Origin of the sequence: Legionella sp. (assembly GCF_047605385.1) — a bacterium.
Taxonomy (GTDB): Bacteria; Pseudomonadota; Gammaproteobacteria; order Legionellales; family Legionellaceae; genus Legionella.
On sequence record NZ_JASGFU010000004.1, the window covers coordinates 1 to 57,671 of the forward strand.

Genomic DNA, 57,671 nt, shown 5'->3' on the forward strand with positions numbered 1-57,671 from the left:
CGGAAACTCTCACTTTTTCAAGTAGTTGTGTCAGAGCAAGTCAAAACTAATTCATATAAGCAACTGATTCGATCTTCAATTTTAGGGACGTTTGTTATACTTGCACTTCTTTTTATCCCCGCAGGTACCTTAAGTTACTGGCAAGGTTGGGCTTATATGGTAGTGTTTATTATCTCATCTGCCGCATACAGCGTCTATTTAGCAAAACATGATCCGGCTCTTCTTAAGCGTCGTACCGAAGCAGGCATATCATATGAGAAGGAGCCAGCTCAGAAAATCATTATCTTTTTTCTCTATGCTGCGTGCGCTGTACTTATTGTTTTGCCTCCGTTCGATGTACGTTTCGGCTGGTCATCAATGTCGTGGTATGTCTCGATCATAGGTAAGGTCACAACCAGGCTTATACCTTTCATTTGGTAACTTAATGGGAGTGACCTTGTAGATTAGACATGGATTGTACTCATTAAATTTGCTAGAATTCACTTTTTCTTCATTCAATTACTTATGGATTCTTTGTTTCAATTTAATAAGTTACGTACATTTATTATTCTATTGGTGTTTGTACCACTCAGTTCATGTGTTACACCACCACCATCAGATTTAAATAATGTATGTCGTATTTTCAGAGAATATCCTAAATGGTATGCTCATGCTAAGGATGTAGAGCGGCGATGGTTAGTTCCGGTTCCTGTGCAAATGGCAATTATTCATCAAGAATCAAAATTTCAATCTCATGCAAAACCTCCACGCACCAGATTTTTAGGTTTTATTCCTTGGAGTAGGCCTAGCTCAGCTACAGGTTATGCTCAAGCTTTGCATGGTACTTGGAAAGAATACAAACAAAACAATGGCGGTTTGTTTTCTTCACGTCATAGTTTCGCTGATGGTGTGGATTTTATTGGTTGGTACGCCAATACAGCGCATCGACGTGCGGGTATTAATCGTGCAGATGCATATTCTCTCTATTTAGCATATCACGAGGGTGTGGGGGGGTATATGCGTAAAACTTATTTAAGAAAATCATGGCTAATGCTTATTGCTCGTAAAGTAAAGGCGCGCTCACAATCATATGCAATGCAGCTTAACTCATGTAGAGCTTCATTAAGGCGGCATTCTTGGCTTTAAGAATTAATTTATAAAGTTTAAAAGTAATGTATACTCAGAAAATTGAACTGAAGCAGTGACTAAGGAGTTTTTAATGCGATTAATGCTTTTGGGTGGGCCAGGTGCTGGAAAAGGAACCCAAGCTTTGCGGCTTATTGAACGTTATAAAATACCGCAAATCTCAACAGGTGATATGTTGCGTGCTGCAATTGCGCAAGGCACCTCACTAGGTCTAAGTGCGCAAAAAATTATGGAAGCAGGTGGTCTTGTTTCTGATGACATCATTATTGGTTTAGTTAAAGAGCGTTTAAAACACAGTGATTGCAAAAATGGTTTTTTGTTTGATGGTTTTCCAAGAACCATCGTGCAAGCTGATGCATTAAAACACGCTGGTATTCATTTAGATCACGTCATTGAAATTGCAGTGAATGATGATGAAATTATCAAACGCATTAGTGGGCGGCGTATTCATCAGTCTTCTGGTCGTGTTTATCATATTGTGAATCAGCCACCAAAACACGAAGGTTTGGATGATATTACCGGCGAGCCTTTAATTCAACGTGAAGATGATAAAGAGGAAACAGTAAAAAAACGTTTAGAAGTGTATAAAAAACAAACGGCGCCATTGATTAACTATTATAAGTCCTGGGCAGAAAATGGTGATCCAGAGGCTCCAGCGTTTCATAGTATTGCTGGTACTGGTGATGTGGATGATGTATTTCATAAAATTGTAACTGCACTCGAAGTTAAGGAAGAATCATGCCAAGTCAAAACATAACAAGTGGTGAGTTTGAGTCTTTAATTAATGATAATAAAATTGTATTTGTCGATTTTTGGGCAGATTGGTGTGCACCATGTAAACAATTTTCAGTAATTTATGAACAAGTTTCAGAAAAATTTCCCAACATAAAATTTGCCAAGGTGAATATTGAGGCAGAGCAAGAAATGGCGGATTTTTTTGAAATTCGCTCAATTCCTCATCTAATGGTATTTAAAGACAGTATTATTATTTATTCTAATGCCGGAAGCATGCCGGCATCAACCTTAAATGAGTTAGTTGAGCAGGCAGTAGTTGCAGATGTTAGTGCAATAAAGGCTCAGTTTGAGCACGATGATAAGAAGTAATATTGTCGAGATAATGTCCCAGTTCTTTTTTACTGGCTTCATCCATGCTTAAATCCAATTTGGTGCGACGTTTGAGAATATCATCACAGCTTCGTGCCCATTCTTCTACAATCAGGTAGTCAATTTCTGCTTGATATAAGTCAGCTCCATAGCACTTTCCTAATGCCTTTTCATCAGGGCATAACCTCATAATTTTTTCCATATAAGTACCGTAAGTATATAAATAGCGATTTAATAGCTGCGTGTCCATCCATTGATATTTATCTCTGGCATAACGCACATATTCGTCAAAATTCATGCATTCAAAAGTTGCACCTGGTAATGGTGTGGTTGCTGTAGAAGAAGGCTTTAGCTCAGGAAAAATCGCTTTAAGACAGTTTATTGTTTCTTCTGCAAGTTGCCGATAAGTGGTAATTTTTCCACCATAAATAGTGACCACTGGAGCTGGTTTTAGATAAAGCTTATAGTCATAATCACGACTTAATGTTTGAGCTTTTTTAGTATCATTAGCTAATAAAGCTCTAATACCGCTCCAAGTATAAATAATATCATTTTCAGATATTCTTGTTTTAAAATATTGATTGACTAAGTCCAGCAGATAGTTAATTTCTTCATTACTGATGCTCACTGTTTCTGGCTTTTCTTGTAAAGACACATCAGTTGTACCAATCATGCTAAAGCCATGATAGGGAATGACAAAGATCATTCGTTTGTCTTGGTGTTGTAAGAAATAGGCATGCTCTCCTTCATACATTTGTGGAACCACAATATGGCTGCCTTTGATCAAGCTAATTTTTTGATGTTTGGGTGTATGGGTTAATTGCTCCACATTGGTTACCCATGGGCCAGCAGCATTAATGAGTGTTTTAGCATAAAGTGTGTAATTCGCGCCTTGCTGGGGTTGTACTGTGAGTTTCCAGATGTTATTGACCGTATCTGCTTTAGTTACTGTGGAATGAGTTCTAATACTTGCACCATGATTTTTAGCTTGTATTGCATTAACTAGTGTGAGTCGTGAATCATCGGCAGTTCCGTCATAAAATAAAAGCCCCTGATCTAATTTATTTTTTAATGGAGAAAATAAAGAGGGAGTTTTTCTTCTATTAATGCGTTTACTTCTTGGCAAGCGATTTTTGAAACTTAAATGATCATAGATGAATAATCCTAAGCGTAAAAACCAGGCGGGGCGCATATGTTGTTCATAAGGCAGAACCAATGCTTGTGGATAAACTAAATGAGGTGCTAAATCTAAAAGCCTTTGTCGTTCAACCAGGGCTTTCTTGACTAGATTAAATTCATAATGCTCAAGATATCTTAAGCCGCCATGAATCAATTTGGTGCTACTGGAGGAGGTTTTTGAAGCCAAATCATCTTGTTCAAGCAATACAACAGATAAGCCTCTTAAGGCAGCATCTGCTGCGCAACCACATCCATTGATGCCGCCACCAATAATTGCAACATCAAATATTTGATTCATGTTTGAGTCTCCATAAAAGGTTTACACTTAATAATATACAATGTATTTTCTTTTGCTGTCATCTTTAAAAATAAGATCTTATCTTTATGATTTTAGACAAAATCTAACGTGTAAAATAAAAATAAGGATCACTGACATAATGAATTATTTACTTGCCATCGATCAAGGAACAAGCAGTACGCGAGCAATGATTTATACTCCTCAAGGTGAGGTTGTTGTTTGTAGCCAATATGCATTAACTCAATATTATCCTGAAACAGGTTGGGTTGAGCATGATCCAGAAGAAATCTGGCATAAAACACTGATGGCAATGCGTGATGTAGTAGCACAAATACCTAAAGAACGCTTAATCGCTTGTGGTTTAACAAATCAACGAGAAACAACAGTCATTTGGAATAAAAAAACCGGAGCTTGTCTAGCTCCCGCCATTGTTTGGCAAGATAGAAGAACAACAGATTACTGTCAGGCTTTTAAGGCTCAGGCACAGATAATTCAGGAAAAAACAGGTTTACTGCCGGATCCTTATTTTTCTGCCAGTAAACTAAATTGGCTGTTAGAGCATCATATAGAAGCCAAAGAGCTTGCTAACAAAGGGGATTTGGCATTTGGCACCATCGATAGTTTTTTGATTTGGCGTTTAACTCAAGGTCATTTGCATTTAACGGATGTTACAAACGCCTCGCGAACCATGCTATTTAATATTAAAACCGAACAGTGGGATAAAGAACTTTTAGAGCTTTTTGCAATACCAGCGTCAGTTTTGCCAGAAGTTCGAGCTTGTGACAGTTATTTTGGCGTGATTGAGAAACAATGGTTAGGGATAGAAATTCCCATTACTGGAGTTGCAGGTGACCAGCAGGCAGCTTTAATCGGCCAAGGATGTTTTGAGTCAGGCATGGTGAAGGCTACTTATGGAACAGGTGGTTTTTTAGTGTTAAATACAGGGCATAAACCTGTAGTTTCACGACATAAATTACTGACTACTATTGCTTATAAAATTCATGGTGAGACTGTTTATGGTTTAGAAGGCAGCATTTATCATGCAGGAACTACTGTTAAATGGTTACGAGATGAAATGCAATTAATTCATAATTCTGCTGAAACGGAAATGCTGGCTCGTAGTTTAGAGAGTAATAATGGAGTGTATTTAGTATCTGCCTTTACTGGATTAGGGGCCCCCCACTGGTTATCTACACCAGGGGCAGCAATTGTTGGTTTATCACTTTCCACCCAAAGAGCTCATTTTGCCAGGGCTGCATTAGAAGGTGTTTGCTATCAAACACGAGAAGTGTTTACCTGCATGCGAGAGGATAGTCTTTTAGCTCTTTCTTTATTACGTGTTGATGGTGGAATGGCCGCGAATCAATGGTTTTTGCAGTTTTTAGCGGATCAATGTCAGATACAGGTACAAAAGCCTAAGGATATTGAAACTACTGCGAAAGGTGCAGCCATTTTAGCCGCTTTAGGTAGTGGAATATTTAGTTCTGTTGACGAATTACATGCAACTTGGGATATTGAGCAACGATTTTTACCTGAGCGCGCTAAAGATACTGTTGAGACAGATTACCGCGGTTGGCAGCACGCTTTGAAGAACGTCAGTTCTTGTTCAGATCTAACACTAAGAATAGAAGCCATTAATAATTGATAAAATCATCGTTCAATAGTACAGTAAAATCTGCTGGAGTTTTCACTTGAGTCTGCATGTTTTTTCATTGTGCGCTCAATGAATATAAAAGAGATCTCCCTTTCAATTACTTTTTAGGCAAAACTCACATGACGAGGAAATTATATGGATTTAAATCTTACTATATATTGTGAAGGCGAATTAATTAAAATAAGAGCAGAAATAATTTATCAAGAATCTCTCAAATGAACCCCTACAACATTTGAGGTAGAACCCATAACATCTCTTGTAGAAGTATCCGATTTGCTTTATTCAGAAGAGTTCTCTAGCAAACTTCCCGATTTTTCTTCTCTTGACAAAATACTATGCACTACGATTCCAGATTCTATCCACTTTTCGGGGAAAGAGCGTGATGATGATGAAACTGTAGCCCAGTTTAAGATGGATATTTTTATTTGGGAGTTACCGACAAATCCACTGCTGGCAATTAATTTTATTATGTTACTTCAACAGTCAATTTATGGAGCTTCTCCATTTCACTACAATCGTTCTTTTGAAAGTTGTTTAGTTGATAATCAAATAAATTATGAAGTAGAAGGCAAGCAATTTAAGAGTATAGAGTTCTTTTTTTGTCAGCCATTCTGCGTTATATCTACAGATCATGAAACGTATTTCAAACGGAGTAATCCTCTTATTACCAATTTGTTGGCGCTAAAAAATACTCCAGTTCATTACAGTGATTTTTTTCACCATTTAAATACGCTTTATGAGCTTTCATTAAATGATTATAGAGAGCAAAGAAACGAAGAAGCCTTGCTAAACCGTTAATAAGATACTTTCTCACTCCCTATCAGAGCAGTTAGATGCTGCTAACGAATCAAAACAAACCATAAAATGTCAATTTTTTGCCTCTTCAAAAGAAAAAACTGAGCATTTAAAAGAAAACCCTCATTCTTCGAGAAATGTATTCTCTTATAACATAAGTGAGTAAAACGATTCGTGTGTAGCCGGTTTAGTTAGCTCTATCTGGTTACATTGAAATGTTTTACACTCAGCAACGTATCCTCTCAACTTTAGGATTTCCAATCCCTAATGATTTTGACATGATTGTGGATTTTTTGCCGTTCTTACTGCTTTGTGGGCGTTTGTATGAAAAAAAGGATATTACCGTAATTATCCTGCAATGGATTGATCAACACTATCAAGAAAAATTATTTCAAATGGCCATAAAATTTAGAATGAAACTGTTTGGATTGTCGCAGAGCATGCGGCAACCATATTCTAAAGTACTTCAAAAAATTATTTATGATCATTTTATCAACAGAATAAAGAATTCATTGCAAGGGATTGAAAATTCAGCTGGCATTATTAAACCAATAGAAAATAATTCATTATCCATGGAAATTTCAAAAGAAATTGCCAATAAAGCTCTAAGAATAGACGATAGTATCATTTCATCTATTCTTAATGAGCAAACATTATTCATTATGAATAATAACGGTTATTTTGTGCACACCATCGAGGTAAATCGGGCATTAAGTCCTGTTTATTTTTAAAAATGCCTCTCAGGGTGAAATAGAAAGTTATCCTTTTAAAATAAAAACCCTCACGGATTTTTTTAAAACAGCAAGAGAAAGAATTAATCCCCGAAATTTATCATCCTAATCCCCATTAGGAATAAGGTATGGTACAATATTATCGCTAAACATTAGTGTAATCGTTAAGTTGACATTATTGTCTGAACAGTTATAAGTTCATATTTTCTTAAAATTCAATTTGTTCTTATTTTTAAAAAAATTGCGTGAATGTTAAATGCATAATGGTGGGCAGTTGTTGTTTAAAATCCTTGATTGATAAATGTATTTAATGCGTCAGTTATATTAAATGAATATTTAATTTAAATAGGTTTGAAATCAGATGGTTATTCAAAACCAAAATAGAGTTAGACAAAGGATACCTTATGATCTGGAATTTTTTCCAGAGGATAACTATTTTTATAGTACTATGAAACATTGGAAGCAAGCTAATAATATAAAAAACAAATTTAATAAAAAAGCAAAAAAATTTGGCTTGGGCAAGATTTTCTATTCACATGGGTATCAGATTTATGTATCCAACCGGGATTATTCAAAGTGGAAATTAGCAATTACTAATGCAAGGTTTCAAGAGTTACTCAAGAAATATGCTCCTGGCCTTCTGAATCAAACTACACAAAATGATCTTATAAATGCTAATAAAGAAGCAGATGTACTATCAGCAAGAATAGATTGTAACTCTGTCCAAACAAACTTAATAAATACAGAAGTACAAAATAGCTCCTCAGAGGCAGATACTAATTTATCAGATTTTACTGAATTGCTAGATGCATGGTTATCTAGAGTAGATGAAAAAAGTAATGATGATAATTATTGGGTTTACTCCAACTACGAGGTGCAATGCGATGAGTTGCAGCAGGCAAAAAAAGCTGGGTATGATATTTCGCACGTAAGTCTTTCTGGCAATTCAGCATCATTTTGGAATGTATGCAATCAAAATTTATTACAGGAAGAAATGATTTTGTCGCAAGACGATATTCCAATCAAAGAATCAGAATTCTATAGCATTCGAGCTAGATAACGTACTGTCCTGTTGTAAAGGCGCAATTTTATCAGCATTAGAAGAGTTCTTTGAGAAAATATCCAATAGAAGTAATAAGATGGATTCTCTAGTCTATGCCAAAGAATCCAATAACATATGGTTAATTAAGGAACATCTCTGTTTTTTTCACCAGTATAGAGCTGACGTGGTCTACCGATTCTTGATTTGCTGGAAACCATTTCCATCCAGTGACTCATCCAACCTACAGTACGTGCTAAAGCAAAAATCACTGTAAACATATTAGTTGGAATACCAATAGCGCTTAAAGTCAGACCAGAATAAAAGTCAACATTTGGATACAATTTCTTCTCAATGAAGTAATCGTCTTCCAGAGCAATACGTTCTAATTCCATCGCTAACTTAAATAAAGGAGCATCTTTAGCGCCTACAGCTTCTAAAACATCATAGCATGTTTGACGCATTACTTTTGCTCTAGGATCATAGCTCTTATAAACACGATGGCCAAAGCCCATGAGACGGAATGGGTCGTCTTTATCTTTAGCACGTTGTATGTAATGATTAATATGGCTTACATCACCAATTTCTTTTAACATGTTCAAGCATGCTTCGTTTGCACCGCCATGAGCGGGGCCCCATAATGCACCGATACCAGCAGAAATACATGCAAATGGGTTAGCACCAGTTGAGCCAGCAAGACGTACAGTAGATGTAGAAGCATTTTGCTCGTGGTCAGCATGCAGAATAAAAATAGTATCCATTGCTTTAACTAAAACAGGGTCTGGAGTGATGTCTTCAGATGGAACACCAAACATCATGTGCAGAAAGTTCTCTGAATAAGACATCTTATTCTGTGGATACATATAAGGTAGACCAATTGAGTATTTATAACTCATTGCTGCTAAAGTAGGCATTTTTGCAACTAAACGAATTGCTGAAATAAAGCGATCTTGTGCATTATTTAAATCCATCGTGTCATGATAGAATGCGGATAATGCACCAACAATTCCCACCATAATTGCCATTGGGTGCGCATCACGACGAAAACCATTCAAAAATTGATACATTTGCTGATGTACCATTGTATGGTTATTAATTAAGTTTACAAATTCTTTCTTCTCATTGTTATTAGGTAACTCACCATTAAGTAATAGGTAACATACATCAAGAAAATCTTTCTTTTCAGCCAATTGCTCAATAGGATAACCTCTGTACAATAAAACACCTTTATCACCATCAATATAAGTGATTTTGGATTCGCAAGATGCTGTTGAAACGAAGCCTTGATCAAAAGTAAATACACCAGCAGAGCCAAGTTGAGAAATGTCGATTACATCATTACCTAATGTAGGTGAGTATATTGGTAATTCCAATGATTCATGGCCTTCAATGCTGAGTTTAGCTGTTTTTTTTGTCATCGCCTCTCCAAATATTCTATATATGCGCTGCACTATATACAAAATGAGCATATGCAGTCAATTTAAACCTAACTAAAGAAATATTATGGTTGAGAATTAAAAAGAATGACAGTAAAAAAAATAATTTTTTGTGCGATGCAAAAAATAATAGAAATTTTATTAAGATAGAGGCCAATAATACAATGCCTTAGTCTATTTTTTAAGCACAATTTTCTTGTGCACTCGATTCATTTAAAGTCTACTGTATGATATCCTTTACCACAAAATTTCTCATAAGGATACGTCCAAATTATGGTTTATCTAGCTAAAGAAGTCTTGCCAGTTAATATTGAAGACGAATTAAAGCAATCCTATCTGGATTATGCGATGAGTGTTATTGTGGGCCGAGCATTGCCTGATGTACGCGATGGGCTCAAACCTGTGCATCGACGTGTGCTTTATGCGATGAATGAGTTGGGTAACGATTGGAATAAACCCTATAAAAAATCCGCTCGTGTGGTTGGGGATGTGATTGGTAAATACCACCCGCATGGTGATACGGCTGTTTACGATACTATTGTACGTATGGCGCAACCTTTCTCAATGCGCTATATGTTGGTTGACGGTCAAGGAAATTTTGGTTCTGTTGACGGTGATGCTCCTGCAGCAATGCGTTATACTGAAGTACGTATGTCACGCGTGGCGCATGCTTTATTGGTGGATTTAGAAAAAGAAACTGTAGATTTCAGTCCAAATTATGATGAAACCGAGTTTGCTCCAGTAGTTCTTCCTTCACGTATACCGAATTTGTTAGTGAACGGTTCTTCAGGAATTGCAGTGGGTATGGCAACCAATATACCACCACACAACTTAACTGAAGTAATTAATGCCTGTATTGCTTTAGTTGATAATCCAGAACTAAGCATTGACGACATTATGGAAATTATTCCCGGGCCTGATTTCCCAACTGCTGCGATTATTAATGGTAGAGCAGGAATTATTCAAGGTTATCGTACTGGAAAAGGGCGAGTAGTGATTCGTGCACGTACTGATGTAGAAACTGATAAAGACTCTGGCCGGCAAGCAATTATCGTTCATGAATTGCCTTATCAGGTAAATAAAGCTCGTTTAGTTGAGCGTATTGCTGAATTAGTGCGTGATAAGAAAATTGAAGGTATTTCTGGGCTACGTGATGAGTCTGACAAACAAGGTATGCGTGTAGTTATTGAGTTAAAACGTAATGAAGTGCCCGATGTAGTATTAAATAATTTATTCACTCATACGCAAATGCAAAATGTCTTTGGCATTAATATGGTTGCCCTGGTGGATGGTCAACCACGTACCTTGAATCTAAAGGAAATATTAGAGTACTTCATTAAACATCGTCGTGAGGTAGTGACTCGTAGAACTTTATTTGAATTGAAAAAGGCTAGAGCGCGCGCTCATTTATTAGAAGGCTTGGGTATTGCTCTTGCCAATATTGATGAAATGATCGCTTTAATTAAGCAATCTCCAACGCCACAAGACGCAAAAGATTCTTTGCTGGCTAAAGTATGGCAGCCAGGTATGGTTAAAACAATGTTGGAACGTGCAGGAGCGGATGCATCAAGGCCTGATGATTTATCTAGTGAATTTGGGATGACTGATACTGGGTATAAATTATCTGCCGCGCAAGCACAGGCAATTCTTGAATTAAGATTGCATCGTTTAACTGCTTTAGAACAAGATAAGATTCTTAATGAATTTGAAGAGTTATTAGGTCTTATCAAAGAATTATTAGATATTCTTGCTTCTCCAGAGCGTTTAATGCAAGTAATTCGTGATGAGTTTATTGAGGCAAGAACGCAATTTGGTGATGAGCGTCGTACAGAAATTATTGCGTCTCAAGAAGACATTACCATTGAAGATTTAATTACTGAAGAAGATGTTGTTGTGACCTTATCCCACCAAGGATATGTAAAATATCAGCCGCTTTCAGCTTATCAAGCGCAGCGTCGCGGCGGTAAAGGTAAATCTGCGACAAATGTTAAAGATGAGGATTTTGTTGCTCGGCTCGTCATTGCCAGCACTCATGATACTTTATTGTGTTTCTCCAACCACGGTAAATTATACTGGTTAAAAGTTTATCAGCTCCCTTTGGCAAGTCGAATTTCACGTGGACGTCCTATTATTAATATCTTGCCGCTTGCAGAAAGTGAAGAAATAAATGCTATGCTTCCTGTAAGAGAATACAAAGAAGGCTATTATGTATTCATGGCAACAAAATATGGCACAGTGAAAAAAGTACCGTTGAATGCGTTTAGCAAGCCTCGATCAAATGGAATTATTGCTATTGATTTAGATGAAAATGATCGTCTGGTTGGTGTGGATATTACTGATGGTACAAAAGACATTATGCTTTTTACTGATGCAGGAAAGGTGATTCGCTTTGATGAGTCAAAAGTGCGACCCACAGGACGTACGGCACGCGGGGTACGTGGTATTCGTATCGAAGACAATCAGGCTGTAATTTCATTGATTGTTGCTCATCCTAATGGAACTATCTTGACCGCAACAGAAAATGGCTATGGAAAACGAACTGCTATTGAAGAGTATCGTGTTTCAGGTCGTGGTGGTCAGGGGGTTATTTCCATTCAGGTTACTGAGCGTAATGGTAAAGTAGTACGATCAGTACAGGTAAATGATAACGATGAAGCCATGTTAATTACTGATAAGGGTACGTTGGTTCGTTTTAGAGTCAATGAGCTTTCAGTAATTGGCAGGAATACTCAGGGAGTTCGTTTAATTAATGTCAGCTCTGGCGAATTAGTTGTTGGCATGCAAAAAATCGAAGAGCTGGGTGACGAGTCTGAAGATGCGGAGATGAATAATGACTCAGAAAGCGAAAACAACAGCAACAACGATGATAACCAGGAACTATAATTTTGGTGCAGGCCCAGCAATGTTGCCTGAGTCCATATTAAGAGAAGCTCAGGCAGAATTGCTGGATTGGAATAATACGGGGATGTCAGTCATGGAAATTGGGCATCGTACCCCAGAGTTCATGTCTTTATGCAATCATGCAGAGCAAACTTTAAGATATCTTCTTGCAGTACCCCAGAACTATCAAATTCTGTTTCTTGGTAGTGCTGGGCGTACTCAGTTTAGTATGATTCCGATGAATCTTTTACAGCCTAATGAACAGGCGGGTTACTTAGATACTGGCATATGGTCTCATATGGCATTGCTTGAAGCACAAAATCTGAAAAAAGCATATTGTATCGCCAGTGATGCACTTAATGGTTATACCTCAATTCCTGCTCAACGCGTTTGGGATATTAAAGAAAATACGACTTATGTTTATTTCACTCCAAATGAGACAATTAATGGTACTCGTTTCCCCTTTGTACCTAAACTAAGCGAAGGGTATTTAGTAGCTGATATGACTTCATGTTTACTCACAGAACCAATCAATATTAATGATTACGGCGTGATTTTTGCTGGAGCGCAAAAAAATATTGCGAATGCTGGGTTAACAATCGTGATTATTCGAAATAATTTATTAGAACGAGCTCCCAACCCCACGGTTCCATCCATGATGAATTATCAACTGCAAGCAGAATATCGCTCGCTTTATGCCACACCTCCAACATTTAATTTTTATATTGCGGCAAAAATGTTTGATTGGATTAAAGCTCAAGGAGGTATTAATGTACTGTATCAGCGTACTCAGGAAAAAGCAGCTAAAATATATCAATTTTTAGATTCAACGGATTTTTATATCACTCGAGTTGAAAAAGAAGCACGTTCATTAGTCAATATTTGTTTTTCATTAAAAGATAAATCGCTGGAAACGACATTTCTGCAGCAAGCTAATCAAAGAGGGCTTTATGCTTTAAAAGGCCATGCTTTGGTAGGAGGGGTACGTGCGAGTATGTATAATTCAATGCCTTTATCAGGGGTTGACGCTTTAATTAAATTTATGGCTGAATTTGCAAAGGAAAACTATCGGTGAAAGTACTTAATTTAGTCAGCAAACCAACGCGAGTCATGCAAGGTGAAATCAAAGTCCCCGGAGACAAGTCAATCTCTCATCGTTCAATTATCTTTGGTGCCTTGGCTAAAGGGACTACCGTTATTAATGGTTTTCTCAATGGCGAAGACTGTCTAGCCACATTAAATGCTTTTCAAGCCATGGGGGTAACCATTGAAGGGCCTGATGAGCAACAAGTAGTTATTTATGGTGTAGGTAAATACGGTTTAAAAAAACCAGAGCAAATGATTCATTGCGGTAACTCAGGAACAAGCATGCGTCTGCTTGCCGGATTATTAGCAGCTCAATCTTTCGATAGTGAATTGACTGGTGATGAAAGTTTATTAAAACGTCCAATGTTACGCATTAGTAAGCCATTAATGCAAATGGGTGCAGATATTTCTACGATTGATGGTAAACCACCAATTAAGATTAAAGGCGGCAAAAAACTTAAAGGAATTCATTATGAATTGCCACAAGCCAGTGCTCAGGTCAAATCTTGTATTTTATTGGCGGGGCTTTATGCTGAGGGTGAAACAACGATTATTGAGAGTGAAATTAGCCGTAATCACACTGAAATAATGTTGGAAAGTTTTTCTTATCCAGTGCAGTATAACAAGAATACTATTACAGTTAATGCTGATAGCGAATTAATTGCGACGGAGCTTTTTATTCCTGGTGATATTTCGTCGGCTGCCTTTTTTATTGTGGCGGCAACGATTATTCCAGATTCTGATATATTGATACGTAATGTTGGGATTAATTCCACACGAACAGGAATTTTACATATTTTACTGGAAATGGGTGCTGATATTACTTTGCTAAATCAGCACCAACAAGGTGAAGAATGGGTTGCTGATCTACGAGTAAGACATGCTTTTTTGAAGGGAATTAATATCCCTTCAGAGCTGGTGCCACTTGCTATTGATGAATTTCCTATTATTTTTATTGCTGCTGCTTGTGCTCACGGACAAACCACACTACATGGTGCGAAAGAATTGCGTTTTAAAGAAAGCGATCGTATTACAGCGATGGTTAATGGTTTAAAGGAGCTAGGGATTAACGCTCAAGCACTTGACGAAGGTGCTTTGATCGAAGGCGGTGTTTTACAAGGAGGGACGGTTGATAGCTTGGGTGATCATCGTATTGCCATGTCTTTTGCCATTGCTGGAGCAGTGGCTAATGCACCGGTGACCATAAAAAACTGTGACAATGTTGCTACATCATTCCCATTATTCGTAGAAACAGCAAAAGAACTTCAACTACAAATAGAGGATGTAGCAGATAATGCACGATAAGACAATACCTGTAATTACGCTGGATGGTCCCAGTGGTACTGGCAAAGGAACTTTATGCCATTTGCTGGCAAAGCATCTTCATTGGAATATGTTGGACAGTGGGGCGATTTATCGTGTTTTAGCATATGCCGCCAGAAAAAATAATATTCAAGCCAATGAAGTAGAGTGTTTAACTCAACTAGCGCATGCATTGAATTTACATTTTGATTATTCCGATGAAAGTGGTCCACAAGCCATTTTAGATGGAGAAAATGTGAGTGCTGCTGTACGTAGTGAACAATGTGGTCAAGATGCATCAAAAATTGCAATTATTCCCGAAGTAAGAACTGCCTTATTGGAGCGCCAGCGTAATTTTGCGCAGCCTCCTGGTTTGGTTACCGATGGTCGTGATATGGGCACTGTGGTTTTTCCAAATGCCATGTTGAAGATATTTTTGTATGCAAATGAAGAAGAAAGAGCAAATAGGCGATATTTACAGTTGAAAGAAAAAGAAAAAGGTGTTAGCCTCGCGCAGGTTGTAGAAGAACTGGTTAAACGTGATGCAAGAGATTCAGCTCGGACACATGCGCCATTAAAGCCTGCAGCGGATGCAGTGCAAATTGATACAACCAGCTTAAACATTGTACAAGTGTTCAATACTGTATTAAAATTAATAGATGAACGTTTAAAAAATGTTTAAGTTATTTTCGTTGTGTATTTTCTTAAATATTCAATGATCTTAGGGGGAAAGGTAAGTGGAACTTATCCTTTCGTATTATTACTAAAGAGTTTATTAACATGTCTGAAAGTTTCAAAGAATTATTTGAGCAAAGTATTGCTGGTGCTCAATTCTACCCAGGTGCGATTATTACCGCTAAAGTGATTGGTATCGATAATGATCACGTCATATTAAACGCTGGCTTAAAATCCGAAGGTATTGTTGCCAAAGAAGAATTTTATGACAAAGATGGTGCCCTGGAAGTTAGCCTAGGTGATACTGTCGAAGTGGCCTTAGATTCAGTTGAAGATGGCTACGGCGAGACGCTCCTTTCAAGAGAAAAAGCTAAACGCCAAGAAGCATGGCGCAAATTATCCAAATCACATGAAAATAACGAAACCGTTACCGGTCTTATTTCTGGTAAAGTTAAAGGCGGTTTCACTGTTGAAATCGGTACTATTCGCGCATTCTTACCTGGCTCATTAGTCGACGTCAGACCTGTAAGAGATCCTTCTTATTTAGAAGGCAAAGAGCTTGAGTTCAAAGTGATTAAGATGGACTTAAAGCGTAACAATATTGTTGTTTCCCGACGTGCAGTTGTCGAAGAAGAAAGCAGTGCTGATAGACAAGCTCTTCTGGAATCATTACACGATGGTCAAGAACTTCATGGTATTGTTAAGAACCTCACTGACTACGGAGCGTTCATTGATCTTGGCGGCATAGATGGTCTATTACACATCACTGATATTTCCTGGAAGCGTGTGAAGCATCCAAGTGAAGTATTATCAGTTGGCCAGGACGTAAAAGTTAAAGTATTAAGCTTTGATAGCGAAAGAAATCGTGTTTCTTTAGGTATGAAACAATTAGGCAATGATCCTTGGGTTGATCTGGTTGAAAGATATCCTTTACATAAGAGATTACAAGGTAAAGTAACCAACATCACTGATTATGGCTGCTTCGTTGAAATTGAAGAAGGCGTCGAAGGCTTGGTTCACATGTCTGAGATGGATTGGACTAACAAAAATGTTCACCCAAGCAAAGTGGTTTCCATGGGGGATGTTGTTGATGTAATGGTTCTTGAAATTGATGAAGAACGACGTCGTATTTCTTTAGGTATGAAACAATGTGTTGGTAATCCATGGCAACAATTTGCCGCTACTCACAGTAAAGGTCAAAAAGTTACTGGTAAGATTCGTTCAATCACTGATTTTGGTATCTTCATTGGCTTAGATGGTGACATCGATGGTTTAGTGCACCTATCTGACATTTCATGGACTGTTCCTGGTGAAGAAGCCGTAAAACAATATAAGAAAGGCCAAGAGCTGGAAGCTGTTATACTGGCAATTGATCCAGAGCGTGAGCGTATTTCTTTAGGTTTGAAACAACTTGAAGGCGATAATTTCACGAGCTTTGTTGATGAATACACTAAAGGGGCGATTGTTAAAGGTAAGGTAACTGCGGTGGATGCTAAATCTGTTACTGTAACTTTAGCAGATGACATCATTGGTACAATCCGTGCGAGTGAATTGTCTGATGAGCGTATTGATGATGCAACTCAACACGTTAAAGAAGGTGATGAGATTGAAGCAAAAATCATCAATGTGGATCGTAAAAACCGTGCAATCTCTTTATCAGTAAAAGCAAAAGATGCTCAAGATGAAGCTGATGCCATTAAGAAGTATTCTAGAACAGAAGGTACTTCTACAACTACTTTAGGTGACTTGCTTAAAGAAAAAATGGCCAGTAAAGAAGGTGAGTAATCTCTTTTCTAAATGATGTATTAAGAAGCGTAGAGTGTTCTACGCTTTTTTTATTTAGTACAATATAATTTTTCTAGTCCAGTATTTGTGGAGCACATTGCCAACAGCAGCGCTGTGCCTACATGAAAATGGATTCCCACCTTCGTGGGGAGACAATGATGCATTTAACTTAATAGTTTGTAAGTGCCTGGGTTTAGTGCTTATTGCAAAATTGATTGTTGGGCTAAAGCCCATCTACGTAAAAGGAATAAGTATGCGCATAGTAATGTTGGTTATTTATATACTGCTTATTATTATTGGCGTTAGTTTTGCCGCATTAAATGCTACGCCTGTAAAAGTAAATTTTTATTTTACTACAGTGTCTATGCCTATATCTGTTCTTATTACCATTATGCTAGGAATTGGCATTCTGATTGGATTTATTTTGTTTATTGGTCGTTATTGGCGTTTAAAGGCTGAATGCAATAGAATAAAAAACCAATTAAAGCTTACAGAAAAGGAAATTAAAAATTTACGTTCAATTCCTTTACAAGATCAACATTAATTATGATGGAACTTACTAATTATATGCGAAGGGGAGTAATAAATGATTGATTTGTGGCCATTACTATTGCCTGCAGCTGCGTGGTCAGGCTGGTGGGTGGCAAACCGCAACAAGTCTAAGTCTGATCCCACTCTTTATAATCGTTTATCACGTGAATATGTTGTTGGCCTTAATTATTTATTGAACGAGCAATCAGATAAAGCTGTTGATATATTTATTAAGTTACTTGAAGTTGATAGTGACACTGTCGAAACACATCTTGCTTTAGGCAGTTTATTTCGACGCAGAGGCGAAGTGGATCGCGCTATTCGCATTCATCAAAATTTAATTGCCAGGCCACAATTGAGTATTTTACAAAGAAAAGAATCACTAATGGCTCTTGGGCAAGATTATATGAGCGCGGGACTTTTTGACCGTGCTGAGCGAATTTTCCTTGAGGTTGTTGAATTAGATGGTTCCAAGGAAACTAGCAGTTTGCATGGTTTATTAGCAATTTACCAGCAGGAGAGAGCTTGGGAAAAAGCTTTAGATATTATCAAAAAATTAGAAATATCTTCTGGAACTAGTTATCACCATCAAGCTGCTCATTATTACTGCGAAATGGCCCACGAAGCACTGAAAGCAAATGCTATTGATAAAGCCGCTTATTGTATTAAACAGGCAATAAGCGTGGATCCTGCTTCTGTTCGTGCCAGTCTAATGCATGCAAATCTTGAAATGAAAGAAGGGCGTTTCAAGCATGCGATTCGTTCCTTAAAGCGAGTCCCACAGCAAGATGCTGACTTTTTGACGGAAATTATCGAGCCTTTAGTTGTTTGTCATAAAGAATTAGATTCAATGAGTGATTGCATTAATTACCTAGAGCAAACTTTGGAAGATAATCCACGAGCTTCAGTGCTATTTGTTATCGCGAATTATTTAAGACAGCACAAGAGTATGGATGCCGCTATTGATTTTGTAGCGGATAATTTGAGCAAACATCCATCAATACGAGGTTTAAACCAATTAATTTATTGGCACCTTGAATCTGCTCATGGAAAGGTACGTGATAAATTACAAATGCTTCACGACATTACGAGTAAATTTTTAGATAATAAGCCAGTGTATCGCTGCATCCATTGTGGTTTTGGTGGTAAACACTTACATTGGCACTGCCCTAGTTGTAAAAATTGGGGAAAAATGAAGCCTGTTCATGGTTTAGAAGGGTATTAGTGGTAGCGCTTTATTAGGTAAAGTAAGAGTATACATGCCTCCAAGCGATACGATTAACGTTTATACACTATTTGAAGAGATTATGATGCAATTTATCGATTTAAAAACACAGTATTCTTTAATTGAGCACGATATTTTAAATAGCATTAGAAATGTATTGAATCACGGTCAATATATCATGGGGCCAGAAATTACCCAGTTGGAAAAGCAATTAGCTGAATTTGTTGGTGTAAAGCATGCAATTGTGAATTCAAGCGGAACTGATGCTTTATTGATGGCATTAATGGCATTGGAAATTCAACCTGGCGACGAAGTCATTACTAGTCCATTTAGTTTCTTTGCTACTTCAGAGGTTATTAGTTTATGCCATGCAAAGCCTGTTTTTGTGGATATTGATCCCTTAACGTATAATTTGGATCCTAATCAAGTAGAAGCAGTAATTACTAGTAAGACTAAAGCGATTATGCCTGTAGGATTATATGGCCAATGTTCGGAACATGATGAAATTAATGCAACTGCAGCTAAATATGGCATTGCCGTTATTGAAGATGCAGCACAAAGCTTTGGAGCGATGTACAAAGACAAGCGTTCTTGCTCTTTATCAACTATTGGTTGTACCAGCTTTTTTCCTTCTAAACCACTTGGTGGTTATGGGGATTCAGGTGCATGTTTTACTGATAATGATGAATTAGCTAAGAAACTGATTGAAGTGCGAATTCATGGTCAAAATGCTCGTTACAGCCATTGCCGTATTGGTATTAATGGACGTATGGATACGATTCAAGCAGCAGTATTGATTGAAAAAATGAAATTGTTCCCCGACGAAATTATTATGCGTCAGAAAGTGGCCAAGCGCTATGACAATATGCTGTCTTCCCTAGTAAAAACGCCATTCATTCATCGTCATAATACAAGTGTTTATGCTCAATATACTATTGAAGTAGATAACCGTGATGAGTTTCAAAAATCAATGCAGGAGTCAGATATTCCTACAGCGGTTCACTATCCTTCACCATTGCACTTACAAGAGGCAATGAGTTATTTAGGTTATTCAGCAGGTGATTTCCCAATTGCAGAAAACGCAAGTCGACGTGTTATTAGTTTGCCAATGCACCCTTACTTGCAAGAAGCAGAACAAGTGCGGGTAGTCGAAGCAGTAAGGCGCGCCTTAGCACTACAAACAGAAGAAGTAATGGCTTAATATGGTTTCAAAATTAATTGTTGCCTTGGATTTTAATCGTGAGCAGGATGCTCTTTGTTTGGTGGATAAACTGGATCCTAAACTATGTGCTTTAAAGGTTGGAAGTGAACTTTTTACTTTGTTTGGAACTCAGTTTGTAAAACAATTAATTGCACGGCAATTTAAGGTGTTCCTAGATTTAAAATTTCATGATATTCCTAATACTGTAGCGCAGGCTTGTAAAGCAAGTGCTGAGCTCGGTGTGTGGATGTTGAATGTTCATGCTTCTGGTGGGATGAATATGATGCATTCTGCAAGAGAAGCGATTGACTCTTATGGTGCAGACCGTCCAATTTTAATTGCAGTTACCGTGCTCACTAGCTTTAGCCAAATTGATCTCGCCTCTACTGGTGTTACGATTCCAGTGATTGAACAGGTCAAACGGCTGGCAATATTAGCCAAGGAGTCAGGTTTAGATGGCGTGGTTTGCTCTGCTCATGAGATTCACGCAATTAAGCAGCAATGTGGTTCAAAGTTTATTGCCGTCACTCCCGGTATTCGTTTGTCTAATGATGCTAAAAATGATCAACAGCGAATCATGACACCTAAAGAAGCAATTACCCTAGGCAGTGATTATTTAGTTGTTGGTCGACCAATCACTCAGGCAGCACATCCAGAACGTGTTGTTGCTCAAATTTTAAAAAGTATTAGCACTATTTAACTCATTACAAATTTATGTTAATTATATTTTATCGGCAATTCTAAAATGGAATATTGCAGCTGACGGCTTATTATTTATTGTATTGAGGGAGGGGCATCAAAAAAGCAGAATAAAAGGAATTATCCCACAGTACATACTTAAAAATAACTATTAATATCTCGTATGGGAAATTATATATTTAATTTCTTGGTACATGATTATTACGAGGAATGTCGAATTCATCCAATAGACTCTGCGAAAACTTAGATGATCTTTGGGCTATATAATCTGATGGCTGCTTGGAATGTTCATCCTTGATAGTTCTGCTATTTTCGGGGGTTTCCTTTAATACTTTACGAATCACATTTTCTTCGCCATATCGGCAAGCTAAATGTAACGTAGTAGAATTATTGCTTGTTGTTTGCATCATCAATTGCTTATTAGATAAAAAATGATCGAGCAACTTTGGACACTGTTGAATAATAGCCAAATGCAATATATTTTGGCCTTTCATGTCGGATAAAGATATTAATTTTGGATCTTCTTTTAGGATATCCTCCATGATTTGGATGTTATCAAAAGCAACAAGGCTTAATAATAACGACATTCCGGCATTATCTTCATGCGTGAGAGCTTTTTTATTGGTTTTTGGTAATAATTTTTTAACACAATTTAATTTTTCATCCATTTTATTCTTAACTGCTGCTAAATGAATGGGAAGCTTACCTGCTTGGTTAAATTCATTGGCGGCATTAGGGCATCGATCCAATAAAATCTCAAGTGCAGGTAAATTGCCAAAAAGTGCTGCCACATGTAAAGGAGTATTTCCACTTTTGGATTTTGACATTAATAATTGACTAACATCCCCATTATAGGTTACAAGACTGTTAGCAATGAAACAATCAAAACCTAATTTGGAAGCCTGATGAAGTACATTATAATCTAGATCTGTATCAAAAATAGTCGATAAAGATGTTTCGGAGTTTAGTCTTTCATAAGCATTAAAAAGATTTTCTATGTCCTTTAAAGAGTTTTCTGAAAAATTAGATTGAATATTTTCTTTACACCACTCTTTGAGAGTAAAAATATCCTTTTCTTTCATATTATTGGGGTTGAGATTTAATTTTCTAAGTAACTCATTCCAGGAAGTTCTATTTTGGTTAGTTAGCATGCTTATGGACCTCTATTACTATTACCTCTTCGAATTATAGCAAACCAGAATTATAGCAAACCAATAAATAAGCATCTAGCATGCATTTTGACAAAAATTAAAACATATTCCATAGTTAAACTAAATTTATTAATTTTTTAAAGTGACTTAATTATGCTACCTTCAATTACTGGTGTTGCTCCACATAGTGATTTTATGGCTCAATTAGAGCACCTTATTGAACAATATAATAAAAGTGCTTCTAAGAATAAGTTGATGACGAATTTGTCCCTATTGCAGCGAATTGATGCTTTATCAGACAAAATAATTCAGAAAAATGTAAGCAAACCAGAGCCAAGATACAATGATTTTTTACAATGGTATTTAGCAGATCCAGTAAGTAGAGAAATAACTTTATTAACTAAAAATCCAACACCAGTTAATAAAGAAGAATTATTTTTAAAATCATATCAAGCAGAGATTTCTTCCTTGCCTAATAAAGAACAATGGACAAAGGCAACTAAAAACAAGATAGGATTACAATCAGATCAGTATAAAGAAATAGAGGGGAAGCTTGAGAGCATTGCAGAGATAAAACGTACAAAAACTCCAAGGGAATTAATGACCGCTCTAGACGAATTACAAAATCAAATTTTATTGATGAGAATTCCCGTTGATAAGCCGCAAATGAATAACCGATTTAATACATTATTAAATCAAATAAATGATGAAATAAACGATTTGGTTAAAAAACAACCTGAAGTAGAGGGGTTTAAACAAATAGAGAGCAATCTTAAATATCTTGCCGAATTAAAACAGACAGGAGCACCCAAAATAGTAAAGATATTAAAAGAATCCCAGAGCGAAGTTTTATTAACAAAAACCCCTTCTAAAGAAAAAAAGAGTATAGCCGATAAATTACAAGGAACTACGGAAACATTTTTTTTAGATGAAGATAATAAAAATCAAAAAAAGCTCCAAACTAGTTATAAGGGAGGAATGAATAACAGAAACTGGCTAGTTACCGATATAGAAACGGAGCAAAAGTATATTCTGCGTCTTGAAAAAAATTATTCCCAAGTTAATTTTGTCGTATTGCAGGAGGTAAAAAGCAATAGTGACTTAAAAAAATACCTTGCTAAAGAAGAATTTTATCAAATCTTACCTCCTGATGAGGGGGCTCAGAAGTGTCTTGCTGTTTCAGAATTTTGCTCTGATGGTGATCTACTTAAGTATCGCATTGATCAACAAGATAAAGCAAAAAAAAACATGCAAGAGATTACCTCTGTTGTTGTTGACATGACACAACAAGTTGCTTCAATGGCTCGTGATTTTTACACTCATAATAAAGCATACACAGATATTAAGGCGACGAATTTCTTACGTCGTCAAGATGGAAGCGTGGTTACAGGTGATTTAAAATCTGTAATGCCTGTTCATGATGGAAAAATAGCTCAAGACGTTCAAACAACAGGGGCTTATGCTCCTCCTGAACTCCCGGAAAAAGGAAAGTATAATGCAGAACCATTTATGACCTATCAAGTCGGTCTTATGATGTACACTCTAATGAGAGGAAAATTAACGCCAGCCGAAGAAAATGCGCTCATAGATAAACTTATAATGAATAAGTTTCAAGAGGGAAAGGGTGACCCTCTAGATTTTAATTTTCCTATATTTAAAACACCTGATGGAGAAAAAATTCAAAATTTAATTGAATCTGCGATGAAGGCAGATCCAAATCAACGCCCTTCACTTAATACTCTGGTAACAATGTGTAATGACCTAAAAGATAATCTTGAAAAACAAGAAGATGCTGCATTAACAGAAGCTACTAAGCAAAATAGAATTGAGCAATTTAAAGATTTTAAAGGCACTTTTAAACAGATTGTTCCTCCTAAAGAGGAAAAAGCCTCTGTTGAGGAAGAGACAACAAGTGATAATCAGTTTAATCTTTCCTAATTTATTTGTCCTAATATTTTGTGTCATCATTAGTTCAAGATATACTACTTTTATTTAGCGTAAAAGTTTATTATGTACAGTGATGCCAGTCTTTATTATCTCAATCACTTAGGGATTAGACCCTGGATAAAGAGAGAGTCTACTTTAGTATTACAAGAAAATAATAATATTGTAACCTCTGAAACTTTAAAGCTTCTGGTTTTTACTTCTACAAATTTAAGTGAAAAAGGGCTGGCACTATTGCGACAAATGCTTGCCTACCTTCATTTATCTGAATCTGAACTTAAAGTGATTTCTGTTACTGAGCAAGGAGTCTTAGCAACTAATGAAGTGCAATGTGCAGCCGCTATTTTGATTTTTGGTTTAAATAAAAACAATTTTCTTAACGATATTAATAGCAACGGCCTGATTGTACGAAGCCTAGATCCTGATTATTTAATTTCCTACCCCGGTGCGAAAAAAAATGTTTTTCATGACCTGAATTTGATGAAGCAATTTTTTAAGGCATCTTTATGAAAAATAAAGGATTTACTCTGCTAGAACTTGTGATTACTATGACATTATTGATACTTCTTACTACATTAAGTATTGCTTCTTATTCTTACCTAGTACGTAATAATGAACAACAAACCATCATTGATGAACTTAGTTCTGCTGTGCAATACGCTAAAATGCAGGCATTAATTCTTGGAAAATCTGTAATTTTACAGCCTGTGGATGACTCATTAGACTGGTCTCATGGATTATTATTAACTACCTGGAGTTCTAAACAGCATCAGTCAGAAATACTGCATCAATGGCAATGGTATCATCCACAATGGCAGTTAACTTGGATTGGTGCGCATTCAGACAATAAGATTCTTTTCTCTGATAATCCTATGCATGCCATTAGCAATGGCCATTTTAACCTGATGAATATAAGCACAGCGAAGAATAAGATAATTATTTTAAATCGTCTTGGCAGAATTAGAGTGAGTAATCGCTTGTTCTAAGAATATTAATTCTGTAAGATCTTAGAGATTTTTTTATCTAAAAACCTAAGTTATGCCTATAAATACACATCTTATTTACTCACTCAAGGCTTCATGTTCAAAACAATTTTTAGAGTGGGTGAATTATCAAGATTCATTAACAGATAAATTACGTAAGGCTAAAGGTGATGCGCACCTAGAGCTAATTACACAACAATGGATTACCACCGATTTGTGGTCTAAAAGTTTACTTGATGTGCATGATGTTTCTGTTTTTCAGCGCGAAATTATTATGAAAGGCTATGGAGTGCCCTATTGGTATGCGCGTAGCATTATTCCGCAAAAATGCTATGATTTGGAACCTGAATTTTTCAAACGACTAGAAAAAGAATCGATTAGAAATTTAATTTTCGATGAGCCTCGCGTACGACGTATTAATGCGATTAATTATCCTATTGATGATCAATGTGTTGAGTTTTATTGGGTAAAGAAATACATTGACGATATTCACGGGACTTTATGGGTACGTATTGCTGAATTTTTATTTCAGCAACAAGAATCTTTTTATTTGATAGAAATTATGTTGCCTGAATTAGGAGACATTACCTCATGAATTGGAATGCTTATTGGCGTTTAATGCGTTTTGACAAGCCTATAGGTACGTTACTATTATGGTATCCTACTGCATGGGCTTTATGGCTGGCGAATCAAGGCATGCCTCCTCTAAAACTAGTAATCTTATTTCTTATGGGGACTGTGTTAATGCGCGCCGCAGGTTGTGTCATTAATGATATTGCAGATCGTAATATCGATAAGCATGTCGAAAGAACTCAGTTACGTCCACTTACTGCAGGTGAAGTCACATTGCATGAGTCGTTTATTTTAGTGTTTGTTTTATTAATGGCTGCTTTAATCATCTTGATTAATCTATCTTGGTCCTGCTTTTATCTTGGATGTATTGCCTTATTAATTTCTATTTTTTATCCTTTTTGCAAACGCTTCTTGGATGCACCGCAGTTTGTTTTGGGCCTGGCATTTTCTATGGGAATTCCAATGGCATATAAAGCTTCTAATTTGGCTTTAAATGCTGAATGTGCCTTAATATTTGTACTTAATTTTTCATGGATTGTTGCTTATGACACAATGTATGCAATGATGGATAAAGAAGACGATTTGCGCATTGGCGTAAAATCGACCGCTATTTATTTTGGAAACTATGACCAAATAATCATTGGCTTATTTCAATGTATTTTGCATAGTTTATGGTTTTATTGGTCACAGACCATTAATGTAACTTATTGGTTTTATTTGTGTTGGGGAGCTGCTGCTTTAGTTCTTATCCAACAGCAAAAACTGATTGCTAATCGTCAACGTGAGCAATGTTTTAGGGCATTTATTATTAGCAGTTATTACGGTGCTTTAATGTGGCTTGCGGTGATGTTGGGTACTTGATAATCAGCAATAGACATCCTATATTAAACTTCAATGTGCAATTTAGGAAAAGTTATTATGAAAAAAATATTAATTAGCACAATTTTATTGGCATCTGCATTCTCTTTAACTGGTTGCTGGACAGTGCAAAAAGGACAGAAATCAGGAATTATTGTTAAGGTAGCTAAAGAAGGTAAGTTTTGGGGAACTTATGAAGGAGAAATGATACTTGGTGGCCTGGAGAATGCCAGCGGTGTTAGTGGGCGTGCATTTTATTTTACTTTAGGTCAATATAATTCAGATTTGGTAAAACAGGCTGATTTTGCAATGCAGAATAATCGCCATGTGGTTGTTAGTTATCATTGTGATGCATTCACTATGCCTTGGAGTGGTGAAACCAAGTGTTTTGTTAGAAAGATTAATATCCTGGCTGAAAAATAAAGCTTGTGTTTAAAGTGCAGCGTACCTCGGTGTCCCCGAGGTACGGTCTTTGGATTTCACCCAAGTAAGATTATGGTGTATTATTTAAAATATCCATGTCAATCCCATCTGATGTTTGAGATCCACTAAGCGGTTGAGAATATAAGGAATCTCTATCTTTACGAAAGAAAGCAAGCAGTGAAGAAGAGGTTATAAAATTCTTAACAAAACAAATCTTATTATTTTTAACCAAACAAATTATTTTCTCGTCAATTACCAATAAATCGCTGATCTGTTTTGAAAGTTCATATGTTGTGTTTTTTCCTGTTTTTAATGAAAATACCAATAATTTATTCTTTATTCTATTTTTTTTGTCAGGCTCTTGAAATAAACCAGTGAAATAATCTCCTGACAAATGCGGGTTAGTTAATTGAGGACAGGGACAACTGATTAATTCTTTGGTTTCAGGATTGTAAACCGCCAGCATTTTTCTATTTTGACTATAAACAAGCAATAAATTCTGTTCAGAAACATATAATTCTGCATCATCAAATCTTAACTGACTAAGCTGTGCTATGTTTTCCCATATAAAAGATGAACCAATATCAGCTTGTTTACCTAAAAAAATATCTCCATTGTTTAATGCAACAACGACTTTGGACTCTCTGATTGTATCTTTATTTTCATCTTCGCTATCGTAGAAAAGAGGATTCTTGACGTTATTATTATTAGTGTTATTGATGATGTATTCCTCATATTTATATTCGTCTTCGTCATCATAGAAAAAAGAGTCTTTTAAGTTTTTTCTGGTTTTTGTTTTTTGTTTTTTGAGGATATTATTCGTATTATTGGTGTATTCATATTTGCAATGCAAACTTGCTACAGAAGTGATTTGTGAGCTAGGACTCTGGAAAACTTTTTTGCTATCACTAAAAGTATAGATGTATGCATCTTCTTCCCAGCCCTCCATAGAAGATTTGGGATTGGGATATTTTTTTATCACATAATTGTAGAGTTTCGCTTTGTCTTTGGAAGCACATACAAATTCCATAGACCCTCTTTGTTCCCGTGTCATTGCACATATATTTGTATCAATCTGCTCAGGCAATGCTTCACATACAGTACTATAAACATTCGATAAAAAATATGTATTATTCGAATCTCTATGAAAATAATCGCCATTAGGCATAATTTTTAGTTTATAGTTTTCTGGAAAAAAAATCTTATAATGATATTTTTCTTCTTTTTGGGACTCTTCTGAATATGCATAACCTATAACATTGTTCTGGTCAATTACCACAATATTACACTCTCCTGTATTAAAATTTTTTGTGATAGCATGAACTTGTGGGGTTTTGTTGTTATTATCATGGATATTAGTCAATTTATTTTTTTTCATAAAAATCCTTTTTAGTTAAGTTATTGTCATGTGTAAATAAAAATCAAAGAGAGTTTTTTATTGCCTCGCGCTCTCAAAGTAATATTATAGGACATTTTGTTGATTTTATGGGTTAACATTAATTTTTTATACAGAAAGCAAGGATTCGGGTTATCAAAAGATTTTCAAAAACTTTGCTATAGCTAATTCCATATGAAACACGGCTGTCCCATTAAAAATGTGACGTCTTTCCGAGCATAGCGAGGAATCATCTGTAAAGTGGCCAATCTGAATTAATGCATTAATTAACATTACCTTTTAACCTCTTTGTTTTTGCAAGGAGTTTAATGATGTCAGAGGAAGATACACCTGGATTTTTATGTCATTTCGAGAGGCTCGAAGACCCCAGGAACGATAGAAAGAAATTATATCCCTTAACAGAAATATTATTTGTTGTGCTCTGCGCTAACATATGTGGAGCTCAGAGCTGGCGTGATTTTGTCACATTCGGAGAAGAAAAATTAGATTATTTACGTCGATTTTTACCTTTTGAAAATGGCATACCATCTAAAAACACATATGCTCGTGTATTTTCGATTTTAAATCCCGATGAGTTTAAAAAATGCTTTATTTACTCTCGATATGATTTTAATGAGAGCGTGCCTCTTTACAGGAGAATATTAATGGCGCGCCCGGAAGGATTCGAACCTCCGACCCTTTGGTTCGTAGCCAAATACTCTATCCAACTGAGCTACGGGCGCGTTGATTGGCGGAGAGAGAGGGATTCGAACCCTCGATGGGATTTCTCCCATACTCCCTTAGCAGGGGAGCGCCTTCGACCACTCGGCCATCTCTCCAATCAATGGTTGCGCAGTATATCAGTTATTTTGTAGACGTCAACAGTTCAAGAAAATTTATCTGTATTTAAAATAAAACAAATAAAACATAAAGATATAAAAATAATCGCTATGGCTTGATGAATCGCTTCTTAGGAGATGAAAAACAAATGATTTAATTAATATGAAATTCATTTACATTGAGTTCGGTAACATTTAATTCTGAGGCTCTTAGGAGGAAATAATACAAAATCTAAACACTTATTAATATTCATGCTACAATCATCATTTTTGTAATGATGCAAAATTTATGATTGATCTTCATTGCCATAGTTATTTTTCTGATGGGACCTTAAGCCCTCAAGAACTCATTAAAAAAGCAAAGCAATTACAAATTCGTTGTCTGTCGCTTACAGACCATGATACAGTGGCAGGTTATCCTGATTTATTAACTGCAGCCGCATCCACTTCAATTCGCATTATTAATGGCATTGAGCTTAGTACGCGTTGGAAAAAACATGATTTTCATATTCTTGGTTATCAGATCAAACATACGGAACATCTTTTTGCTCTAATCCAGCGTCAAGTGCAAAGTCGTATTAATCGAGCCAAACAAATTGGGGAAGCTTTAGAGCAATTTGGTGTAGTCGATGCTTATACTAAAGCATGTGCTTTGGCAGGGCATGAGCGAGCAGCACGACCACATTTTGCACAGGTTTTAGTAAATGAAAGTAAAGCCCGTGACCAACAATCGGCATTTAAGCAATACCTTGTGCGTGGTAGAAAAGCCTATATTCCAACCCCGTGGATTAGTGTTCAAGAAGCTGTTGAGGCAATTGTTGCTAATGGTGGGCAAGCGGTTATTGCTCATCCACTGAAATACGGATTGACGCGATCTAAATTGCATGAGTTAATTAATGAATTTAAGGAAGCTGGCGGTGTGGGCATTGAGGTAGTTTCTGGAGACATGAATGTTATGGAAATTAATGAAATGGCCGGAGTCAGTCTACGATTTAATTTGTTGGCTTCTTCGGGCTCGGATTTTCATAGCGATGCTATATCGCGTACCAATCTAGGTGCTCAGAAGCAGTTACCGGTAAACTGTGTGCCTATTTGGCAAGAATGGAACATTGAACAGGGGACCTTATGAGTCAGTTTTTTGCATTACATCCTGATAATCCGCAATCACGTTTATTGAGAAAAGCTGCATCTATTATTGAAGATGGTGGCCTCATTGTTTATCCTACAGATTCAGGTTATGCCTTAGGTTGTAGTTTGGGAAACAAGTCAGCGCTTGAACGCATTCGTCGCTTAAGACAAATGGATAAAAATCATAATATGACGCTTGTGTGTCGTGATTTATCGCAATTGGGCACCTATGCGCGCGTACCTAATCCAATTTTTCGCTTATTAAAAGCCTTAACACCTGGTTCTTATACTTTTATTCTGAATGCGACTCATGAAGTGCCACGATTGATGCTGCATCCTAAGAGAAAAACCTTGGGTTTACGGGTGCCTGACAATACTATTACTTTGTCTTTGTTGGACACTTTAGAGGCTCCATTAATGAGTACGACACTGATTCTTCCAGGTGCTCAGGCCCCTTTGAGTGAGCCGGAAGCCATTAGAGATATATTAGGAAATCAGGTTGATTTAGTGATTGATGGCGGTAATTGTGGACAAGAGCCCACAACCATAGTTGATTTATCTGGAGATTACCCTGTCATTTTAAGAGAAGGAAAAGGTGATCCAGAACCTTTTAGATAGCTTGTTCACCATACGAGAATTATAGATTGAGACTTCTTCTATGTTTGGAGAGGATTCTATTGTTTGTATAATTTAATAAAAGAGGATATTGATGTCAGCATTATTTACTTCCAACAAACGAGTTGTTTCGGGAATGCGTGTTAGTGGAAGATTACACTTGGGTCACTACCATGGTGTAATAAAAAATTGGCTTAAATTACAACATCAATATGACTGCTTCTTTTTTGCTGCAGATTGGCATGGTTTAACCACTCAATATGCAGAAACAGGGGCTATTGAACAGCATCTCTGGGATATGATTATTGACTGGCTAGCATGTGGTGTTAATCCAGGTTTGTCACGTTTGTTTATTCAATCATGGGTTCCTGAGCATGCAGAGTTGCATTTGCTTTTATCTATGATCACACCCTTAGGTTGGTTAGAAAGAGTCCCCAGCTATAAAGATCAGCAAGAAAAATTAAAAGAAAAAGATTTAGCGACTTATGGTTTTTTGGGTTATCCCTTATTGCAAAGCGCGGATGTTTTATTATATCGCGCTGATTATGTTCCTGTGGGTGAAGATCAGGTAGCGCATATTGAGTTAACTCGTGAGGTCGCGCGCCGCTTTAATCATATCTATGGAAAAGAGCCCAATTTTGAAGAGCTAGCAAATGCAGCCATTAAAAAAATGGGGAAGAAAAATAGCAAAATATATAGTGAATTGCGGCGCCAGTTTCAAGAGGATGGAATTCATGAATCGATCGAAACCGCCAGGGCTTTATTAGAAGACCAATCCAATTTATCCATTGGGGAAAAAGAGCGTTTATTAGGTTATTTGGAAGGCAGTGGAAAAATCATTCTTCCTGAGCCGCATGCATTGCTGTCTCCTACTTCGAAAATGCCTGGTACTGATGGGCAGAAAATGTCTAAATCTTATCATAATACCATTATGTTAAGAGAAGAACCTTCGCATGTAGAAAAGAAAGTATTAACCATGCCTACAGATCCAGCGCGGGTGAAACGTACTGATCCTGGCGAACCTGAAAAATGTCCTGTATGGCAATTTCATAAAATTTACTCTAACGATGAAGTCAAAGATTGGGTACAAAAAGGTTGCCGTTCAGCAGGAATTGGTTGTATTGATTGCAAAAGACCGGTTATTGATAGTATCAATAAAGAACTGCAACCTATTCAGCAAGCAATCACAGAATATGAGTCTGATTTAGGTTCAGTAAAGCGTATTATTTCCGAAGGAAGTGAAGCGGCGCGTGAAGAAGCTTCGAAAACTATGGGAGTTGTTAGAGAAGTGATGGGAATTAACTATTAATGGAAGTTGAATTATCAATCAGGTCTGGGGTTAGAGCAGTTGTTGATGGCAAAGAATTTACTCAGATCCCTGATGATTTATTTATTCCACCAGATGCATTAGAAGTACTGCTGGATTCATTCAGCGGGCCTTTGGATTTGCTTTTATATCTTATTCGTAAACAGAATATTGATATATTGAATATTCCTATAGTTAGCATTACCCAACAATACTTACATTATATTCAGTTAATGGAATGTCGGCGCATGGAGTTGGCTGCAGATTATTTATTAATGGCGGCCATGTTAGCTGAAATTAAATCACGCATGTTATTACCAGTGAATCCTCAAAATGAAGAGGAAGAAGAAGATCCGCGCATGGCCTTGGTAAAGCGTTTACAAGCTTATGAGCAAATAAAATTAGCGGCAGAACTTATTGATTCACTACCTAGGCAAGACAGGGATAATTTTACCATTGAGCTTGTTACCTCTGAGATAAAAGCGATTAAAGTGTATCCAGAGGTTGAATTGGCTGAATTGATTGAAGCAATGCACTCTTTACTAAAACGCGAAGAGCATGTGAGCCATCATACCATCAGCCGCGAAGCCATGTCAGTGCGTGAGCGTATGAGTATAATTTTAGTGCAATTGCAAGAACATAAGGTTTTGGAATTTCGTCAATTATTTACTTTAGAAGAAGGGCGTATGGGATTGGTCGTGTCTTTACTGGCAATACTTGAATTAGCAAGGCAATCTTTAGTAGTGATTACCCAAAATGACGCTTTTTCAGCAATACATCTGCAGGCGGCTTAAATGGATGAGAGTGCATTAAAACAGATTATTGAAGCCTTACTATTAAGCAGCAATGAGCCTTTATCTTTGGATAAAATGCTCGCAGTATTTGAAGAGTGGCAGAGGCCTGCTAAGGAACAAATAAACTTCATCATTGAGCTTTTAAAAGAAGAGTATACAACACGGTCATTCGAATTAATTCAAGTTGCTACAGGATTTATCATTCAAACAAAAAAAGAATATGGCTCTTGGATTGCGCGCTTACAAATTGAAAAACCGTCTAAATATTCACGTGCTTTGCTAGAAACTTTAGCAATTATTGCGTATAAGCAACCAGTAACTCGTGGTGATATAGAAGAAATACGAGGCGTTGCCGTCAACAGCCAAATCATGAGAACTTTATTAGAAAGAGAATGGATTCGCATTGCGGGATATAAGGATGTAGCGGGTAAGCCTGCGGTATATACCACAACTAGAGAATTTTTAAATTATTTTAATCTTAAAAATTTAAATGAACTTCCATCCTTACCCGAAGTATTGGAAACATTAACTTTAAATAACCCGAATGAAGAGTGTATTACTGAATGAGCAGCGAAAGGTTACAAAAAATATTGAGTCAGGCTGGCCTTGGTTCACGTCGTGAAATGGAGCGATGGATTGAAAGTGGTTGGGTGCAAGTGAATGGACAACTCGCAAAATTAGGAGATTCCGCTACTGGCAATGACAAAATTACTGTGAAAGGAAAATTAATTCCTAATCCTTTGAAAATAAAGCAAAGTATACGAATTCTCCTTTATCATAAGCCTGTGGGGGAAATATCCAGTCGCCATGACCCTAAATTTGAAAAAACAGTATTTGATCATTTACCGCATTTGAAAAATAGTCGTTGGGTGCAAGTAGGACGTTTGGATCTAAATACCTCGGGCTTACTAATTTTCACGAATAATGGTGAGCTCGCTAATAAGTTGATGCATCCTCGCTATGAATTAGAACGCGAATATGCTGTTCGTGTTCATGGCCAAGTGAGCCCGGAAATTTTGGCTAATTTGCAAAAAGGAGTGGAGTTAGATGATGGTCTTGCCAAATTTAACCGTTTAGAGTTTCGTGGTGGTGATGGTGCGAATACTTGGTACCATGTGATTTTAAATGAGGGCCGTAATCGAGAGGTTCGTCGTTTATGGGAATCACAGGGATTGGAAGTGAGTCGTCTGATTCGCATTCGCTATGGTAGTCTCTTCATGCCCAGATTTTTGGCCCGCGGCCAGACTTATGAGTTAACTCCAGAAGAGGTAAGTAAATTTTTGGTTTCTTTGAGGTTATAGGAAATTAAATTGTCGAAAGCTTCAAAAGCCCAATGTCATCAAATTAGAACCATTTCTAAAAACAGAATTTCTAATATGAAAATTCAGGCGTAGTTAGCAATTTAATCTTATCTAAGATCAATTCAGCATTAAAGTTTCACTTGGATTTGCCTTAAAATTTGAACATAAGCTAGTGTATTTCCATGGGAGGCTTCATTTTTTATATCCGCAAATAAGCGTCGTAGTGTAGCATTATCAGACTTACATAAAATTTACGCTCATTTGCTGGATGTTCTGTGCACATTCCATTTTTAAAGTCTCACATAAAGGAGTTAAATTCGGAGATTTTGTTTGGAAGAGTAAGGCGTATATTTGCACCTCTTGCTGTTTTAATATGTGCAACGGGGGTTGTTCTTTTCCTGCGATTATATAACATCCTGTCACCCATTTTTCATAGATCGAGTGCAGACTATCTTTGGGTTCGGAGCGAATAATTCTCATGCTTAAATCGATTAATATTTCGCGCTGTTGCTTGAGTAACCAACGGTTTTTCATCACATTTTTACTAAGTTCGGTAATGTTCGTTTGCAAGAGGTTTAGGACCTTGCGCTTTTTATGGTTCTCAAGCAATGAGTGATAGTCTTCAAAAGGGAGTGGGGCTGCGATGCAGGGGATGCCTGAGTAGTTTATATAGTGTACGGGTTTTGTATAATCGGCAAAGACTTGCTGAGAAAAGTAAGGATTAGCTAAAAAATAATGTTCATAATATTCTTGGCGTGTGCCTATAAATTGGCTACTGTTTTTGCCAGAGCTCTTTAAGTGAATGTCTTTCATGGCTGCAAGCGATGGCATGCAATCCATCTGGGAAAGTGGTTGCAGCTCAAGATCAAATGTTTTTGCGATTTCTGCCAACAAAGCTTTTCTATCGATGTGGTCTAAATCATGGCTAGAAAAATCTACAGTTAATTCAAAGGCCTTTCTATCAACAAATGTAATTGGCTTGATAGTAAAAGCTAATTTCGAGGAAATCTTGTGTTCAAAAAAAGCTTTTTGCAAAGCAACTTGTAGTTTATTAAAGAGCTCCATGTCAAATCCCTTGAACACAATCTGGTAGGCTTTGTTGATTAAAGGATCTTGAATGAACACAATGGATTGTCCTTCATTCAGTTGTTTGCTAACTGATATGATGAAAAGCTCTTCTTCTCCTTGTACTTGGTTGAACATGGGTTGAGCAGGTTTATATATTTGTAAATAAGCCTGCGAACTATCTTGGTTATTCCCAGCAGTCATCATATGTTTAAGCTGGGTTGTAAAATCAAATTTTTTAATACTTTTCAAAAAGATGGCTTTGCCTAGTTGTTCTTTTTGGGTTTGCAAAGAAGCTTTATCTTCCGCAGATAACCACCAACTTTTATAGAGATGCTCCCAATAATTTAGGAAAGTTTGGCTTCCGGCATTTAAATAAGCATTGAAATAAACTCCTTCTTTCCATTGTTCGTAGACTTTTGGTAAAAGCTTTACGGAACGGTTGGTCTTAGTGAGGTGATGCGTAAGCAGTAAGCTTGCTTGTTCTTTTTGGATATTTTCCAGCAATTTAGACGTGCGTGTACTACTATTATTACTTGTTTTTGAAAGAACTTCTGCCATGGCTGCGAGTGTGTCTTTGTAGAGGTTTAGTAAGCTAGTATTGTATTGTTCTAAGGGATTCAGCGTCTCGGTATTGAACATCACATCTCCGAAAGGTATGGTGTTGCTGATTTTTTTGAGTCCTTCTGTGTACAAAGCCATGATCTTGTCGCGCATGACTTTGGTGATGGCTGTATCGTGATAGATAGCCGTCCAGAGTTCAAAAAAATCAGCCTGAATCGCATTTTTTGTAATACTGGTTAATTGACGACGCAAGCGGTCCGCAGATTCTTGGCGATAATGAGCAAAATATTGTTGATGCTTAAAGCCGTCTGAATTGAGCATTAAGTCTTTGGTGCTGTTTTCCAGATCAGGATAACGTGCTGTTTCTTTTTCTAAATTGTAGACAGAGAAAAACTTTCCTTTATCTCGTTTGCCGGTTAATGGATTAATGCGTCCAGTACGGCCTTTTACTTGGATGTCGTCCACCAAATTTTTGAGATAGGTAGTAACGACTACCAGTTGTGAGGTGTCCTTCAATTTAATGTCAAATCCACGGCTTATCAACCCGCTGACGGCAATAAGAATATGATTCGATTGACCGGATTGACGTTCGAGTTCGCTCAAGCTTGCGTCGCTGATTTCATCCAAACCAGAATGCAAACAAGAAACTACCCAATTTTTTTGCGCCTTATTTACTAGGTAAGTGTATACTTTTTCTGCAGTATCGATGTCTTCCACTACGATCAAAATCGCACGGGATTTAAGACGAGTTTTATCGCCGGTATAATGTTCACAGATATTTTGAATGGCTTGCAATTGCTCTTGTGCGTTTTTGAGAAAGCGCACGGGGTATTCCATACGAGTTTTGCTCTGAGCTTTCGGGAGTTTAACGAAATCAAAATTCAGATTGAGTTTCATTTCTTTGAGTTCGGATTCAGAGCCAATCGTTGCGCTAATAGCGGTCACTAGCCCCGAAGATTTCATCCACGTGATTAAAGCATCGGGAGACATGGTGGAGTACAATTGAGTTTCTGAGGCTACAGTGTAATACTGAGCTAATTGTTTCTTTTTCGCTTGGTAATTCAATCGACCGTGTAAGGCTTGTTGCACCAGGCCATTGAAAGTGACGTTTGTGGGCATATGTTTGTCATTGATCAAAACTGCCGCGTAGTATTCTTTTTTATCACTTCCTGGATACACCGACTTTGGAATAAAATCTTCTCTTTCTTGCAGAGTTTTTTCTTGCCAGGAGGCCTGTAGATATTCTTTTAATACCAAAAGAAATTCAACTTGTTGGCAAGCGCTGACACCTAGAGGGGAGTATTTTTGTAAAAATTGTACTACATCCTCCATGCGGATGTTGGCGGATTCTTTATTGGGGTTGTACCGTTCTAGATAGGCCGCCAAGCCTTCAAAAGCCCAAGCGTAAGGGTGATTATTTTGTACTCCCATGGATTTGGTTAAATTATTATCTGTGGGATTGTGTAAAATAAGCTCATCTGCTTCGTCGATCACAAAGGACATCGCGGGCATGTGTTTGCCGGTATCCAATAATTCTTGCTGATGGATGACTGCCAAATCATTAAAATTCACGTAATATATCCCACTGAGTTCAGGTTTTTTATCGTGAACAATATGCCTCAACTTGGAGCGAAATTGATAATTTTCCACAGTGAGATGTTGGCATTCGATATTCAAAGCTTCAAACAATTTCTGATAGACTTGGGCATCACGCAGCGCTAAGGAGGCACGGTGCGTGACAATGGCAGCGGGCTTGCCGTTGATCCACGACAAAATACCTAAGGCTACTGCCAATAAGGATTTCCCTTCTCCGGTTGCCATTTGTAAAAATAAGGGTGGTATATCCGTATCGTTTAAGCGATTAATAAACGTGAAAATGCCTAATAACTGGATGGGCGATAGCCAGAGAATTGAAGGAACACTACTGGTTTTATAAATGGCCTCTCGGACGATACTGAGTGCGGTTAAATAGACCACTAGCCGTTCATCCTTGGTTTGCGCAGAGTTGAGTTTTTCACGGCAATCGTGAAGCCTTTTGCTGAGTTCTTGCAGCGGCAACTGAGCCAACTCGTATTGCCCAATTTGGTTGATAAACCTAAGTTGAGCAGGGAAGAGCATAGCCGGGTTCGAAATATCATCATATTCTGATAATAGGTTTCTTACTTTATCGAGGTATGGCCAGAAGAGATCATTGTTAAATTGCTGCGCGTATTTCTCTAGGCTACGTTCATGATGTGGATCTTGGGTATGTTGTGTGATGCATTGATCGAGGGTAATTTTTCTTTCGATCAGATCATTTATTAACGAGGAATTTGGTATGGGGCTTTGCTCGTAACACAGAGCTAATTTTCGTCGGTCTTCTTGATTCAGGGCCTGTAAAAATTGTGATACTCGGGTTAGATTCAAGTGCTCTATCTGGGCTAAGATCAGTAGGAAATCTATGTTTTTTTGTGAATTTTTTTCATCCCACTGGGTGACCAGTTGAATCGTCAAATCAAAGGTGTTTTGGATGTTTTCCAGCCATAAGGAAAGGCTACGTTCAATTATCTTTTTGTGCGAATCATTTCTATAGGATATCTCTTGCAAGCGATTGATCGCTAGACAGAACTGGTTGAGAGATTCAGTAGGTAGATTTTTGCTAGCCCAGGTGTTTAGCAGTTCATCGAGGATGATGTACCAGTTGTAGTCTTTATTGGAATACAGCCTTGCAAAGACCTCCAGCGTTCTTTGTATGTTTTTTAAATGCTCTGCTGAGAAAGAATAGGTTTGTATGCGGTTGAGGCAGTGAATCAATCGGCTGTAGTAAGTCGTGGATTGGGGTAAGGAAAATTGTTCTTGGTTGGCAAACCACTGGCTTACTATTTCTAGATACTGAGGTTTCTTAGGATGTTTCAATAACTCCGGGCTTGCCAGTTGAAAGTATTCTGCTTGAAATACGGGTTTACTGGTAACTGGCAATAGCAGAGCCTCTAACCATTCGTTTAAGGTTTTAAGGTCGACTTTTTTCTTAGTCGATTGCAGCAAAGTTTGTAAGAGTAACGCTTGCTCTTTGGACTTTTTCATCTCGTTCAAAATGTATAAAAATTGATTCCAAAGAGCGATTTTATCGTCACCAAACGCCGCAGGATAATCCTGCAACAGAATAGTTTTGATACTGTGATAATGCTGTCCTAAGCCTTTGTACTTGTTCTCCACAAATTCGGCATTTGGGTAAAAATTGGGATCTTGGCTGTCACTTAGTGTATGATCAGCATGAAAATTACTTAAATACGAGTAGACAAAAATCGATGCATCGATGGACTTGCTCATTTCCAATTGGGTGAGATAGTCTTGGCCTAGAGTGAGTAAGGTACTTAGGCTCAACGAATGAAACAGAGTGGGGACGCGTCCGGCAATGCTTACTATGTAGTTGTCAAAAGTTTTTGCATCTATTTTTTGTTGCAGCGTAGTCAGCTGTTCTAACCATTCAAGATATTGTGGCACTATGTTGCAGTATTTCGCTTGCTCAAATTTCACTAAACTCAAGATGCGTAGCAAGCGTCCTTTTTGGTCAAAACTCCAGGGAGTATTTTTCAAATGTAGGCCAAACACTAAAAAGGATGGGTAATGTATTTTAGAATTGTATTGTTTCATACGATATAGGGCGTCAATGAAATATTGCTTGTATTCTCGATGTAATTGTTGAGTGAACAAGAATTGATTATCGATTCGTCCCCATACGTCCCGTTCTTGCCATTGGTCTTTTATTTCAAAAGAATACAGTTTAGTTTTTTCAACATTCGTTAGGGCTCTATACTCCTTGTCCCCTTGTTTAATGTGTTTCAGAATTTGTGTTAGCTCGGATAAGTCTAAGTGTATTTTTTGCTCTTCGCTTGAATAGCGTTCTTTGTTAGCCAATATAATGCAATCGTTTAATATACGAACAAGTGTTGAATACGAAACGGCATTTATCGCATTGAACTGGGTTTGAAGCTTTGGTTCGTTATGGTTCACTAATGCGCATTCATAGGTTGCTTCAAGGAACGTCTGAAACTGTGTAGCTCTAGCTTTTTCTTGCTTGAGCATGTGATCTAAGCCACGTTTTCCCGTTGTTGTATAGGCGAGCAGTGTTAATAAGAGACTGCATATTAAGGGTTCTGAGTTTTTTAGTGGGATTGGTTTGGTTTGTAGAACGTCGTTTATGTAGGTAACTCCTTCACATTTCTTTATTATGGTGTAGTGTGTAGGCAGTTGCATCATTCCTACCAGATGTTGGTATACGCTCATAGGAGCCACATATTTTTCACTGCCAATGTATCGAAAGAAGGTGAGTAGAGCGAGCTCAAATAAGGCTTGTATCTCGTCTGCAGAGGTTTGATCTAGCTTTTCCTCAAGTTGCTTGCAAAGAGCATCATTAATAAAGCGGGAATCATAATGTTCATACAATCTGTAGCTCTTATACAAGTTATACTGTTGTATCGTTTGTTGTAATGTATTTTCATAGTGCACGTTTAATTGCATGTCGGAACTGACGAAGTGAAACTCTTTTTTATGAACTGCTTGAATTACTCCGCAGGCACTCAGATCCAATTTTGCTAGGTTATTCCATTGTTCTGTGGGGTTTTTGACTTTTTGTAAAATGGTAATCAATCGGCTTAAATCCACCGGTAGGTTTACGATGTCTTGTAGCGGGCAGGGCATGCTTAAATTATCATACAATTTTAAGGCACGTAATTGGATTAGAAAGCCTTGAAAGGCATTCATGCATATAGCCAGATCGCAGTAACCACTTTCAATAGCGTGTTGGTGGGTCAGTTGTTGCCACCAGTGGTATTCCACTGGCGTTAATTGGAGTAATTGCTGCACGGCTTTTTGCTGTTCTGGATAGCAAAGACTGGCAAAATTCAAGTTAGGTTTTAAAAAAACATCGACAAAATCACTAAGCCCGACAGCACCCCAAACGTGTTCGATCTGGTTTAGGAATTGTATAAAAACGGCTGCAAACGATGCGTCTTGGCACAATAGCAGCTCCATAAATCGGATTTCATTGCTGTGACCAAGGCTTTGCATGAGACGAACCAGGTTTGATTGGTCGATGGATAATGATTTTTGAATTGAAACAATTAGATCTCGATAAGGATAGGCTGTTTGTTCTTCGTTTTTGAGGTTGTCTTGCGATAAGACTTCAGTGATTTGTTGATGGATGGCATTTTTTATATCTTCGGACAAGTTTGCGATTAAAGTAGAGGAAAGAGCATATTCGACACCTAGTGCTTCCTGCGATCTTTCTTGTTCTTCAAATAAAACGGAGCTCTTGGGAACTTTGGTTAATTGATAGGCGATTTTGGCGTAGTAATAATAATTTAAAGCCTGTACAAAATATTCAATGATAGACGCTTTTTCTTGATCGCTTTTATTGTTCAGTTCCTCGCTTAAAGCCCTAGTTAACTGGTGTATGCCCTCAGAATTAAAAAAGCTTAATGTAATGAAGTTTCTTCTCCAGCAATGCCAGGCAAGATACACATCTAGGTTGTTTTTAAAGAGTTCAAACATCTGCATAGAGGGTAAATGTGCGTTAATCAGGACTGAGTAATAGCTGGTACTCGGTAGATCGGTAGAGGGTACACGTGATGGTTTTTGAGTGAAAGGGGTTGATGCCATGTCGGGTTTTTCTGTACTTATAAACAAGGCTCCTTCCAGTGCGCTAAAATACATGTTTTGTGGCAGGTGCTCTAAATGCACGCCATTTTGGTATAGGTGGGGGTGGCGTACGATCTCGGTTAGGGCTTTGATACTGACTTGTTTTGGTACATGTGCCGAATAAAAATGTATCGCCATCGACAATGAGTTTGATGCGTCAAGAATGGCGTTTTGATTGGTGATCTTGTTATTTCCTGTTAAACGCTCCCAGAGATCTAGAATATCTCTATCTTTGTAGTGATATTGTAAGATTTCTTCACCGACTTTTTTCTTGGCTTGATAATGATCGGCATGATTGGGATCCATCCCTGCTTCGAGGTCGTGCCAGGAAATTAACTGATTTTTCTCATCTCGTAGCAATCCTGTTTTGTAATGACTGTCGTGTTTGACTTCTTGGTGTTGATCGATTTGCCAGGATTGCTGTATTTCTGCTTCAGTTTGCTCTTCGACTTGGTGTTCAAAATGGTATTTATTTTGAATACCTACTTTATTGTTGAGTTGTGGGAGAATAATCTCTTCTTGTAATAGGACATTTATTTTTGTTTGGTTGAATAATGTAATGTGTTTTGCCGTAGTTTCTTGGGCTAGAATATCGGTGCTTAAGATGGTTTGATGCGCGCATTCGTTTTCTGCCTCTAATAATAAAGCGACTTCAAGAGTAGGTAGATTATTAAATTGGACGCGAGTGTTTTTCATGTCGTGTAATATTGTTACGAGGCTTTGAATCTGTTGTGTTTGGAGTTTATGGAGATACAAATGGAGTTGAGGCAGTTTTGCAGTATCGAGTAGTTTGATGCTTTGAATCAGTACGGTGAAGAGCTCGTCGTTTAGTTCGGAAATGTGTAAACTAATGTCTTGGCAAAAAAAACAGTCGGTTTCATTGCGTTTTATGGATTGGATGAATTCATTCATACCTTCGAGCGTTGATACCTTGATAGGATTATTCGATGATTGACGATGAGGGATATAGAGCGAATATCCTTTGGTGATTTTATTTTTTTGGAGATCTTGAGTAAATTGATTCTGCAAGAATGAAAGATAGCTTTTTACTCCTTCGCGGCCTAGTTGGGATACGGGAATTTTTTCATCCATGCAAAAGATGCTGCCTTCTTGTTTAGCAGCTTCTCGTGCTAAATTTCCTACCTCAAATCGGAGATTGTCTAGAGGACTTCCATAAGGAGAAAAATAGGCTCTCGAGGTGTTGGCTTTTAAGTTGTTGATTATTGTTAGTAGCTCTGCAGTTTCAGCTTGGCTGTTGTCTAAAAATGCTTGGTTGATGAGAATACCCTTGGTCTTATCATAAGAAAATACGACAGTATCTTCTTGTTTCACCAAAAGCTCTTGGTAAGACCTTAGAGCAATCACCTCTAGAATGATGCTGTTTAAGTTTGGATCAAGTAGATTTTGTGTGGCTTGGAGTAGCAATTGTTGTTTATTTGAATTTCTTTCTTGATTCAATAGATTACGTCGCAACGCTGTGGTAAACAAGTGATTGAATTTGACATCGCTTTCAACAATAGATGCTCGTTTTACAAGCACTGTATCGAGCATGCTCTGGTCTGTGGGTTCTAAAAGTAATTTTTTCTCAAGCATCCATTGATGAAAATAGTCGCGTAGTAACAGGATGTCGTTTTGTTGGTATTCGGTGCGCTCTTCCTGTTCTCTAATATGTTGGTTTACGATGGTATTTCTGACATTACTATTGTCTTCAAAAAATCCGAGTCGAAGGGCTTCCAAAAATGCATCAAACGCAGTTATAAGCTTTACATCGACACTAACGGCTTGTATCTTTTTTTGCATCTGCTCCAGACAGTAAGTTTCAAACTGTTTTTTTAGTTTATTGTCTAGAGTTTTTGTTTTTCTATCTTCTCTGAGGTATTTTTCAAGGATTTGTATGGTTTCTTTAGTTATTGTGTCTTTCAGGTAAGTTTGTATTAGGGCTGTAAGAAATGTCTGGAGTGTTATCGTCCGGTGTAAGGGGTTGTTCTCGTATGAGTTTTGTCGTTTGCTGTGTAATATTTCTTCAAAGTAAGCTTGCATGGCTTGATCCAATCCACCTTCTTCGAGAATTTTAATGAGCTTTTCAAGGTTTTGATTTAGGGAATGTTCGTTATGTATGATGGTTTGCAGCAAAGAAAGGACGTTTGAACTGAGTTGCATATCAAAAGCTCTATTGAAAATAATTTATCTAATTGTACTAATAGTGCACTTTGCTATCAATAGGATTTTAACTAATTTTGGTGTCGCTGGAGCTATTGTAGGAGTGGGGATAGCCATTCCAGGTATCGCCGGAGCTCTCTCAAAGATGGGATTATTTGCCAATAGAAGAAAGAAGAGTTGGCGACAAAAATTTAGAAGATGTCGCACCACAAGCTCACAAATAGGGCTTTGTTTTGTCAGGTTGTATATGAGCTCTTATTATTAAATGGCTTAAGCGATTCAGCAATTTGCTTATATAATTCTGGTAACCATCGTGGTTGAGCAAAATTTGTTGTGGACGGTTTTTGATGACGTAAGTCATTGGGTGCAATAATCACTTGAATATTATTTAAGCCCACACGTCGTGCTAAAATAAATAATTGATCAATCGCTAAATCGCCAACAGCCAAACAACCTACGGATAAATTCTTACCATGAATGAAAATGTTATTACCTAAATTTCTGCGCCCATCTTGATACCCTTTTTGACGATCAAAATTATTAGGGTAATTAAGCATCATTGATAAGTGCATGCTGCTAAAAGGATTAAAATTGACTAATTTATACACACCTTCTGGGATTTGTTTATCATTTTCGCGAAGCTTGGGGCCCAAGCGACCACTAAAGCCAGCTAAGGGATAATTATGAATATGTTTCCAAGATTTCTCTGAATTTCTTGCCCAGAGTTCTATTTTGCGTTCTGATTTAAATGCAAGAAGAGCAACCTCACGGGGTGGATAGTTTACTCCAGCTTTAGTAAAATATGATTTAAGCTGCGGCTCAACACGCAGGCCATAACGCTTTATTGCACGATCAACGGCTTGATCCCAATCAAGCTTATGTGTCATAGAAAAAGCATTAAGACTAGATAACACAATAAATAGAGTAAAAAGCCGCTTCATAAAAACACTAACATGATAAATTATAGGCATGGTATCAAATAATAATCCTCAGAACAATTTAAATTTCCCAGGTTTTTCTGTAAATATTCCCTGGAGTTCAATAACTTAGCAATTATTTTATTGGTCTCGCACTTGTTTTTTTCGCTGATAAGTTAAATCGGCTCATTATAAAATCAGGGCTGTCCTCTAAACGCCCTATAGAAGCGATAAGTCCGTAATAATTAGGGCATAGATACATGACGGAATTGTCAGGTATCACTTTATAAAATACGTATTTATAATGGCAATAACTGGGTTTGTCGAAAAGTGCTACTTGTATTATTGGTGTCCTTTCTTTTTTATGTTCTATAAAAAAGGCGTTAATCCATAAATTGGTAATTACTAATAATGCACCCACCATAAAAAAGGCATTAAGAAAACTGCCAAGGTATTTAAAAGAACTGGAACTCATACATAAGTGCGTGATAATACGGATTAGCGCCAAGAGCAATATGAATAAGGTAAACGAATAAATTGATGCATTCATGTAATCAAAATAAGTACTAAAAATCTGATTACCAGAAAACTGAAAGTGAATTAATAAAGCAATAAGACTTAACCATAAAGAAGAAACAATATAGTGTATAGCTCTTCTTTGCTCACCAATAATCAGGAGCACCAATGCAATAAACGGGAAAAAATATTGGATAATCTTGGCCAGGGTATACATTGAGTAAATCTCTCAAATTAATTTAGCACTCAAGAACTTATCTATTTATATCAGTATTTTAAAATGATGGCTAGGGTCTATTGAACTGTTGCTTCATGTTTGTCTTTAATCAAAATGATATAGGGCTGTGTTGGGAAGGTTGTTGTTTTTATAAGAGTATTCGGCACACTAATTTTTTTTATCGCAAACGGATTTTTTGGCGAAAATAGGTAATTCGAAGGGTCAATTAAATTAAGTATGTATTTAGGATTTGTAGTTGTTTTAATATTGGATGATGTATTTGGATGCATACTACCAATCCATAAGGGACGATTAAATTCTGATAAATTATAATTTGATTCCCAAATGCGCAATTCTAACGATAAATTAGTCTGCTTGTCTGTATATATCATAAAAAGGGAGGGGCCTTTATTTTCATAGAGTTGCGTGAGCAAAGGTAATTTAACCCCATTAGATTGATTATTTATCCAGGTTAGTAAGTTAGTAAAAAAAGATTCAGTATGTGATTTCCAGCCATTTTGCTCCAGATAGTCTTCTAGTAAATCCAAGTCTCCTGAATATTCAATATTTAAGAGACTAATCCTTTTGCCAATGCGATTAAGTCTATAAAGCGGCAAAATGGGCTTTTTCTGATTCCACCATACCTTCTCATTTAGGGAAAATTCTTTATGGTAAGGAGTATGATTGTAAGATAGAGTATGGAAGTTAAAATACGTAGAGATTGAGCTGGCAACTAGAACGCCGAAGAATAGAGAACACGCAATAGGTGCAGCATTAGCTACTTTTAACGAAGCTAAATTAGTTTTTCTATAGATTAAACAAAAAAACAGATTAATAGTTGCTCCTGCAAAATAAGCGGCAAGAACATCTGTTAGCCAGTAATCGCCTAAATAAAGTGCACCTAAACCACTTAAACCAAGAATAGTAAATACAAAGGTTCTCAGTGTATTGGTAAATAAAGAGTAGATTTGATTAATATAAAATAATAAAAAGCCATAGAAGGCAGTAGCAACGAGTAAATGATTTGCTGGAAAAGATGAACCAGGCATTATCATTAATATACCTGTAGGCCTTGGGCTAGTAATGTATTGATTAAGTAAAGAAGTGAAAAATGTGGCACAGATAACTAAGCCGCTTAAATAAAATATGGCTTTCAAATGTTTGTTATGAATAAACCAAATACAGCAAATAACAAAAAGGGTACAAATGGTTAGAGTCGAAGTGAGTTGAGTACAAAAAATAAAAAAGGCTTGTAAGACAAAAGTATGTACACTTTGCAGGAACAAATAAGTGGGCATATTTAGCGAGGAGATCCATTGACCTTGTAGTTCCAGTATCAAAAGAATGATAAAACTTATTAGATAAAGCATTGCTTGTAAAGCAAGAGAAGCTGTAATGTCGTGATTCAGTTCGCCTTTGGGTGTTAGCATTTTGCATAAGCGACCCAATACTGATTTATGCTTCAAGACACGTGTCCAAATGGCATGTAAATGCCGTTTAAAAAATGAATTTAATTTGCTGACTAACCATTTGATCATCAAGCTGATTATCCAAATTACTGCAAGAATGATAAGGATAAGGACAAAAAGTCGAGTAGCGCTTTCTCCAGAAAGTTCATGGCTGGCGGCCCCAATGACTACGCCTGGCATGACGTAAAGTAAAGCCCAACCGATGGCTGAAAGCACATTAGCAATAAGAAAACGCCATTGCTTCATATGTAATATTCCAGCAATTACGGGAATGATGGAACGTAAAGGTCCTATGAAGCGGCCAATTAAAACGCTCTTCCCACCATGTAAGGCAAAAAAATCTTTACCATATTTGAGCCATTGTGGATATTTCTTAAAAGGCCACATCTCAGCAAGGCGTTCGCTGTACACATAGCCCAAGGTATAACTAAGGCTATCACCAGCAACAGCACCTAAAATTGCTGCCAATAGCGTTAGGTCTACACGCATAATTCCCGAGCCTGCGAGTATCCCAAGGGCTGTCATCGTGACACTGCCTGGGACAATACTGCCGATTATGGCTAGTGATTCAGCTAAAGAAATGAGAAAGGTGATTAATAATGACCAATGAGGGTTTTGTTGTAACCAATTAGTAAGCGGTTGTACATAATCTACTAACAAACTCATAGGATCTCTTAATTAAATTGTTGTAGAAAGCTTTGTGAAAAATGCTGATTCACATCATCTAATACTACTTTAGGATAAAAATGGCTTATCTGTGTCATTTCCATTTTTGCAAATCCACAAGGGTTAATTCCTAAAAAAGGTTTTAAATCCATATCTACATTTAACGAAATTCCATGGTAAGTACAACCATTTTTTACTCTTAAACCGATGGAAGCAATTTTTTGTTCATTGATATAGACACCAGGAGCACCACAACGAACATTGGCCTCAATATCATAGTGAGACAATACGGAAATGATAATTTGCTCTAATTGGCAGACTAGAGTCCTAATCCCTAAATTTCTGCGGCTGATGTCCATTAAGATGTAAGCAACTAATTGTCCAGGACCATGATAAGTTACTTGGCCGCCTCGATCAGATTGTACGATGGGAATGGATGCAGAATTTAATATATGTTCTGATTTACCTGCTTGTCCTTGGGTATATACCGGGAAATGCTCTAAAAGCCATAATTCATCAGGGGTTTGTACATCACGATTCAGAGTAAACTCTTTCATCTGCTGCCAAATTTCCTCGTAATTTTGTACGCCGAGTTGCCGTATTTGCATTTATAGAACCATTTTTATTTCAGAATGCTTAGAAACTTCTCTGTAGAAGTTATCAAGCATGTTTTGGTTTTCAGCATAAACGGTCACTGTGATCGCAAGATAATTATTACCTTTACTTTTTTTATGAGTAATGTTTTCTTGTTCAATTTTTGGAAAGTGCTTCAATGTTATTTCCTTGATTTCCTGTAAAAAAGCAGCGGTGTTAGGCCCCATGATTTTTATAGGAAAATGGCAAGGAAACTCAATTAGTGTCGTATTTGTCATAATGCACCAGCCTTAAGAGCCAAACCAGCGTTTAAATGCCAAACGCACAGAGTCTTTAATACGTGTGAAAAACCCACCTGACTCAACGTCTTGCAGAGCATAGATTGGTCGAGTTGAAACAATGCTATTATCAAATTGTACAACTAAATCCCCAATTTTGTCGCCTTTCTTAATTGGTGCTTCCAAGAATGAAGGTACTTTGGTTGAAACATTAAGACGCTGATATTGTCCAGTAGGAATGGTGATGTAGTGATCTTCATTCAAACCAATCAAGACTTTATTCACTACACCTTTATATAAAGGAAGTTCTGCTACTGTTTGACCTGATTTATATAATTGGTGCGTTTCAAAAAATCTAAAGCCATAATTTAATAATTTTTCACTATCATCGGCACGAGAAGAGTCATTAGGTTCACCTAGAACCACCGCCAATAAACGCATGTTATCGCGTTTGGCTGAAGAAACAAGGCAGAAACCAGCATCATTAGTGTGACCTGTTTTAATGCCGTCTACTTGGTTATCACGCCATAATAAACGGTTACGGTTTGGCTGACGAATGCCATTATAAGTAAACCATTTTTGCTTATACCAATCATAATATTGGGGGAAATCAATAATTAATGCACGACCGAGAATTGCTAAATCTTTTGCAGTAGTGTAGAGGTTAGGATCAGGTAAACCAGTACTGTCTGTAAAATGACTGTTTTTCATGCCCAGATTTTGTGCCTGTTGATTCATAAGATCGGTAAATGAGTTTTCTGTACCGCCAACATGTTCCGCCATAGCAACGCAGGCATCATTACCAGAATCTACAATAATCCCTTTTAATAAATCTTCAACTGCAACTTGCTGGCCTTCTTTAATAAACATGCGCGAACCACCAATTTTCCATGCTTCTTTACTTACGCGCACCATATCAGTTAAATGGATCTGTTCATGGTGCAATGCATGAGAGATGACGTAAAGAGTCATCATTTTAGTTAAACTGGCTGGAGGCAAATGCTCTTCACTGTTTTTCTCAGCAATAATTTTACCACTGTTTACATCAATTAAAATGTATGCTTTAGCATTCAAAATAGGTGCTGCAGGAGTTACCATAGGTTTATTAGTGACATTGGGAGAAGGTCTTTCCAATTCTGTGCCAGAGGTCGGCCGCTCTAATACGTCCTTCCCTTCTGCAAAAGTATTAGATGATTGAATAATCAAGGTGATAAGAAAAAGTGTTGTTAATAAAATAGACGTCGAGCGGGTCATTTTTTTACCTTTATTGCCTGGCATGGTTACAAATCACGTATCTTACCACAGCATTTTACAAGCAACCAATCTACGCAAGTAAAATATTAAATTATTTTTTTGTTTTAAATTTATTGCAGGCAAAATTTCGAAATTTTCTAACAATTAATGTATATTAAGAGCAAACTTTTATTTCAAAATGGAACTATATGAGAAAGATACTTATTGCTGTGGCGATATTCTTGGCTGGTTGTCATTCTACAAATCAGTCTCTTCACTCTGGCAATGTAAGGGGGCAGGTTCGTGCAAAAGGCATTCAGCAGAATCATAACCAAGCTATTTATAACCGTTATAAAAATAAAGATAATCGTTATACACAAGCACAAGATGGCGCACCCACTAACCAAAAACAACTTAGTTTCAAAGAACCGGTTCCAAAGAAGGAGCCCATAAGTCGGTATGGGAATCCTACAGAATATTATGTAGACGGCAAAACCTATAAGGTACTCGCTAATTCACATCGTTATAAAGCACGAGGTATTGCCTCTTGGTACGGTACGAAATTCCACAAACAAAGAACTTCAAGTGGCGAACCTTATAATATGTACGTAATGTCTGCAGCACATAAAACATTGCCATTACCTACTTACGTACGCGTAAAAAACTTAAATAACGGTAAAGTAGCAATAGTAAAAGTTAATGATCGCGGTCCATTTCATTCCAATCGAATTATTGATTTATCTTATGCTGCTGCGTTAAAGCTGGGAGTATTTCCTAAAGGGACGGCTCATGTAGAAATTGAAGCTTTAGCAGGGCCATTAGTACAAGGTCGTTATTTTATTCAGACAGGAGCCTTTTTCTCTGAAGTTTTAGCGAAGCAGTTAAAAGCAAAAATAGCGCGCTTTTCACGAGCCCCAATAATGGTTGAACGTTATCAACAACGCTATATAGTCAAAGTAGGACCTTTGGACAATAAAAGTGCTGCTGATGCCTTAAAACGAAAATTAGCACAAAATGGCGTTAAAGACTCCTTCTCCGTGTTGATTTAATGAATGTATATGGGATAATTGGTAGTTTGGTAATGGATTAATAGATAACATTATTTATTATAACTGTGAGGTGTTCGATCGATGCATGAAGGCTCTGTATTTTATACCATGTTCTTAATTTTTGCAGGGGCTGCGTTTTTATCGACACTTGTTCTCTATACCAAACAATCCTTACTGGTTGCTTATATTCTCTTGGGAGCCATTTTTGGACCTTGGGGATTACGTTTAGTACCTGATATAACCACCATCCAGCAAATAGGTGATATAGGGATCGTGTTTTTGCTCTTCTTGTTGGGTTTACACTTACAACCACAAAACTTAATTCACATGCTCAAAAAGGTTACCTGGATTGCCTTAATTAGCTCTGTGGTTTTTGGGCTTATGGCTTATACTGTTGGTCGTTATTTTGGATTGACTGAAATAGAGTCATGGACTTTGGGTGCTTCGATGATGTTTTCAAGTACAATTATCGGCTTGAAATTATTACCTACGACTATTTTGCATCATCAACATACTGGTGAGGTGATGATCAGTGTGCTGCTAATGCAAGATGTGATTGCGATTGTAGTGTTAATCCTCATCAATGGTGCTCAGCAAGCAAGTGGATTATCTTGGAATGATCTATTTTTAGTAGGCCTTGATTTACCCGCACTGGGATTATTTGCTTTTCTCTTTGAGAAACACATTCTCATTCGCTTATTGGCCCGTTTTGATAGAACTCAGGAATATGTGTTTTTATTATCAATTGGTTGGTGCTTGGGGTTGTCAGTTTTGGCCCAAAAAATCGGATTATCAGAAGACATCGGTGCATTTGTAGCAGGCGTTGCTTTAGCAGCGAGCCCTATTTCTCTTTTCATTGCCGAAAGCTTAAAGCCACTACGAGATTTCTTTTTGGTGATGTTTTTCTTCTCCATCGGCGCTACATTTAATTTTGGGTATGCGCAACAATTATTTATTCCCGCTATTATCCTTTCCGCCTTAGTCCTTATCGTGAAACCAGCCTTATTCTTTGTGCTGCTTAATCGCTCCGGTGAGAAAAGAACTGTAGCTAAAGAAGTAGGTTTTCGTTTAGGGCAGGCAAGCGAGTTTTCCTTATTAGTGGCAAGTATTGCATTTAGCACTAAACTTATTTCGGATAAGGCATCAAATCTTATCCAAGCAACAACTATTTTAACGTTTATTGTTTCTTCATATCTGGTTGTGTTGAAATACCCAACCCCTATAGCACTATCTGATAAAATGCGTAAGGATTAATTATAATGAAATTATTGGTTATATTACTGTGCTTGTTTAGCGAACGTTTTTTGGTACATACCATTTCATTCCAGCGTTTCAACTGGTTTAGTGAATATTATCAACGCATTAAGGGTAATGCAGATAAAAATAATTTTTTTACTAATCCTTGGGCTCTGTTGGCTTTAATTGTTTTGCCCTTGATTGCTATTACTGCATTTGTTTATTTATTAATGCATGGACTTTTTTATGGCTTTATGGGGTTGCTTTTCAGTATTATCATCTTTTTTTATTGCCTTGGGCCGCAAAATGTTTTTTATCCAGTAGCGCAATCAGTGACGAAAGATACCAATCAGTTAGTAGGTGATTATTTTTTTATGGTGAACCGCCAATTGTTTTCTGTTGTTTTTTGGTACATTGTTGCTGGCCCGATCGCTGTGGTCACTTATCGCTTAATTACTTTGTGTCGGGATATTAATCTTGTAAGTTTTCAGGCAAATGAAATGACTGATTTACTAGAGTGGATTCCTGCACGTTTAACTGCGCTATTGTACTTGGTTGTCGGTAATTTTCAACGCGGTGTTAAACTCTTTTGCAGCTCTTTTGTTGCTAAACCAGATTTTAATCAGGAAATGTTACGTGAATGTGGTTTGCAAGCGTTACGTGCCAATGACGCAGATGAAGTTGCACTGCCTGCAGCTGAAAGTTTAGTTGAGCATGCGATTATTGTGATGTTGGCATTTATTGCTATGTTTACTTTAATTTCGTGGTTGTAATAATTTATATGTGGATTTTAATACATGAGTTTTTTAATAAGAATAATATGTTGTCTTTTAGCGCTCAGTTTATTGAGTTGCGCGTCTAAAAATTCACTTGTAAGGCAAAAAATAGATCAATGCCAACTAAGATGTGTACAACATTTTGAATATTGCCGTCAGCATTGTGTTGATAATTGCCCTAATTGTTCTTGGCGTTCAACACTACGATCGGCAGAAAATTTTACAAAATATGTAAATGAACGCAAAGTTCAAGGTGAAAAGGTCACACGTGAGTTGAATTCTTATCGTGATCTACTACAATGCCGCAAAGTAACCTGTAACTGCATGGCAGATTTAGAGGTCTGCAAACAAAATTGTTCTGGCGTAATCCCAAAACGATTACAAGCGGTACCTAATTGTGTATAGATAGAATGTCGGGGACATTTTCATGGCAAATGAAACTAATTTAGATATAGATCCTATTGAAACGCGCGAATGGCTGGATGCCCTTGAAGCTGTATTAGCCAATGATGGTGCTAAGCGTGGCGCTTTTCTTTTACAACAACTGATTAATAAGGCGAATACTGAAGGAGTGAATTTAAGTAGTTCCCTAAATACTCCTTATCGGAATACCATTAAACCCTACGAAGAAAAACAAATGCCTCCTGATGAAGGGATGAGCAAGCGAATCAACGCGTTGATTCGCTGGAATGCCGTTGCTATGGTTTTGCGTGCTGGAAAATATGCATCTGAATTAGGTGGGCATATTGCATCTTATGCTTCTGCATCTACTTTATACGAAACAGGGTTTAATCATTTTTTTAAAGGTCCTAACAGTGAGGGTGGAGGCGATCTTTTATACATCCAAGGTCATTCTTCGCCTGGTATTTATGCACGTGCTTTCCTTGAAGGCCGTTTAAGTGAACAGCAATTGGCTTACTTTAGGCAAGAAGTTGAAGTGGATGGTTTATCTTCTTATCCACATCCATGGTTGATGCACGATTTTTGGCAATTCCCTACAGTTTCCATGGGCTTGGGGCCATTGCAGGCGATTTATCAAGCACGTTTCTTAAAATATCTGGAAAATCGTGGTTTGATTAAAGAAACAGGCCGTAAAGTATGGGCCTTCCTAGGTGATGGTGAAACCGATGAGCCAGAATCATTAGGTGCATTAAGTATTGCCGCAAGAGAAAAACTCGACAATCTGATTTTTGTTGTAAATTGTAATTTACAACGTTTGGATGGTCCTGTGCGCGGTAATGGAAAAATCATTCAAGAGCTTGAACGTGTATTTCGTGGTGCAGGCTGGAATGTCGTCAAGGTCATTTGGGGTGGCCGTTGGGATCCGCTTTTGGCACAAGATAAAGAGGGTTGGTTGCAAAAACGTATGGAAGAATGCGTTGATGGTCAATATCAAACTTATAAAGCCAATAATGGTGCTTATGTACGACAACATTTTTTTAATGAATATCCTGAATTGAAAAAAATGGTTGAAAACTATTCTGATGACGATATTTGGCGTTTGAACCGTGGTGGTCATGATTCTCAGAAAGTCTATGCTGCTTATGCCCAAGCTGTAGAGCATAAAGGAAGCCCCACCGTTATTTTAGCTAAAACGATTAAAGGTTATGGTATGGGTGCAGCAGGTGAAGGGCAGAACATTACTCATCAACAGAAAAAAATGACTGTAGATCAATTACGCATGTTTAGAGATCGTTTCAATATCCCAATAACTGATGAGCAAATTACTGACATACCATTTTATAAACCTGCAGACGATAGCCCAGAAATTAAATACATTAAAAAACAGCGCGAGGCGTTAGGTGGTTATTTACCTACACGCACATCTGAGATAGAACCATTAATAGCTCCAGAGCTTGCCGAATTTTCTGCAATAACCAGTGGTTTGGGTGAGCGTGAAATTTCTACCACTATGGCTTTTGTACGTATTCTTTCTGTTTTATTAAAGAATAAAGAACTCAGCTCGCGAATTGTGCCTATTGTTCCGGATGAATGCCGTACTTTTGGTATGGAAGGTCTTTTCCGTCAAATTGGTATTTACTCACCAGTAGGGCAGCTCTATACTCCCGTGGATCATGAGCAAGTAATGTTTTATCGCGAAGCAACCGATGGACAAATTCTTGAAGAGGGAATTAATGAAGCGGGTGCGTTTTGTTCCTGGATTGCCGCAGCGACTTCCTACAGTACAAATAAATTGGCAATGATTCCATTTTATATTTATTACTCCATGTTTGGCTTCCAACGCATTGGCGATTTAGCGTGGGCAGCTGGAGATATGCAAGCTCGCGGGTTCTTATTGGGTGGAACTGCAGGGAGAACCACACTTGCAGGTGAAGGCTTACAACATCAAGACGGGCATAGCCATATTTTAGCGTCAACAATTCCAAACTGTGTCTCTTACGATCCAACTTATGCTTATGAGCTTGCGGTGATTATTCAAAATGGTTTGTACCGTATGTATGAAAAAATGGAAAATGTTTTCTATTATATTACGGTAATGAATGAAAACTACATTCAGCCAGATATGCCTAAAGGTGTGGAAGATGGCATTATTAAAGGAATGTACTTATTAAAAGAGAATAAGAAAAAATCCAGGCTACATGTGCAATTAATGGGATGTGGCACTATTTTGCGTGAAGTAATTAAAGCCGCAGAAATGTTAGAAGAAGATTATGCAATTACTTCTGATATTTGGAGTGTAACCAGCTTTAATGAATTAAGACGCGATGGTTTAGCCGTTGAGCGACATAATGCAATGCATCCTGAGAAAAAAGCACAAGAAAGTTATGTCACTCGGCAATTAAAAGAAAAATCAGATCCTGTAATTGCTGCTAGTGATTATATGCGCCTTTTTGCAGATCAAATTCGTCCTTACGTACCTAATCGTTACGTGACTCTGGGTACTGATGGCTATGGTAGAAGCGACACCCGTGAACGTTTACGTCATTTCTTTGAAGTAGATGCTAAATACATAGTCTTGGCTGCATTAAACGCTTTGAATGCTGAAGGAAGCATTGATAAATCTAAAGTTGTTGATGCAATGAAGCGATATAACATTAATCCTGACAAGTTAGATCCGGTAACTCACTAAGAGTTTCCATGCTAGGGTTTTTGCTTCACGGGTAAGTTAATAATTTTGTCATTTTCGCGAAGGCGGTAATCCATTTCCAATGTTGGTTTTGTGCCCCCATACAAATGGATCCCACCTTCGTGGGGACGACGACAGTGGAGCTCTTAATTTAATAGCTATAGGCTTTGCCTTCATGAAGGCTAGATTAGAGGATAGATATGGCAAATGATATAGAAGTTAAGATCCCTGATATTGGTGGGTCTACACAAGTGGATGTAATTGAAATTTTAGTAAAAGTTGGTGATAAAATTAGTATTGATACACCACTTATTACTTTGGAGTCAGACAAAGCCAGTATGGAAATTCCTTCACCTATTGAGGGGACGGTTACCAAGTTGAATGTTAAAGTTGGTGATAAAGTTTCTGAGGGAGATGTAATTCTTTTTGTTGTTGCAGATAAGGTAGCTGATACACCGAAAGAAGAACCAAAGCCTACAGTCATTCCACAAGAAAATCAACCCGAAGCTTCTTCTGTACAAGAAACTACAACTTCAGTTGACACCAAAGAAATTGAAGTGAAGGTGCCTGATATTGGTGGTGCAACGCAAGTAGATGTCATCGAAATAATGGTTAAAGAAGGTGATAGTATCAGTGTTGACACGCCATTAATTACTTTAGAATCAGATAAAGCCAGTATGGAGATTCCTTCTCCAGTTACGGGTACTGTGACGAAAATGAGCCTGAAAATTGGTGATAAAGTTGCAGAAGGTGATGTGATTCTTGTTGCTGTTTCTAAAACTACTGCGCCCAAAGCTGCACCACGGCCTACAGCTGTACCAGCAACTGCTGCATCTGTAAGTGAAGCAGCAACCGTGCAAGCACAAGCCTCCCCAGCTAATGATTATATTCCACCATCAACAGTAATTGCTGCAGGGCCTGCAGTACGTCGTATGGCAAGAGAATTAGGTGTTAATCTTGCGGATGTTCAAGGTTCTGGTCGCAAGTCACGTATCATGAAAGAAGATCTTCAAGCGTATGTTAAAGCCCGTTTAAGTGCGGTATCTACAGCTCCAGGCACTTTAGCAATGCCTGCGGCGCCAAGTATTGATTTTTCTCTTTTTGGTGAAATTGAGATCAAACCTTTAAATAAAATTAAAAAGCTTACTGGGCAAAATGTACATCGCTCCTGGATTACTATTCCTCATGTAACGCAGTTTGACTCTGCTGATATTACCGATATTGAAGCATTTAGAAAAACTGAAACAGATCATGCTAAAGACAAAGGCTATAAGCTGACTTTATTAGCGTTTGTATGCGCAGTAGTAAGTAAAGCACTCCGTGTTTACCCACAGTTCAATGCTTCTTTGGATGCTTCAGGCGCTAATTTAACTTATAAGAAATACTGCAATATTGGCATTGCTGTAGAAACTCCTAATGGTTTAGTGGTTCCAGTAATCAAAAACGTAGATAAACTCACTGTGACCGAAATTGCAATGGAAATGAGGCGTTTAAGTGTCAAAGCACGTGATAAGGGATTAATGCCTGGGGATATGTCTGGTGGTTGCTTTACCATATCCAGTCTTGGCGGTATTGGCGGAACGTCATTTACGCCGATTGTTAATAGCCCTGAAGTTGCTATTCTTGGTCTGTCTCGCTCTGAAATCAAACCGGTTTATCAAGACGGCGTATTCCAACCAAGATTAATACTGCCTTTATCTTTGTCTTATGATCATCGCGTGATTGATGGAGCAGAGGCAGCTCGATTTACACGTTATATTGCAGAGTGTTTGGCAGATATACGAAGAATTTTACTTTAAAAAACGTTCCTTTCTTTTTTAAAGAAAGAGAAATCTTATGTATTAATAAATTAATTTAAGATAAGAGGCTTGCAATGGCTAATAAAATCAAAACTGAGGTAGTAGTTTTAGGAAGTGGACCTGGCGGATACACCGCAGCATTTAGAGCAGCAGATTTAGGCAAAGCGGTTGTTCTTGTTGAGCGTTATGATTCATTAGGTGGTGTGTGCTTAAATGTGGGTTGTATCCCCTCCAAAGCCTTATTGCATATTGCTAAAGTTGTTGATGAAGCTCATGAGATAGCAGAGCAAGGAGTTGATTTTGGTAAACCTAAATTAGACAGTAAAAAAA

The 57,671-nt window shown here is 37.4% G+C and carries 45 protein-coding genes, 2 tRNA genes and 2 pseudogenes (1 of these 49 running past the window's edge); 36 read left to right on the plus strand and 13 right to left on the minus strand.

The window, feature by feature from the left end:
* The 4 genes and pseudogenes from QM652_RS01650 to QM652_RS01665 form a co-directional block, all read left to right on the plus strand.
* Positions 1-420: pseudogene (locus QM652_RS01650) on the plus strand (hypothetical protein); the annotation flags it as partial.
* An 84-nt stretch (positions 421-504) separates the two neighbouring features.
* A complete protein-coding gene (locus QM652_RS01655) occupies positions 505-1,125 on the plus strand; it encodes a hypothetical protein (protein WP_415072414.1) in 621 nt (206 codons plus the stop codon).
* A gap of 73 nt (positions 1,126-1,198) precedes the next feature.
* Entirely contained in the window at positions 1,199-1,882 is a 684-nt protein-coding gene (adk, locus tag QM652_RS01660) for an adenylate kinase (protein ID WP_415072415.1), read from the plus strand.
* A complete protein-coding gene (locus QM652_RS01665) occupies positions 1,864-2,229 on the plus strand; it encodes a thioredoxin family protein (RefSeq protein ID WP_415072416.1) in 366 nt (121 codons plus the stop codon). Before adk ends, QM652_RS01665 begins: the two co-directional genes overlap by 19 nt.
* Here QM652_RS01665 and glpD read toward each other — a convergent pair.
* Positions 2,186-3,706, minus strand: coding sequence for a glycerol-3-phosphate dehydrogenase (gene glpD / locus QM652_RS01670; protein ID WP_415072417.1), 1,521 nt, complete (start codon positions 3,704-3,706; stop codon positions 2,186-2,188). The two genes, QM652_RS01665 and glpD, sit on opposite strands and share 44 nt — an antisense overlap.
* A gap of 139 nt (positions 3,707-3,845) precedes the next feature.
* On the opposite strand from glpD, the gene glpK reads away from it, so the two are divergent.
* From glpK to QM652_RS01690, 4 genes are all read left to right on the plus strand, one after another.
* Entirely contained in the window at positions 3,846-5,351 is a 1,506-nt protein-coding gene (gene glpK / locus QM652_RS01675; protein ID WP_415072418.1) for a glycerol kinase GlpK, read from the plus strand.
* Between the two features lie 282 nt (positions 5,352-5,633).
* Positions 5,634-6,158 (plus strand): hypothetical protein, encoded by a 525-nt coding sequence (locus QM652_RS01680; RefSeq protein WP_415072419.1) that lies wholly within the window; start codon positions 5,634-5,636, stop codon positions 6,156-6,158.
* A 212-nt stretch (positions 6,159-6,370) separates the two neighbouring features.
* Positions 6,371-6,886 (plus strand): hypothetical protein, encoded by a 516-nt coding sequence (locus tag QM652_RS01685; RefSeq protein WP_415072420.1) that lies wholly within the window; start codon positions 6,371-6,373, stop codon positions 6,884-6,886.
* A gap of 361 nt (positions 6,887-7,247) precedes the next feature.
* Positions 7,248-7,946, plus strand: coding sequence for a hypothetical protein (locus tag QM652_RS01690; protein WP_415072421.1), 699 nt, complete (start codon positions 7,248-7,250; stop codon positions 7,944-7,946).
* A gap of 125 nt (positions 7,947-8,071) precedes the next feature.
* Here QM652_RS01690 and gltA read toward each other — a convergent pair whose 3' ends face one another.
* Positions 8,072-9,343, minus strand: coding sequence for a citrate synthase (gltA, locus tag QM652_RS01695; RefSeq protein WP_415072422.1), 1,272 nt, complete (start codon positions 9,341-9,343; stop codon positions 8,072-8,074).
* A 291-nt stretch (positions 9,344-9,634) separates the two neighbouring features.
* Between gltA and gyrA the strand changes: the two genes are divergently transcribed.
* The 9 genes from gyrA to pyrF all read left to right on the plus strand — a co-directional run bounded on the left by gyrA (position 9,635) and on the right by pyrF (position 20,746).
* Entirely contained in the window at positions 9,635-12,244 is a 2,610-nt protein-coding gene (gene gyrA, locus QM652_RS01700) for a DNA gyrase subunit A (RefSeq protein WP_415072423.1), read from the plus strand.
* Positions 12,225-13,316, plus strand: a complete 1,092-nt coding sequence (gene serC / locus QM652_RS01705) for a 3-phosphoserine/phosphohydroxythreonine transaminase (RefSeq protein ID WP_415072479.1) — start codon at positions 12,225-12,227, stop codon at positions 13,314-13,316. The genes gyrA and serC overlap by 20 nt, the downstream gene beginning before the upstream one ends.
* Positions 13,317-13,351: 35 nt before the next feature.
* On the plus strand, positions 13,352-14,632 hold the full coding sequence (gene aroA, locus QM652_RS01710) for a 3-phosphoshikimate 1-carboxyvinyltransferase (RefSeq protein ID WP_415072480.1): 1,281 nt from the start codon (positions 13,352-13,354) through the stop codon (positions 14,630-14,632).
* A complete protein-coding gene (gene cmk / locus QM652_RS01715; RefSeq protein ID WP_415072424.1) occupies positions 14,622-15,311 on the plus strand; it encodes a (d)CMP kinase in 690 nt (229 codons plus the stop codon). The genes aroA and cmk overlap by 11 nt, the downstream gene beginning before the upstream one ends.
* Positions 15,312-15,409: 98 nt before the next feature.
* Complete coding sequence (gene rpsA, locus QM652_RS01720; RefSeq protein ID WP_415072425.1) at positions 15,410-17,089, plus strand: 30S ribosomal protein S1; 1,680 nt, start codon at positions 15,410-15,412, stop codon at positions 17,087-17,089.
* A 253-nt stretch (positions 17,090-17,342) separates the two neighbouring features.
* On the plus strand, positions 17,343-17,633 hold the full coding sequence (locus QM652_RS01725) for a lipopolysaccharide assembly protein LapA domain-containing protein (RefSeq protein ID WP_415072426.1): 291 nt from the start codon (positions 17,343-17,345) through the stop codon (positions 17,631-17,633).
* Positions 17,634-17,675: 42 nt separating this feature from the next.
* Positions 17,676-18,845, plus strand: coding sequence for a lipopolysaccharide assembly protein LapB (gene lapB, locus QM652_RS01730; RefSeq protein WP_415072427.1), 1,170 nt, complete (start codon positions 17,676-17,678; stop codon positions 18,843-18,845).
* A gap of 85 nt (positions 18,846-18,930) precedes the next feature.
* Positions 18,931-20,046, plus strand: coding sequence for a DegT/DnrJ/EryC1/StrS family aminotransferase (locus tag QM652_RS01735; protein WP_415072481.1), 1,116 nt, complete (start codon positions 18,931-18,933; stop codon positions 20,044-20,046).
* Position 20,047: 1 nt separating this feature from the next.
* Positions 20,048-20,746, plus strand: a complete 699-nt coding sequence (pyrF, locus tag QM652_RS01740; protein WP_415072428.1) for an orotidine-5'-phosphate decarboxylase — start codon at positions 20,048-20,050, stop codon at positions 20,744-20,746.
* Positions 20,747-20,924: 178 nt separating this feature from the next.
* On the opposite strand, the gene QM652_RS01745 is transcribed toward pyrF, so the two are convergent.
* Positions 20,925-21,827, minus strand: coding sequence for an ankyrin repeat domain-containing protein (locus tag QM652_RS01745; protein ID WP_415072429.1), 903 nt, complete (start codon positions 21,825-21,827; stop codon positions 20,925-20,927).
* Between the two features lie 222 nt (positions 21,828-22,049).
* On the opposite strand from QM652_RS01745, the gene QM652_RS01750 reads away from it, so the two are divergent.
* From QM652_RS01750 to QM652_RS01775, 6 genes are all read left to right on the plus strand, one after another.
* Positions 22,050-23,834, plus strand: a complete 1,785-nt coding sequence (locus QM652_RS01750) for a protein kinase domain-containing protein (protein ID WP_415072430.1) — start codon at positions 22,050-22,052, stop codon at positions 23,832-23,834.
* 72 nt (positions 23,835-23,906) lie between these two features.
* Positions 23,907-24,350 carry a DNA polymerase III subunit psi gene (locus QM652_RS01755; RefSeq protein WP_415072431.1) on the plus strand — a complete coding sequence of 148 codons (444 nt, stop codon included), beginning with the start codon at positions 23,907-23,909 and terminating at the stop codon, positions 24,348-24,350.
* Entirely contained in the window at positions 24,347-24,826 is a 480-nt protein-coding gene (locus QM652_RS01760; protein ID WP_415072432.1) for a GspH/FimT family pseudopilin, read from the plus strand. The genes QM652_RS01755 and QM652_RS01760 overlap by 4 nt, the downstream gene beginning before the upstream one ends.
* A 52-nt stretch (positions 24,827-24,878) precedes the next feature.
* Positions 24,879-25,418 (plus strand): chorismate--pyruvate lyase family protein, encoded by a 540-nt coding sequence (locus QM652_RS01765; RefSeq protein ID WP_415072433.1) that lies wholly within the window; start codon positions 24,879-24,881, stop codon positions 25,416-25,418.
* Entirely contained in the window at positions 25,415-26,257 is an 843-nt protein-coding gene (ubiA, locus tag QM652_RS01770) for a 4-hydroxybenzoate octaprenyltransferase (RefSeq protein ID WP_415072434.1), read from the plus strand. The genes QM652_RS01765 and ubiA overlap by 4 nt, the downstream gene beginning before the upstream one ends.
* Positions 26,258-26,314: 57 nt before the next feature.
* Positions 26,315-26,677 carry a hypothetical protein gene (locus QM652_RS01775; RefSeq protein WP_415072435.1) on the plus strand — a complete coding sequence of 121 codons (363 nt, stop codon included), beginning with the start codon at positions 26,315-26,317 and terminating at the stop codon, positions 26,675-26,677.
* Between the two features lie 70 nt (positions 26,678-26,747).
* On the opposite strand, the gene QM652_RS01780 is transcribed toward QM652_RS01775, so the two are convergent.
* On the minus strand, positions 26,748-28,055 hold the full coding sequence (locus QM652_RS01780) for a hypothetical protein (RefSeq protein ID WP_415072436.1): 1,308 nt from the start codon (positions 28,053-28,055) through the stop codon (positions 26,748-26,750).
* A 329-nt stretch (positions 28,056-28,384) separates the two neighbouring features.
* Between QM652_RS01780 and QM652_RS01785 the strand changes: the two are divergent.
* Positions 28,385-28,654, plus strand: a pseudogene (locus tag QM652_RS01785) (transposase family protein); the annotation flags it as partial.
* Positions 28,655-28,718: 64 nt separating this feature from the next.
* Here the strand turns inward: QM652_RS01785 and QM652_RS01790 are convergent.
* Positions 28,719-28,795 (minus strand) — tRNA-Arg (locus QM652_RS01790).
* Positions 28,796-28,801: 6 nt separating this feature from the next.
* Positions 28,802-28,891: transfer RNA gene (locus QM652_RS01795), tRNA-Ser, on the minus strand.
* 289 nt (positions 28,892-29,180) lie between these two features.
* Here QM652_RS01795 and QM652_RS01800 point away from each other — a divergent pair.
* The 6 genes from QM652_RS01800 (at position 29,181) to rluB (ending at position 34,035) form a co-directional block, all read left to right on the plus strand.
* The gene (locus QM652_RS01800) at positions 29,181-30,020 is read left to right on the plus strand and encodes a PHP domain-containing protein (protein WP_415072437.1); all 840 of its coding nucleotides are present in this window, start codon (positions 29,181-29,183) and stop codon (positions 30,018-30,020) included.
* On the plus strand, positions 30,017-30,637 hold the full coding sequence (locus QM652_RS01805; protein ID WP_415072438.1) for an L-threonylcarbamoyladenylate synthase: 621 nt from the start codon (positions 30,017-30,019) through the stop codon (positions 30,635-30,637). The genes QM652_RS01800 and QM652_RS01805 overlap by 4 nt, the downstream gene beginning before the upstream one ends.
* A gap of 91 nt (positions 30,638-30,728) precedes the next feature.
* Positions 30,729-31,943 (plus strand): tryptophan--tRNA ligase, encoded by a 1,215-nt coding sequence (locus tag QM652_RS01810; RefSeq protein WP_415072439.1) that lies wholly within the window; start codon positions 30,729-30,731, stop codon positions 31,941-31,943.
* A complete protein-coding gene (locus tag QM652_RS01815) occupies positions 31,943-32,734 on the plus strand; it encodes a segregation and condensation protein A (RefSeq protein ID WP_415072440.1) in 792 nt (263 codons plus the stop codon). Before QM652_RS01810 ends, QM652_RS01815 begins: the two co-directional genes overlap by 1 nt.
* The gene (gene scpB, locus QM652_RS01820; RefSeq protein ID WP_415072441.1) at positions 32,735-33,301 is read left to right on the plus strand and encodes an SMC-Scp complex subunit ScpB; all 567 of its coding nucleotides are present in this window, start codon (positions 32,735-32,737) and stop codon (positions 33,299-33,301) included.
* Complete coding sequence (gene rluB / locus QM652_RS01825) at positions 33,298-34,035, plus strand: 23S rRNA pseudouridine(2605) synthase RluB (protein ID WP_415072442.1); 738 nt, start codon at positions 33,298-33,300, stop codon at positions 34,033-34,035. Before scpB ends, rluB begins: the two co-directional genes overlap by 4 nt.
* Before the next feature lie 240 nt (positions 34,036-34,275).
* Here rluB and QM652_RS01830 read toward each other — a convergent pair whose 3' ends face one another.
* The 7 genes from QM652_RS01830 to QM652_RS01860 form a co-directional block, all read right to left on the minus strand.
* A complete protein-coding gene (locus QM652_RS01830; RefSeq protein WP_415072443.1) occupies positions 34,276-43,503 on the minus strand; it encodes a helicase-related protein in 9,228 nt (3,075 codons plus the stop codon).
* Positions 43,504-43,739: 236 nt separating this feature from the next.
* Positions 43,740-44,444 carry a L,D-transpeptidase family protein gene (locus QM652_RS01835; RefSeq protein WP_415072482.1) on the minus strand — a complete coding sequence of 235 codons (705 nt, stop codon included), beginning with the start codon at positions 44,442-44,444 and terminating at the stop codon, positions 43,740-43,742.
* 112 nt (positions 44,445-44,556) lie between these two features.
* On the minus strand, positions 44,557-45,153 hold the full coding sequence (locus QM652_RS01840) for a type I secretion system protein LssZ (protein ID WP_415072444.1): 597 nt from the start codon (positions 45,151-45,153) through the stop codon (positions 44,557-44,559).
* A gap of 77 nt (positions 45,154-45,230) precedes the next feature.
* Entirely contained in the window at positions 45,231-47,288 is a 2,058-nt protein-coding gene (locus QM652_RS01845; protein WP_415072445.1) for a VTT domain-containing protein, read from the minus strand.
* An 8-nt stretch (positions 47,289-47,296) separates the two neighbouring features.
* A complete protein-coding gene (lipB, locus tag QM652_RS01850) occupies positions 47,297-47,896 on the minus strand; it encodes a lipoyl(octanoyl) transferase LipB (RefSeq protein ID WP_415072446.1) in 600 nt (199 codons plus the stop codon).
* On the minus strand, positions 47,897-48,160 hold the full coding sequence (locus tag QM652_RS01855) for a YbeD family protein (protein WP_415072447.1): 264 nt from the start codon (positions 48,158-48,160) through the stop codon (positions 47,897-47,899).
* A gap of 12 nt (positions 48,161-48,172) precedes the next feature.
* The gene (locus tag QM652_RS01860) at positions 48,173-49,414 is read right to left on the minus strand and encodes a D-alanyl-D-alanine carboxypeptidase family protein (protein ID WP_415072448.1); all 1,242 of its coding nucleotides are present in this window, start codon (positions 49,412-49,414) and stop codon (positions 48,173-48,175) included.
* Between the two features lie 188 nt (positions 49,415-49,602).
* Here QM652_RS01860 and QM652_RS01865 point away from each other — a divergent pair, with 188 nt between their 5' ends.
* From QM652_RS01865 to lpdA, 6 genes are all read left to right on the plus strand, one after another.
* Positions 49,603-50,442: a septal ring lytic transglycosylase RlpA family protein gene (locus QM652_RS01865; RefSeq protein ID WP_415072449.1), complete on the plus strand. Its 840-nt coding sequence runs from the start codon at positions 49,603-49,605 to the stop codon at positions 50,440-50,442.
* 81 nt (positions 50,443-50,523) lie between these two features.
* Positions 50,524-51,696: a cation:proton antiporter gene (locus tag QM652_RS01870; RefSeq protein ID WP_415072450.1), complete on the plus strand. Its 1,173-nt coding sequence runs from the start codon at positions 50,524-50,526 to the stop codon at positions 51,694-51,696.
* Positions 51,697-51,701: 5 nt separating this feature from the next.
* A complete protein-coding gene (gene ampE, locus QM652_RS01875) occupies positions 51,702-52,451 on the plus strand; it encodes a regulatory signaling modulator protein AmpE (RefSeq protein ID WP_415072451.1) in 750 nt (249 codons plus the stop codon).
* 430 nt (positions 52,452-52,881) lie between these two features.
* The gene (gene aceE / locus QM652_RS01880; protein WP_415072452.1) at positions 52,882-55,545 is read left to right on the plus strand and encodes a pyruvate dehydrogenase (acetyl-transferring), homodimeric type; all 2,664 of its coding nucleotides are present in this window, start codon (positions 52,882-52,884) and stop codon (positions 55,543-55,545) included.
* A 197-nt stretch (positions 55,546-55,742) separates the two neighbouring features.
* Complete coding sequence (gene aceF / locus QM652_RS01885; RefSeq protein WP_415072453.1) at positions 55,743-57,341, plus strand: dihydrolipoyllysine-residue acetyltransferase; 1,599 nt, start codon at positions 55,743-55,745, stop codon at positions 57,339-57,341.
* 74 nt (positions 57,342-57,415) lie between these two features.
* Positions 57,416-57,671, plus strand: partial view of a dihydrolipoyl dehydrogenase gene (gene lpdA / locus QM652_RS01890; RefSeq protein ID WP_415072454.1) — the beginning only. Its footprint extends 1,166 nt past the window's final position; 256 of the gene's 1,422 nt are visible here — the first part of the coding sequence; it begins with the start codon at positions 57,416-57,418; its stop codon lies beyond the right edge, outside the window.

Excerpts from the sequence above, each read along its gene's own strand:
- QM652_RS01655 (WP_415072414.1), top strand. The coding sequence starts at position 505 with ATGGATTCTTTGTTTCAATTTAATAAGTTACGTACATTTATTATTCTA.
- adk (WP_415072415.1), top strand. The coding sequence starts at position 1,199 with ATGCGATTAATGCTTTTGGGTGGGCCAGGTGCTGGAAAAGGAACCCAA.
- QM652_RS01665 (WP_415072416.1), top strand. The coding sequence starts at position 1,864 with ATGCCAAGTCAAAACATAACAAGTGGTGAGTTTGAGTCTTTAATTAAT.
- glpD (WP_415072417.1), bottom strand. The coding sequence starts at position 3,706 with ATGAATCAAATATTTGATGTTGCAATTATTGGTGGCGGCATCAATGGA.
- glpK (WP_415072418.1), top strand. The coding sequence starts at position 3,846 with ATGAATTATTTACTTGCCATCGATCAAGGAACAAGCAGTACGCGAGCA.
- QM652_RS01685 (WP_415072420.1), top strand. The coding sequence starts at position 6,371 with ATGTTTTACACTCAGCAACGTATCCTCTCAACTTTAGGATTTCCAATC.
- QM652_RS01690 (WP_415072421.1), top strand. The coding sequence starts at position 7,248 with ATGGTTATTCAAAACCAAAATAGAGTTAGACAAAGGATACCTTATGAT.
- gltA (WP_415072422.1), bottom strand. The coding sequence starts at position 9,343 with ATGACAAAAAAAACAGCTAAACTCAGCATTGAAGGCCATGAATCATTG.
- gyrA (WP_415072423.1), top strand. The coding sequence starts at position 9,635 with ATGGTTTATCTAGCTAAAGAAGTCTTGCCAGTTAATATTGAAGACGAA.
- serC (WP_415072479.1), top strand. The coding sequence starts at position 12,225 with ATGATAACCAGGAACTATAATTTTGGTGCAGGCCCAGCAATGTTGCCT.
- aroA (WP_415072480.1), top strand. The coding sequence starts at position 13,352 with ATGCAAGGTGAAATCAAAGTCCCCGGAGACAAGTCAATCTCTCATCGT.
- cmk (WP_415072424.1), top strand. The coding sequence starts at position 14,622 with ATGCACGATAAGACAATACCTGTAATTACGCTGGATGGTCCCAGTGGT.
- rpsA (WP_415072425.1), top strand. The coding sequence starts at position 15,410 with ATGTCTGAAAGTTTCAAAGAATTATTTGAGCAAAGTATTGCTGGTGCT.
- QM652_RS01725 (WP_415072426.1), top strand. The coding sequence starts at position 17,343 with ATGCGCATAGTAATGTTGGTTATTTATATACTGCTTATTATTATTGGC.
- lapB (WP_415072427.1), top strand. The coding sequence starts at position 17,676 with ATGATTGATTTGTGGCCATTACTATTGCCTGCAGCTGCGTGGTCAGGC.
- QM652_RS01735 (WP_415072481.1), top strand. The coding sequence starts at position 18,931 with ATGCAATTTATCGATTTAAAAACACAGTATTCTTTAATTGAGCACGAT.
- pyrF (WP_415072428.1), top strand. The coding sequence starts at position 20,048 with ATGGTTTCAAAATTAATTGTTGCCTTGGATTTTAATCGTGAGCAGGAT.
- QM652_RS01745 (WP_415072429.1), bottom strand. The coding sequence starts at position 21,827 with ATGAAAGAAAAGGATATTTTTACTCTCAAAGAGTGGTGTAAAGAAAAT.
- QM652_RS01750 (WP_415072430.1), top strand. The coding sequence starts at position 22,050 with ATGCTACCTTCAATTACTGGTGTTGCTCCACATAGTGATTTTATGGCT.
- QM652_RS01755 (WP_415072431.1), top strand. The coding sequence starts at position 23,907 with ATGTACAGTGATGCCAGTCTTTATTATCTCAATCACTTAGGGATTAGA.
- QM652_RS01760 (WP_415072432.1), top strand. The coding sequence starts at position 24,347 with ATGAAAAATAAAGGATTTACTCTGCTAGAACTTGTGATTACTATGACA.
- QM652_RS01765 (WP_415072433.1), top strand. The coding sequence starts at position 24,879 with ATGCCTATAAATACACATCTTATTTACTCACTCAAGGCTTCATGTTCA.
- ubiA (WP_415072434.1), top strand. The coding sequence starts at position 25,415 with ATGAATTGGAATGCTTATTGGCGTTTAATGCGTTTTGACAAGCCTATA.
- QM652_RS01775 (WP_415072435.1), top strand. The coding sequence starts at position 26,315 with ATGAAAAAAATATTAATTAGCACAATTTTATTGGCATCTGCATTCTCT.
- QM652_RS01780 (WP_415072436.1), bottom strand. The coding sequence starts at position 28,055 with ATGAAAAAAAATAAATTGACTAATATCCATGATAATAACAACAAAACC.
- QM652_RS01800 (WP_415072437.1), top strand. The coding sequence starts at position 29,181 with ATGATTGATCTTCATTGCCATAGTTATTTTTCTGATGGGACCTTAAGC.
- QM652_RS01805 (WP_415072438.1), top strand. The coding sequence starts at position 30,017 with ATGAGTCAGTTTTTTGCATTACATCCTGATAATCCGCAATCACGTTTA.
- QM652_RS01810 (WP_415072439.1), top strand. The coding sequence starts at position 30,729 with ATGTCAGCATTATTTACTTCCAACAAACGAGTTGTTTCGGGAATGCGT.
- QM652_RS01815 (WP_415072440.1), top strand. The coding sequence starts at position 31,943 with ATGGAAGTTGAATTATCAATCAGGTCTGGGGTTAGAGCAGTTGTTGAT.
- scpB (WP_415072441.1), top strand. The coding sequence starts at position 32,735 with ATGGATGAGAGTGCATTAAAACAGATTATTGAAGCCTTACTATTAAGC.
- rluB (WP_415072442.1), top strand. The coding sequence starts at position 33,298 with ATGAGCAGCGAAAGGTTACAAAAAATATTGAGTCAGGCTGGCCTTGGT.
- QM652_RS01830 (WP_415072443.1), bottom strand. The coding sequence starts at position 43,503 with ATGCAACTCAGTTCAAACGTCCTTTCTTTGCTGCAAACCATCATACAT.
- QM652_RS01835 (WP_415072482.1), bottom strand. The coding sequence starts at position 44,444 with ATGAAGCGGCTTTTTACTCTATTTATTGTGTTATCTAGTCTTAATGCT.
- QM652_RS01840 (WP_415072444.1), bottom strand. The coding sequence starts at position 45,153 with ATGTATACCCTGGCCAAGATTATCCAATATTTTTTCCCGTTTATTGCA.
- QM652_RS01845 (WP_415072445.1), bottom strand. The coding sequence starts at position 47,288 with ATGAGTTTGTTAGTAGATTATGTACAACCGCTTACTAATTGGTTACAA.
- lipB (WP_415072446.1), bottom strand. The coding sequence starts at position 47,896 with ATGCAAATACGGCAACTCGGCGTACAAAATTACGAGGAAATTTGGCAG.
- QM652_RS01855 (WP_415072447.1), bottom strand. The coding sequence starts at position 48,160 with ATGACAAATACGACACTAATTGAGTTTCCTTGCCATTTTCCTATAAAA.
- QM652_RS01860 (WP_415072448.1), bottom strand. The coding sequence starts at position 49,414 with ATGACCCGCTCGACGTCTATTTTATTAACAACACTTTTTCTTATCACC.
- QM652_RS01865 (WP_415072449.1), top strand. The coding sequence starts at position 49,603 with ATGAGAAAGATACTTATTGCTGTGGCGATATTCTTGGCTGGTTGTCAT.
- QM652_RS01870 (WP_415072450.1), top strand. The coding sequence starts at position 50,524 with ATGCATGAAGGCTCTGTATTTTATACCATGTTCTTAATTTTTGCAGGG.
- ampE (WP_415072451.1), top strand. The coding sequence starts at position 51,702 with ATGAAATTATTGGTTATATTACTGTGCTTGTTTAGCGAACGTTTTTTG.
- aceE (WP_415072452.1), top strand. The coding sequence starts at position 52,882 with ATGGCAAATGAAACTAATTTAGATATAGATCCTATTGAAACGCGCGAA.
- aceF (WP_415072453.1), top strand. The coding sequence starts at position 55,743 with ATGGCAAATGATATAGAAGTTAAGATCCCTGATATTGGTGGGTCTACA.